General features: G+C 66.6%; 55 protein-coding genes and 1 other RNA gene (1 of these 56 cut by a window edge). 20 read left to right on the forward strand and 36 right to left on the reverse strand.

Annotated elements, in window-relative coordinates; all coding sequences use genetic code 11:
* Window positions 1-300: 300 nt before the first annotated feature.
* The 4 genes from E4J89_RS02705 to E4J89_RS02720 form a co-directional block, all read right to left on the reverse strand.
* Window positions 301-729: an HIT family protein gene (locus tag E4J89_RS02705; RefSeq protein ID WP_136784591.1), complete on the reverse strand. Its 429-nt coding sequence runs from the start codon at window positions 727-729 to the stop codon at window positions 301-303.
* An 81-nt stretch (window positions 730-810) separates the two neighbouring features.
* A complete protein-coding gene (locus tag E4J89_RS02710) occupies window positions 811-1,971 on the reverse strand; it encodes an NAD(P)-dependent alcohol dehydrogenase (protein ID WP_136784592.1) in 1,161 nt (386 codons plus the stop codon).
* A gap of 97 nt (window positions 1,972-2,068) precedes the next feature.
* Window positions 2,069-2,908 carry a sulfurtransferase gene (locus tag E4J89_RS02715; RefSeq protein ID WP_136784593.1) on the reverse strand — a complete coding sequence of 280 codons (840 nt, stop codon included), beginning with the start codon at window positions 2,906-2,908 and terminating at the stop codon, window positions 2,069-2,071.
* 110 nt (window positions 2,909-3,018) lie between these two features.
* The gene (locus E4J89_RS02720; protein WP_136784594.1) at window positions 3,019-3,678 is read right to left on the reverse strand and encodes an MBL fold metallo-hydrolase; all 660 of its coding nucleotides are present in this window, start codon (window positions 3,676-3,678) and stop codon (window positions 3,019-3,021) included.
* Window positions 3,679-3,876: 198 nt separating this feature from the next.
* On the opposite strand from E4J89_RS02720, the gene E4J89_RS02725 reads away from it, so the two are divergent.
* Complete coding sequence (locus E4J89_RS02725; RefSeq protein WP_136784595.1) at window positions 3,877-4,311, forward strand: Fur family transcriptional regulator; 435 nt, start codon at window positions 3,877-3,879, stop codon at window positions 4,309-4,311.
* 111 nt (window positions 4,312-4,422) lie between these two features.
* On the opposite strand, the gene E4J89_RS02730 is transcribed toward E4J89_RS02725, so the two are convergent.
* The 6 genes from E4J89_RS02730 to E4J89_RS02755 form a co-directional block, all read right to left on the reverse strand.
* On the reverse strand, window positions 4,423-5,316 hold the full coding sequence (locus E4J89_RS02730) for a metal ABC transporter permease (protein ID WP_136784596.1): 894 nt from the start codon (window positions 5,314-5,316) through the stop codon (window positions 4,423-4,425).
* Window positions 5,317-5,318: 2 nt separating this feature from the next.
* A complete protein-coding gene (locus E4J89_RS02735) occupies window positions 5,319-6,125 on the reverse strand; it encodes an ABC transporter ATP-binding protein (protein WP_136784597.1) in 807 nt (268 codons plus the stop codon).
* Window positions 6,122-7,153, reverse strand: a complete 1,032-nt coding sequence (locus E4J89_RS02740) for a zinc ABC transporter substrate-binding protein (protein WP_136784598.1) — start codon at window positions 7,151-7,153, stop codon at window positions 6,122-6,124. The genes E4J89_RS02735 and E4J89_RS02740 overlap by 4 nt, the downstream gene beginning before the upstream one ends.
* A 135-nt stretch (window positions 7,154-7,288) precedes the next feature.
* Window positions 7,289-8,338, reverse strand: coding sequence for a hemolysin family protein (locus E4J89_RS02745; protein WP_240691661.1), 1,050 nt, complete (start codon window positions 8,336-8,338; stop codon window positions 7,289-7,291).
* Between the two features lie 8 nt (window positions 8,339-8,346).
* Entirely contained in the window at window positions 8,347-9,687 is a 1,341-nt protein-coding gene (locus E4J89_RS02750) for a hemolysin family protein (protein WP_136784600.1), read from the reverse strand.
* A gap of 280 nt (window positions 9,688-9,967) precedes the next feature.
* A complete protein-coding gene (locus E4J89_RS02755; protein WP_136784601.1) occupies window positions 9,968-11,422 on the reverse strand; it encodes a GuaB1 family IMP dehydrogenase-related protein in 1,455 nt (484 codons plus the stop codon).
* A 353-nt stretch (window positions 11,423-11,775) separates the two neighbouring features.
* On the opposite strand from E4J89_RS02755, the gene E4J89_RS02760 reads away from it, so the two are divergent.
* The 4 genes from E4J89_RS02760 to E4J89_RS02775 all read left to right on the forward strand — a co-directional run bounded on the left by E4J89_RS02760 (window position 11,776) and on the right by E4J89_RS02775 (window position 17,913).
* The gene (locus tag E4J89_RS02760; RefSeq protein WP_136784602.1) at window positions 11,776-15,555 is read left to right on the forward strand and encodes a multifunctional oxoglutarate decarboxylase/oxoglutarate dehydrogenase thiamine pyrophosphate-binding subunit/dihydrolipoyllysine-residue succinyltransferase subunit; all 3,780 of its coding nucleotides are present in this window, start codon (window positions 11,776-11,778) and stop codon (window positions 15,553-15,555) included.
* 98 nt (window positions 15,556-15,653) lie between these two features.
* The gene (locus E4J89_RS02765; RefSeq protein ID WP_205754384.1) at window positions 15,654-16,253 is read left to right on the forward strand and encodes a GDSL-type esterase/lipase family protein; all 600 of its coding nucleotides are present in this window, start codon (window positions 15,654-15,656) and stop codon (window positions 16,251-16,253) included.
* 239 nt (window positions 16,254-16,492) lie between these two features.
* Window positions 16,493-17,317 carry a DUF4097 family beta strand repeat-containing protein gene (locus E4J89_RS02770; protein WP_136784604.1) on the forward strand — a complete coding sequence of 275 codons (825 nt, stop codon included), beginning with the start codon at window positions 16,493-16,495 and terminating at the stop codon, window positions 17,315-17,317.
* On the forward strand, window positions 17,317-17,913 hold the full coding sequence (locus tag E4J89_RS02775; RefSeq protein ID WP_136784605.1) for a PadR family transcriptional regulator: 597 nt from the start codon (window positions 17,317-17,319) through the stop codon (window positions 17,911-17,913). The genes E4J89_RS02770 and E4J89_RS02775 overlap by 1 nt, the downstream gene beginning before the upstream one ends.
* Before the next feature lie 309 nt (window positions 17,914-18,222).
* On the opposite strand, the gene rsrA is transcribed toward E4J89_RS02775, so the two are convergent.
* Window positions 18,223-18,486 (reverse strand): mycothiol system anti-sigma-R factor, encoded by a 264-nt coding sequence (rsrA, locus tag E4J89_RS02780; protein WP_136784606.1) that lies wholly within the window; start codon window positions 18,484-18,486, stop codon window positions 18,223-18,225.
* Window positions 18,483-19,187 carry a sigma-70 family RNA polymerase sigma factor gene (locus E4J89_RS02785; protein WP_136784607.1) on the reverse strand — a complete coding sequence of 235 codons (705 nt, stop codon included), beginning with the start codon at window positions 19,185-19,187 and terminating at the stop codon, window positions 18,483-18,485. Before E4J89_RS02785 ends, rsrA begins: the two co-directional genes overlap by 4 nt.
* A gap of 330 nt (window positions 19,188-19,517) precedes the next feature.
* Between E4J89_RS02785 and E4J89_RS02790 the strand changes: the two genes are divergently transcribed.
* From E4J89_RS02790 to E4J89_RS02835, 10 genes are all read left to right on the forward strand, one after another.
* Window positions 19,518-20,099 carry a DoxX family protein gene (locus tag E4J89_RS02790; RefSeq protein WP_136784608.1) on the forward strand — a complete coding sequence of 194 codons (582 nt, stop codon included), beginning with the start codon at window positions 19,518-19,520 and terminating at the stop codon, window positions 20,097-20,099.
* Window positions 20,100-20,110: 11 nt separating this feature from the next.
* Window positions 20,111-21,424, forward strand: a complete 1,314-nt coding sequence (gene aroA / locus E4J89_RS02795; RefSeq protein WP_240691662.1) for a 3-phosphoshikimate 1-carboxyvinyltransferase — start codon at window positions 20,111-20,113, stop codon at window positions 21,422-21,424.
* A gap of 2 nt (window positions 21,425-21,426) precedes the next feature.
* A complete protein-coding gene (gene rsgA, locus E4J89_RS02800) occupies window positions 21,427-22,530 on the forward strand; it encodes a ribosome small subunit-dependent GTPase A (RefSeq protein WP_136784610.1) in 1,104 nt (367 codons plus the stop codon).
* Between the two features lie 66 nt (window positions 22,531-22,596).
* The gene (gene hisN, locus E4J89_RS02805) at window positions 22,597-23,481 is read left to right on the forward strand and encodes a histidinol-phosphatase (RefSeq protein WP_240691663.1); all 885 of its coding nucleotides are present in this window, start codon (window positions 22,597-22,599) and stop codon (window positions 23,479-23,481) included.
* 24 nt (window positions 23,482-23,505) lie between these two features.
* Complete coding sequence (locus E4J89_RS02810) at window positions 23,506-24,264, forward strand: class I SAM-dependent methyltransferase (protein WP_136784611.1); 759 nt, start codon at window positions 23,506-23,508, stop codon at window positions 24,262-24,264.
* Between the two features lie 91 nt (window positions 24,265-24,355).
* Window positions 24,356-25,270 carry a metal ABC transporter substrate-binding protein gene (locus E4J89_RS02815; RefSeq protein WP_205754385.1) on the forward strand — a complete coding sequence of 305 codons (915 nt, stop codon included), beginning with the start codon at window positions 24,356-24,358 and terminating at the stop codon, window positions 25,268-25,270.
* Complete coding sequence (locus E4J89_RS02820; RefSeq protein WP_205754386.1) at window positions 25,267-26,046, forward strand: metal ABC transporter ATP-binding protein; 780 nt, start codon at window positions 25,267-25,269, stop codon at window positions 26,044-26,046. The genes E4J89_RS02815 and E4J89_RS02820 overlap by 4 nt, the downstream gene beginning before the upstream one ends.
* Window positions 26,033-26,929 (forward strand): metal ABC transporter permease, encoded by an 897-nt coding sequence (locus E4J89_RS02825; RefSeq protein WP_205754387.1) that lies wholly within the window; start codon window positions 26,033-26,035, stop codon window positions 26,927-26,929. The genes E4J89_RS02820 and E4J89_RS02825 overlap by 14 nt, the downstream gene beginning before the upstream one ends.
* A 44-nt stretch (window positions 26,930-26,973) precedes the next feature.
* Window positions 26,974-27,699 carry a metal-dependent transcriptional regulator gene (locus E4J89_RS02830; RefSeq protein ID WP_136784614.1) on the forward strand — a complete coding sequence of 242 codons (726 nt, stop codon included), beginning with the start codon at window positions 26,974-26,976 and terminating at the stop codon, window positions 27,697-27,699.
* 181 nt (window positions 27,700-27,880) lie between these two features.
* Window positions 27,881-28,981, forward strand: a complete 1,101-nt coding sequence (locus E4J89_RS02835) for a glutamate--cysteine ligase (RefSeq protein WP_136784615.1) — start codon at window positions 27,881-27,883, stop codon at window positions 28,979-28,981.
* Window positions 28,982-29,000: 19 nt separating this feature from the next.
* Here the strand turns inward: E4J89_RS02835 and E4J89_RS02840 are convergent, their stop codons facing one another.
* Window positions 29,001-29,495, reverse strand: a complete 495-nt coding sequence (locus E4J89_RS02840) for a bacterial transcriptional activator domain-containing protein (RefSeq protein ID WP_169303909.1) — start codon at window positions 29,493-29,495, stop codon at window positions 29,001-29,003.
* Window positions 29,496-30,017: 522 nt separating this feature from the next.
* Between E4J89_RS02840 and E4J89_RS02845 the strand changes: the two genes are divergently transcribed.
* Window positions 30,018-30,389, forward strand: coding sequence for a hypothetical protein (locus tag E4J89_RS02845; RefSeq protein WP_136784617.1), 372 nt, complete (start codon window positions 30,018-30,020; stop codon window positions 30,387-30,389).
* 65 nt (window positions 30,390-30,454) lie between these two features.
* Here E4J89_RS02845 and ssrA read toward each other — a convergent pair.
* Window positions 30,455-30,824, reverse strand: a transfer-messenger RNA (tmRNA) gene (gene ssrA / locus E4J89_RS02850).
* A gap of 132 nt (window positions 30,825-30,956) precedes the next feature.
* On the opposite strand from ssrA, the gene E4J89_RS02855 reads away from it, so the two are divergent.
* The gene (locus E4J89_RS02855) at window positions 30,957-32,096 is read left to right on the forward strand and encodes a glutamate--cysteine ligase (protein WP_136784618.1); all 1,140 of its coding nucleotides are present in this window, start codon (window positions 30,957-30,959) and stop codon (window positions 32,094-32,096) included.
* 58 nt (window positions 32,097-32,154) lie between these two features.
* Here E4J89_RS02855 and smpB read toward each other — a convergent pair whose 3' ends face one another.
* The 14 genes from smpB to prfB form a co-directional block, all read right to left on the reverse strand.
* Window positions 32,155-32,628: an SsrA-binding protein SmpB gene (gene smpB / locus E4J89_RS02860; protein WP_127511404.1), complete on the reverse strand. Its 474-nt coding sequence runs from the start codon at window positions 32,626-32,628 to the stop codon at window positions 32,155-32,157.
* 91 nt (window positions 32,629-32,719) lie between these two features.
* Entirely contained in the window at window positions 32,720-34,099 is a 1,380-nt protein-coding gene (locus E4J89_RS02865; protein WP_240691664.1) for a M23 family metallopeptidase, read from the reverse strand.
* A 100-nt stretch (window positions 34,100-34,199) separates the two neighbouring features.
* On the reverse strand, window positions 34,200-35,114 hold the full coding sequence (gene ftsX, locus E4J89_RS02870) for a permease-like cell division protein FtsX (RefSeq protein WP_127511402.1): 915 nt from the start codon (window positions 35,112-35,114) through the stop codon (window positions 34,200-34,202).
* Entirely contained in the window at window positions 35,111-35,812 is a 702-nt protein-coding gene (gene ftsE / locus E4J89_RS02875; RefSeq protein ID WP_136784619.1) for a cell division ATP-binding protein FtsE, read from the reverse strand. The genes ftsX and ftsE overlap by 4 nt, the downstream gene beginning before the upstream one ends.
* Window positions 35,813-35,901: 89 nt before the next feature.
* The gene (locus tag E4J89_RS02880) at window positions 35,902-36,837 is read right to left on the reverse strand and encodes an alpha/beta hydrolase (protein WP_136784620.1); all 936 of its coding nucleotides are present in this window, start codon (window positions 36,835-36,837) and stop codon (window positions 35,902-35,904) included.
* Window positions 36,834-37,586, reverse strand: a complete 753-nt coding sequence (locus tag E4J89_RS02885; protein ID WP_136784621.1) for a 3-hydroxybutyrate dehydrogenase — start codon at window positions 37,584-37,586, stop codon at window positions 36,834-36,836. The genes E4J89_RS02880 and E4J89_RS02885 overlap by 4 nt, the downstream gene beginning before the upstream one ends.
* Window positions 37,587-37,590: 4 nt before the next feature.
* A complete protein-coding gene (locus tag E4J89_RS02890; protein WP_136784622.1) occupies window positions 37,591-38,223 on the reverse strand; it encodes a TetR/AcrR family transcriptional regulator in 633 nt (210 codons plus the stop codon).
* Window positions 38,220-39,827 carry an AMP-binding protein gene (locus tag E4J89_RS02895; RefSeq protein WP_240691665.1) on the reverse strand — a complete coding sequence of 536 codons (1,608 nt, stop codon included), beginning with the start codon at window positions 39,825-39,827 and terminating at the stop codon, window positions 38,220-38,222. Before E4J89_RS02895 ends, E4J89_RS02890 begins: the two co-directional genes overlap by 4 nt.
* Window positions 39,824-41,053 carry a branched-chain amino acid ABC transporter permease gene (locus E4J89_RS02900; RefSeq protein ID WP_240691666.1) on the reverse strand — a complete coding sequence of 410 codons (1,230 nt, stop codon included), beginning with the start codon at window positions 41,051-41,053 and terminating at the stop codon, window positions 39,824-39,826. The genes E4J89_RS02895 and E4J89_RS02900 overlap by 4 nt, the downstream gene beginning before the upstream one ends.
* Entirely contained in the window at window positions 41,050-41,925 is an 876-nt protein-coding gene (locus E4J89_RS02905) for a branched-chain amino acid ABC transporter permease (RefSeq protein WP_136784623.1), read from the reverse strand. The genes E4J89_RS02900 and E4J89_RS02905 overlap by 4 nt, the downstream gene beginning before the upstream one ends.
* Window positions 41,922-42,806, reverse strand: coding sequence for an ABC transporter ATP-binding protein (locus E4J89_RS02910; RefSeq protein WP_136784624.1), 885 nt, complete (start codon window positions 42,804-42,806; stop codon window positions 41,922-41,924). Before E4J89_RS02910 ends, E4J89_RS02905 begins: the two co-directional genes overlap by 4 nt.
* Window positions 42,803-43,567 carry an ABC transporter ATP-binding protein gene (locus E4J89_RS02915; RefSeq protein ID WP_136784625.1) on the reverse strand — a complete coding sequence of 255 codons (765 nt, stop codon included), beginning with the start codon at window positions 43,565-43,567 and terminating at the stop codon, window positions 42,803-42,805. Before E4J89_RS02915 ends, E4J89_RS02910 begins: the two co-directional genes overlap by 4 nt.
* 134 nt (window positions 43,568-43,701) lie before the next feature.
* Window positions 43,702-44,907: a substrate-binding domain-containing protein gene (locus E4J89_RS02920; protein WP_136784626.1), complete on the reverse strand. Its 1,206-nt coding sequence runs from the start codon at window positions 44,905-44,907 to the stop codon at window positions 43,702-43,704.
* Between the two features lie 338 nt (window positions 44,908-45,245).
* The gene (prfB, locus tag E4J89_RS02925; protein ID WP_136784627.1) at window positions 45,246-46,361 is read right to left on the reverse strand and encodes a peptide chain release factor 2; all 1,116 of its coding nucleotides are present in this window, start codon (window positions 46,359-46,361) and stop codon (window positions 45,246-45,248) included.
* 390 nt (window positions 46,362-46,751) lie between these two features.
* Between prfB and E4J89_RS02930 the strand changes: the two genes are divergently transcribed.
* On the forward strand, window positions 46,752-48,074 hold the full coding sequence (locus E4J89_RS02930) for a S8 family serine peptidase (protein WP_240691667.1): 1,323 nt from the start codon (window positions 46,752-46,754) through the stop codon (window positions 48,072-48,074).
* Between the two features lie 100 nt (window positions 48,075-48,174).
* On the opposite strand, the gene E4J89_RS02935 is transcribed toward E4J89_RS02930, so the two are convergent.
* The gene (locus E4J89_RS02935) at window positions 48,175-48,591 is read right to left on the reverse strand and encodes an ester cyclase (protein WP_136784629.1); all 417 of its coding nucleotides are present in this window, start codon (window positions 48,589-48,591) and stop codon (window positions 48,175-48,177) included.
* Between the two features lie 185 nt (window positions 48,592-48,776).
* Here E4J89_RS02935 and E4J89_RS02940 point away from each other — a divergent pair, with 185 nt between their 5' ends.
* Complete coding sequence (locus E4J89_RS02940; protein ID WP_169303910.1) at window positions 48,777-49,658, forward strand: alpha/beta hydrolase; 882 nt, start codon at window positions 48,777-48,779, stop codon at window positions 49,656-49,658.
* A 58-nt stretch (window positions 49,659-49,716) separates the two neighbouring features.
* Here E4J89_RS02940 and E4J89_RS02945 read toward each other — a convergent pair whose 3' ends face one another.
* The 7 genes from E4J89_RS02945 to E4J89_RS02975 all read right to left on the reverse strand — a co-directional run bounded on the left by E4J89_RS02945 (window position 49,717) and on the right by E4J89_RS02975 (window position 54,420).
* Complete coding sequence (locus E4J89_RS02945; protein ID WP_240691668.1) at window positions 49,717-50,220, reverse strand: pilus assembly protein TadG-related protein; 504 nt, start codon at window positions 50,218-50,220, stop codon at window positions 49,717-49,719.
* Window positions 50,217-50,600 carry a hypothetical protein gene (locus E4J89_RS02950; protein ID WP_240691669.1) on the reverse strand — a complete coding sequence of 128 codons (384 nt, stop codon included), beginning with the start codon at window positions 50,598-50,600 and terminating at the stop codon, window positions 50,217-50,219. Before E4J89_RS02950 ends, E4J89_RS02945 begins: the two co-directional genes overlap by 4 nt.
* A 64-nt stretch (window positions 50,601-50,664) precedes the next feature.
* Window positions 50,665-51,009, reverse strand: a complete 345-nt coding sequence (locus E4J89_RS02955; protein ID WP_240691670.1) for a TadE family protein — start codon at window positions 51,007-51,009, stop codon at window positions 50,665-50,667.
* A gap of 109 nt (window positions 51,010-51,118) precedes the next feature.
* Window positions 51,119-51,349 (reverse strand): hypothetical protein, encoded by a 231-nt coding sequence (locus tag E4J89_RS02960; protein WP_240691671.1) that lies wholly within the window; start codon window positions 51,347-51,349, stop codon window positions 51,119-51,121.
* Window positions 51,350-51,401: 52 nt separating this feature from the next.
* The gene (locus E4J89_RS02965; RefSeq protein WP_136784632.1) at window positions 51,402-52,343 is read right to left on the reverse strand and encodes a type II secretion system F family protein; all 942 of its coding nucleotides are present in this window, start codon (window positions 52,341-52,343) and stop codon (window positions 51,402-51,404) included.
* A complete protein-coding gene (locus E4J89_RS02970) occupies window positions 52,340-53,197 on the reverse strand; it encodes a type II secretion system F family protein (RefSeq protein ID WP_136784633.1) in 858 nt (285 codons plus the stop codon). Before E4J89_RS02970 ends, E4J89_RS02965 begins: the two co-directional genes overlap by 4 nt.
* The gene (locus E4J89_RS02975) at window positions 53,194-54,420 is read right to left on the reverse strand and encodes an ATPase, T2SS/T4P/T4SS family (RefSeq protein ID WP_136784634.1); all 1,227 of its coding nucleotides are present in this window, start codon (window positions 54,418-54,420) and stop codon (window positions 53,194-53,196) included. Before E4J89_RS02975 ends, E4J89_RS02970 begins: the two co-directional genes overlap by 4 nt.
* Window positions 54,421-54,630: 210 nt before the next feature.
* Between E4J89_RS02975 and E4J89_RS02980 the strand changes: the two genes are divergently transcribed.
* A protein-coding gene (locus tag E4J89_RS02980; protein WP_136784635.1) for an ABC transporter ATP-binding protein crosses the window boundary here: on the forward strand, window positions 54,631-56,446 show its 5' portion. Its footprint extends 2 nt past the window's final position; only the first 1,816 of its 1,818 coding nucleotides appear in the window; it begins with the start codon at window positions 54,631-54,633; the stop codon is cut by the window's right edge — 1 of its three bases falls inside, at window position 56,446.

Genomic DNA, 56,446 nt, shown 5'->3' on the forward strand with positions numbered 1-56,446 from the left:
AGTCTGTGCCGGCGAAGCACCTCGCCCTTCGACCCGTTTGGCGCGGCCTCGTACTCCGCCAGGATCTCCATTTTCTCAGCCACAGTCCGAAACGGGCCAAGACGTGTTGATCTGGTCATTTCCAACATTTCTCCATCGGCCCTCATGAAACGGAATTCGTCTCACTTCAGGCTGACAGAGAGGGTACTGCCCCGCACCTGGACGACGCGGGGTGATCTCGACGCTAAGACCTGATCTCCCGGCCCGCAACGCCCGCGAAACGCCCCCACCGTATCATGTCCAGCAACCTTCCAGAAGGAGTCAGCCTTCGGGGACAAAGTCTCCGTGGCCGGCCTCGCGAAGCGCCGTCCGGAGCCGCTTGGCGGATTCCTCCATCACGTCCGGGTCGGGGTTCTGCTGGGCCCGCTTGAAGTCGAACTCGTCCTGGGAATTCGACGGCCAGACATGCAGGTGCAGGTGGTCCACCTCGAAGCCGGCGATGATCAGGCCGGCACGCTCCGCGCCGAAGGCCTCCATCTGCGCCTTGCCGATGGTCTGCGCGACCGCGGTGAGCTTCTGCAGCAGGGCCGCCGGGGCATCGGTCCAGCGGTCCACTTCCTGCCGCGGCACCACCAACGCATGCCCGTCCGCGAGCGGGCCGATGCTCAGGAAAGACACCACGTCGTCGTCCTTCCAGACGAAGCGGCCGGGGATCTCGCCGTCGATGATCTTGGTGAAGAGTGTGCTCATGTACGCCATCCTTGTCAGTGAGTCAGTCAGCTAGTCAGTGAGTTGGGCAGCCGCCAGCGGACCAGCGACCGCAGCAGGTGTTCAGTCGTTGAGTGAGGCGATGTCCAGCACGAACCGGTAGGCGACGTCGCCGGCCACCATCCGGTCGTAGGCCAGGTTGAGGTCCGGCGCGCGCACCAGTTCCACGTCGGCGGTGATGCCGTATTCGGCGCAGAAATCGAGCATCTCCTGGGTCTCGGCGATGCCGCCGATGTTTGACGCGCCGTAGGCAATCCGGTGGCGCATCAGCAGGTTGACCGGCACCGGCGGCATCGGCTCGGGCGGCACACCCAGCTGGATCAGCGCGCCGTCGCGCCGGATGGTCCGCAAAAACGGCGCCAGGTCATGGGCCGCAGACACCGTATCGATGATCAGGTCCACGCTGCGCCGGGCGGCGGCGAGCGCCTCGTCGTCGCCAGTCACCACCACATGGTCGGCGCCAAGCGCGCGGGCGGAATCTGCTTTGTCCGCCGAACTGGTGAAGACAGTCACGGAGGCGCCCATGGCCTTGGCCAGCTTGACGGCCATGTGGCCCAGCCCGCCGAGCCCCACCACGCCCACGGAATCGCCGGCTTCCACGCCGAAGTAGCGCATCGGCGAGTACGTGGTGATGCCCGCGCACAACAGGGGTGCCGCCGCGGCCGGGTCCAACTCCGGCGGCATCCGCAGCACAAAGTTTTCATCGACGACGACGGAGGTCGCGTATCCGCCCTGCGTCACCTCGCCGCCGTGGCGCCGGTCGCGGGCGCCGTAAGTGCCCACCGCGCCTTTCTCGCAGTACTGTTCGAGTCCCTCGTCGCAGGAGGTGCAGTCGCGGCAGGAGTCGACCATGCAGCCCACGCCGACCAGGTCGCCGATGGCATGGAGCGTCACGTCCTGGCCGATGGCGGTGACCCGGCCGACGATTTCGTGGCCGGGCACCAGCGGGTAGTCGATCTCGCGCCACTCCCCGCGGACGGTGTGCACATCGGAATGGCAGAGTCCGCAGAACGCGATGGCGATCTCCACGTCATGCGCATCCGGCTCCCGGCGTTCCACCTGCAGCGGCACCAGGCCGGAGCCGGGGGCCTCCACGCCATAGGCCAAGGCCGTGTTCATACCGCTCCTCGGTGTCTGGCGGTCCGATGCCGCGTGGGCCATCTGTTCCTGCTGAAGTGAAAGCGGTTTTCCCAGCGGCGGTGGTGCCGGACGGCCAAGTGTCATGAGCTTGACGCTACCGTTTGCCGGTCCGCCATGCCACCGGGACGCACCCTGCATGACGCTCCGGGTCCCGCGGTGAACCACGCCGGGCTGCCGGCGGTCATGGCTGCTCACCCGTTGCTATCGGCAGTTCCGGATGGCCGCACCACTGGGACCACGAGCCGGGGTACAACGCCGCCTCGATGCCGGCCTCCGCCAGGGCCGCGATTTGGTGCGCGGCGTTGATACCCGAGCCGCAGTAGACCGCGACATCCCGATCCTCGGCGCCCAGGTCCTTGAACCGCACGGCGAGTTCCGTTGCTGGCAGGAAATGCCCGGTGGCGGCAAGATTCCCTGTAGTCGGTGCGCTCACTGCGCCGGGAATGTGGCCCGCGCGCGGGTCCACCGGCTCCAGTTCGCCGCGGTAGCGCTCGGCTGCGCGGGCATCAAGCAGCAGCGAGGTCCTGGCGAAGTCCAACACGTCAGCAAGCTCCAACCGGGGCATGTGGCCGCTACCCAGTTCTACGTTGCCCAGTGATGCAAGCTCGTCGCCGCTGTCCAGTTCGAAGCCTCCGGCGCGCCACGCGGCCAGTCCGCCGTCCAACAGATACACGGTGTCGAATCCGCCGTCGCGCAACAGCCACCACATCCGGGCTGCGGACAAACCGCCGCTGTCGTCGTAGGCCACCACAACGTCGTCGTTGTTAATGCCCCAGTCCCGCGCGGCCTCGCGGAAGACTTCCGGCTCCGGCAGCGGGTGGCGTCCACCGGCAATCGTCGGCGCGGATGCCAGTTGGGACGACAGGTCCACATAGACCGCGCCGGGAATATGGTCCTGGCGGTAGCGGTTATGGCCGTCGCCGGCACCGTCGCCGAGTTTCCAGCGGACATCCAGCAGTACGGTGCGCTGTCCGGAGGTCATCCGTTCCCGCAGCGTCTGCACGTCCATCAGAGTCCTCATGAGATCTCCTCCTGACTGCTGGCGGGCATCGTTGTCCGCCGTGTCCGGCCAGTCCATCACAGCAGCAGGCACCGGGCCAAGCTGTGGACGGAGGCCGTCCACCTTGCGCGTCAGGCCAACTCCACGCTCTCCCCCGGCGACAGGTGTTGGTAGCTGGTGCCGTAGTGGCCGCCAAAGAGGGTCACGTGCTTTTCCACCAGCGGCAGGCCGCGGTCGCTGAGCCCGGCGTCGTGGATCGGGTACGCGTGCTCGGCGCGCATGGCCGTGACGAAGTCGATCACCTCGGCGGTCTTCGACCAGGGCGCGTGGATGGGCACCAGCACGTTCTTCACCATCAGTCCGTGCGGCACGATGAAGGAATCCCCCGGGTGGTACAGGTTGTCGTTAATGACGTAGCCGATGTTGGCCACCACCGGGATGTGCGGATGGATCAACGCATGCTGGCCGCCGAAGGTGCGGACGCGAAACCCCGGCACCTCGAACTCCGTCTCCGGCTCGGCGGCGTGAATCCGCGCCGCAGCCTCGGGAGCGAGCGCCCGGAGTTCGGCCGCCACCGAGGCCGGCGCATACAGATTCATTCCGTCCGTCCCCGCGAGCAGGCCGAGCACCCGATCCCGGTCCAGGTGGTCAGCGTGCTCGTGGGTCACCAGGACGGTGGAGGCACCGTCGAGCGCCTGCTCCACCTCGGAAAAATTGCCGGGGTCGATCACCAGGACGTGTCCGTCCTCTTCGAGCCGGACGCAGGAGTGGGTGAATTTTGTCAGCTGCATGGCACCAACCCTAACTGCGCCGGGCGATCCGCGGTATGGCAGCCTCTCCGGCCCGGGCATGGCAGCCTCTCCGGCCCGGGCATGGAGGCCTCTCCGGCACGGGCATGGCAGCCTCTCCGACCCGGCAAATCGGGCCTGCTGGTAGGCTGGATAGAGCCCACGGGCGTCCAGAACCAGCAGCAAGGAGCCGAAGCGGACATGTCCGTCCCGTCAGCCAAACCGCAGGCGCAGCGCCGCGGTTCGGAGCAGCGAGTGACCCGCCAGCGCGTAGCGGTGGCCACCGCTTTGGACAGCCTGGAGGACTTCGTCAGCACCCAGGAACTGCACCGGTTGCTGCAGGAACGCGGCGAGCCCGTCTCGCTGGCCACTACCTACCGGATCCTGCAGTCCATGGCCGACGACGGTCAACTGGACGTGATGCGCAACGGTGAGGGCGAAGCGGTCTACCGCCGCTGCGCCGTCGAGCACCACCACCATCACCTGCTGTGCCGGAACTGCGGCAAGACCGTGGAGATCGAGGCACCGGCGGTAGAACAATGGGCGCAGCGGATGGCTAGGGAGCACGGCTTCACGCAGGTGGCGCACACCGTGGAAATGTACGGGCTGTGCCCGGACTGCAGCGCGGCGCAGTAACGCCGCCCAGTAACTCCGCGCGGCGACCCGGCGCAGTAACTCCACTCGGCAACCGCAGCCAGCTACCCCAGTAACCCAGCGCGTAACCGCGTAACGCCGCGCGGCCCTGCGCTAGCCTGCGTTGACCTTGACCGCGGCCACCGTGCGCCGCCCCACCCGTCCGCGGCGCTGCCGACGGGCTCCGGTCAGCCGGCACACCACGTAGATCAGGAACGAAATCGTGGTCACGTAGGGGCTGATCGGCAGGCTGCCGCCCAGCGCCAGCAGGATTCCGCCCAGTGTTGCGGTCACCGCGAACAGCACGCTGAGCAGCACCACCACCCGGGGCGAACTGCTCACCCGGAGCGCGGCTGCCGCCGGGGTGATCACCAGGGACAGCACCAACAGCGCCCCGACCACCTGGATGGACAGCGCCACGGCCAGCCCCAGCAGGAACATGAACACGATGGCCAGCGCTCCGACCGGTACGCCGCGGGCCTCGGCCAGGTCCGGATCGGCGCTGGCAAAGGTCAGCGGACGCCAAATGGCCAGCAATCCCAGCACCACAACCGCCGATCCCGCGGCCAGCAGGTTCAACTGCACGGTGTCCACGGACACGATCTGCCCGGTCAGCAGGCCGAACTTGTTCGCCGAGCGGCCCTCGTAGAGTGAAAGGAACAGGATGCCCAGGCCCAGGCCGAAGGACATGATCACGCCGGTAATCGAATTCCGGTCCCGGGCGCGCATGCCCAGCACGCCCAGCACAACGGCCGCGATCACCGAGCCCACCAGCGATCCGAACACCACGTTGGCCCCGATGAGCAGCGCGAAAGCGGCCCCGGCGAAGGACAACTCGGCGATGCCGTGCACGGCAAAGGCCAGGTCCCGCATCATCACGAACACGCCGATCAGGCCGCCGACCAAACCCAGGACGGCGCCGGCGATCAATGAGTTGCGCACCAGCGGGAGCAAGTCGCCATAGTCGCTGAAATTAAAGACCGAGTTCAGCAGTTCCGAGACGTCCACCCCTACTCCCCCTCGCCGTGGTGGTGGGTGGTGGCGTCCGGCAGGCCGACCACGATGATGCGTCCCTGGTTGTGGATGACTTCCACGTGGCTGTTGTACATCCGCGACAGCACCTCGGTGGTCATCACTTCTTCCGGGGTGCCCACGCGGAACTGCCCGCCGGCCAGATACAACACCCGGTCCACGTAATCGATGATCGGGTTGATCTCATGCGTCACGAAGACCACGGCGCTGTTCTTCTCGTGGCATTGCCGGTTGATCATGGCGCTGACGGCCTGCTGGTGGTGCAGGTCCAGTGAAAGCAGCGGCTCGTCGCAGAGCAGGACCTTGGGGTCGGACGCCAGCGCCTGGGCCGCCCGCAGCCGCTGCTGCTCGCCGCCGGACAGTTGCCCCACCGGGGCTTCCGCGTACTCTGAGGCGCCTACCATTTCCAGCAGCTCATCCACCCGCTGACGATGCTTGCGGGTGTTCAGCCGGATGCCCCAGCGGTGACCATCCAGGCCCAGGCCCACCAGGTCGCGGGCCCGCAGCGGCGTCTCCGGGGCGAAGGTCTTCTGCTGCGGAATGTAGCCAATCTCCCGGCTGCCACGTTCCAACGGCCGCCCATTGATCTCGGCCGAGCCGTGGCTCAGCGGCTGCAGGCCCAGCAGCACGCGCAGGAAGCTGGTCTTGCCCGAGCCGTTCGGGCCCAGCACGGCGAAGAACTCCCCCGGCTTGATGGTCAAATCCAGGTCGTGCCACAGCACGCGCTGGCCGAAGGACAGCGAGGCACCCTGCAGGCGGACGGCGGCGGTCGCAGCCGCGCTCATCCGCGCAGCGCCTTTTCCACGGCGTGGAGGTTGCCGCTCATCCAGCCCAGGTAGTCCTGGCCTTCCGGCAGGGTCTCAGTGAAATTGACGACGGCGATGCCCGCCTTCTCTGCCAGCAGCCGGAGGCGCTGCGTTTGCGGGCCCTCGGTCTGTTCGTTGTAGGCGAGGAACCGGACCGACCCGCCGGTGACCAGGTCTTCGGCTGCTTTGAGGGCCTGCGGGGCGGCGTCGTTGCCTTCCTCGGCAGCCTCCATGAAGTCCTCGGGGGTCTTGTTCTCCAGCCCCAGGGCATCGAACAGGTGCAGCGGCACCGGGTCGGTGGCCGCTACGGCCGCCCCGTCGGCAGAGCCGGCCACTTCGTCCGCTTCGGCGCCCAACTTGTCCAGCCCGGCATGGAACTGCTCGGCATTGGCCTTGTAGGTGTCGGCCTGATCCGGGTCCAGCGCGGACAGCTTCCCGGCGATGGCATCGGCGACCTGGGCCATGGTGGCGAGGTCGTACCAGACGTGTTCGTTGAAGCCGCCGTGGTCATGGCCGGCGTGGTCATCCTGTCCGTGGCTGTGGCCGTCGTGGCCGGCGTCCTGCCCGGCGCCGCCGTCGTCGGTGTCGGTGGAGGCTGCAGTGTGTGCCCCATCTTGTGCACCGGGCAGCGGCGACAGGTCCACGGCAGTGATGATGTTGTTGTGGTCGACGCCGGTATCGTCGGCGAGGGTGTGCATGAACGTGTCATAGCCGCCGCCGTTTTCCAGCACGAGGTCAGCCTTGGACACCGCCAGCTTGTCGCGGGCCGATGCTTCGTAGGAGTGCGGGTCCTGGGCCATCCGGTCGATGATCGACGTGACCTCAACCCGGTCGCCGCCGATGCTGCGCGCCACGTCTCCGTAGACGTTCGTGGAAGCCACCACGCGCAACGTTCCCTGCGCCGTGTCCTCGCCTGCGGCCCCGCCTCCGGCAGCCGCGCAGCCGGACAGCAGCAGTGCCGTGGCGGCCAGGCCGGCCAGGACGGGGGTGGTGCGGGAGTGCCTCACGGGCGACCTCGGTTCTACTCACAGATGAGAATCAGTAACAATAAGGATTTCCAGAATAGCGCATTGCGAACCGTTCGCATTACCGCGCGCCGAGGGCGCGGAACCGCCTGAGCAGTTCCGCGCCCTCGGTGTTGGTTATTCGCCGGTCCGGCGCAGGCCCTGGGCCTGCGTTTCGTCGCGGATCTCGCCCACCAGGACTTCGATCACATCCTCGAGGAACAGCACGCCGTGAGTGCTGCCGTCGGTGCCCAGCACGCGGGCCAGGTGCGAGCCGGTGCGCTGCATGACGCCCAGCGCGTCCTCGATTTCCTCATCGAGCGCCAGATTGGCCAAAGTGCGGACCTTGGTGACCGGAATCGTCTTATTGAACCGGTCTTCCGGGATGGTCATGACGTCCTTCAGGTGCAGGTATCCGGTCAGGTTGTCCTCTGCATCGGCCACGGCGAACCGGGAGAACCCGGTCCGGCCCACCACCCGCTCAAACTGCTCCGGGGTGGTATCCACGCCGATGGTCACCAGCTGGTCAAGGGGCACCATCACGGTGGCCGCGGTGACGGCCGAGAACTCCAGTGAGCTGGAGATCAGTCCGGCGTCGTCGTCCACCAGCCCGTGTTTCGTGGATTCCTGCACGATCGACTGGACTTCCTCCAGCGTGAAGGTGGAGGACACCTCGTCCTTCGGTTCGATCCGCATGGCCCGGAGAATGTGGTTCGCCGACCAGTTCAGCGTGGCGATGACCGGCCGCACCACCTTGGACACGGCCACCAGCGGCGGGGCGAGCAGCAGCGCGGCCTTGTCCGCCACGGAAACGGAGATGTTCTTCGGCACCATTTCGCCAAAGGTCACGTGCAGGAAGGTCACCAGCAGCAGCGCCACGGCAAAGGAAATCCCGTAGGAGACCTCATGCGGAATGCCCAGCCAGCCCTCCAGCGGCAGCAGCAGCAGTTCCTTGATCGCCGGTTCAGCCACGTTCAGGATCAGCAGCGAACACACGGTGATTCCCAGCTGGGCACACGCCAGCATCAGGGAGACGTGCTCCATGGCCCACAACGTGGTCTTGGCACGCTTGGATCCGCCCTCCGCCAAGGGCTCGATCTGGCTGCGGCGGGCGGACATGACGGCAAACTCGGCACCGACAAAGAAGGCGTTGCCCAGCAGCAGCACCACCAGCCAGAAAATACCCATGGCCGCCATCAGAGCTCACCCGCCTTGCCGGCATCGGGCAGCCCGGCCCCGGCTGCCGGGTCGGGGATGAAGCGCACGCGGTCCACCCGCCGTCCGTCCAGCCGCTCGACCTCCAGCGTGCCGCCGTCCACCGGGACGGTGTCGCCAACAACGGCAATCCGGCCCAGCTCGGCCATGATGAAGCCGCCCACCGTTTCATAGCTGGCCTCGTCAGGCACGGTCAGCTGCGGAATCTGCTCGGTGACCTCGTCCGGACGCATCAGTCCGGGGAAATACCAGTTCCCGGCGGCGCTCTGCAGCACTCCGGGCTTGACCCGGTCGTGCTCGTCTGCGACCTCGCCGACGATTTCCTCCACCAGGTCCTCCAGCGTGACCACCCCCGCGGTTCCGCCGTATTCGTCCAGGACGACGGCGAACTGCAGGTTCGCGGCGCGCAGCTCGGAGAGCAGCGAATCCAGGTGCACCGTCTCCGGCACCCGCAGCACATCGGTCATGATGGTGGCCGCGGGCAGCGCCGCACGCTTCGGGCGCGGGACGCCGATGGCTTTCTTGATGTGCGCGACGCCGCGGACGTCGTCGGGCGAATCGCCGAGCACCGGGAACCGGGAGTAGCCGGTCCGGCGGGCAGCGGCAATCAGGTCGGCCACGGTCTGGTCGGCATCGATGAACTCCACGCGGATCCGTGGGGTCATCACATCGGCAGCGGTCCGGCCGGAGAAGGACAGCGTCTTGGCGAGGAAGTTAGCGGTCCCGGCGTCCAGCGTGCCCATTTCGGCTGAGCGGCGCACCAGCGATGCGAGCTCGGAGGGAGTCCGCGCGCCGGAGAGCTCTTCCTTGGCCTCCAGTCCGAACAGGTGGAGCACCTTGTTGGCAAAGCCGTTGAGGATCAGCACGAAGGGCTTGAAGACCGCGGTGAAGATCAGCTGGGGCCGCGCCACCAGCTTGCCGACTGCCATCGGCAGCGCGATGGAAGCGTTCTTCGGGACCAGTTCGCCCAGCAGCATGGAGAGCAGGGTGGCGATCACCATGGCGACCACAGCCCCGATCGGCTGAATCACTGCCTCGGCCAGGCCGAGGGCCGCCAACGGCGGACGCAGCAGGCTGCTGATCGCCGGTTCCATCAAGAAACCGGTCAGCAGCGTGGTCAACGTGATGCCGAGCTGGCAGCTGGACAGCTGCGTGGAGAGGGACTTCAGGCATTTCAGCAGCGGCACTGCGCCACGGTCGCCTTTGTCGACGGCGCGCTGCACAGTGGGCTGGTCGAGGGCCACCAGGGCGAATTCAACGGCAACAAAGAAACCGGTGCCGAGGATCAAGAGCATGCCGGCGGCGATTTGGACCCATTCCATCAGCGCGCCACCGTCCTGCAGATCAGGCGGTCAGATGGAGGGTGGTCATCCGAGCCCGGACTAGAAGGCTCCTGACCGGCCGCGTTGGCGGCAAGTGTGTGATGGGCACGTGCACGGGATTTGCCGGTGCTGGGTGACGCCTCGCAATTGACCACCACTTGGGCGGCTCCCGCAGTGCGGCATGCACTGGCGGGGCGCGTCACGGACCGGCTCCTAGAATAGCTGTCCATTATGCGAACTAGCGTAGCAGGCAGACCCCGCCGCGGGACCCCCTGCTCCGCTACCAGCTCTGCGGTACCGGGCGGCCCTCCTCATAGCCAGCGGCCGACTGCACACCGACGATGGCCTGCTCGCGGAACTGCACCAGATTCTGCGCGCCGGCATAGGTCAGCGAGCTGCGCAGGCCGGCGGTGATCTCGTCCAGCAGGTCCTCCACACCGGGACGCAGCGGGTCGAGGTACATCTTCGAGGACGAAATGCCTTCCTCGAAAAGTGCCTTGCGCGCCCGCTCGAAGGCGTCGTCGCGGCGGGTCCGGTTCTGCACCGCACGGGCCGAGGCCATGCCGAAACTTTCCTTGTATTTGCGACCGCTGCTGTCCGTGAGCAGGTCCCCGGGACTTTCATGCGTGCCGGCGAACCAGGAGCCGATCATCACCTGGCTGGCCCCGGCCGCCAGCGCCAGCGCCACGTCGCGCGGATAGCGGACCCCGCCGTCGGCCCAGACATGCGCGCCAAGCTCGCGTGCGGCTTCCGCGCATTCCTGCACGGCCGAGAACTGCGGACGGCCCACCGCGGTCATCATCCGCGTGGTGCACATGGCGCCCGGCCCCACGCCGACCTTGACGATGTCAGCGCCGGCTTCCACCAGGTCGCGGACCCCTTCGGCGCTGACCACGTTGCCGGCCACCACGGGAACCTGCGGATCCAGACTGCGTACGGCGTCGAGGGCGTCGAACATCTTGCGCTGGTGCCCGTGCGCGGTATCCACCACCAGCACGTCCACTCCCGCCTCCAGCAGCGCCTCGGTCTTGCCCTTGACATCGCCATTGATTCCGACGGCGGCCGCCACCCGCAGTCTGCCCTGCGGGTCCAGCGTGGGGGTGTAGATGGTGGACCGGAGCGCGCCCGAGCGGGTGAGCGCACCCAGCAGCACGCCGTCGTCGTCCACCACCGGGGCGAATTGCGCCGACGCCGAGTCGAACAAATCGAAGGCCTGGCGCAGCGAGGACTCCATCCCGGCGTCGAACATGGACGCCTCCAGCAGCAGCGGGTGGGCCGCCATCACCGACTCCAGCGCGGCATAGCGGTCCACGCCCTCGCAGTCCTCGGCGCGCACCACACCCACGCACTTGCCGGCGTCGTCCACTACCGCGACGGCGCCGTGCGACCGCTTGTCCATCAGGTGCAGGGCGTCGATGACGGTGTTGCCTGCGGTCAGTTTCAACGGGGTCTCAAAGACGGTGTGGCGGTCTTTGATCCAGCCGGTGACCTCCGCAAGCACCTCCAGCGGCACATCCTGCGGCAGCACGGCAAGCCCGCCCCGGCGCGCCATCGTCTCCGCCATCCGGCGCCCGCTCACGGCGGTCATGTTCGCCACCACCAGCGGAATGGTGCTGCCCGTGCCGTCGCCGGCGGACAAATCCACGTCCAGCCTGGAGGTGACGTCGGAGCGCGAAGGCACCAGGAAGACGTCTGAATAGGTCAGGTCGGTCATCGGCTGGTTGATCAGGCGCATGGCTGCTCACTTTCCTCGTCGCCGTGCAGGCCGCCGGAACGGCCGGTGCAGGTGGTACGGGAACCGTACGGTGCCCCGGGAGCCTGCGGCAGCGCACCGCAGTGGAGGCGCCAAGCTCCCCCGGAAAGTCTAGAGGCAGCGGCGCCGGGAACGAATCGGACAGATGTTCGGCGGCGCGGGCGGTAAAGATTAGCCTGCGTTGCGAAAGTGTCATTAGACTGGCTACTGGTCCAGATCTAGTGCGCGCCAGACGCGCACTCGCAATTCCGCTGCTGACGGCAGGTCCGGAAGGCAGCCAGGGAAGCGTGTGATCTGCAGGGCAAGCGGCAACTCACGGAAGAGGCGTATTACAAGTGCCAGAGCATCCCAACCTTCGTCTACCCGAGGAATTTGGCGGTAACGAATGGCTCGTTGACGAAATCTACGAGCAGTACCTCCAAGACAAGAATTCCGTGGACAAGAAATGGTGGAGCATCTTCGAAGCGGCCAATGGCGCCGGCAATTCGAACGACACTGCTGCTTCCGCGCAGTCCCCGTCCCGCCCCGCTCCGGTGAAGGACACCCCCAAGGCCTCGGGTGAGAGCACTGCCACCGATCGGACCGGAACCAAGCCCATTCCCGCCGACACCCCGCCGGCACCCAACACATCCACCGATAAGGCCGCTGCCCCGGCCAAGCCCGCCCCGAAGGCGGAGCCGAAGCCGGCACCGATCCCGGCCCAGCTGCCCAAGTCCGCGCCCAGCGCCGTCGCCGAAGAGGACACCGTCTCCGTGCTCCGCGGACCGGCCAAGGCCATCGCGACCAACATGGACGCCAGCCTCAGCGTGCCCACCGCAACCACGGTGCGCGCCGTTCCGGCCAAGCTGCTGATCGACAACCGTGTGGTGATCAACTCCAACTTGGCCCGCGCCCGTGGCGGCAAGGTCTCCTTCACCCACCTGATCGGCTACGCCGTGGTCAAGGCGCTGGGCCAGTTCCCCAGCCAGAATGTCCACTACGACGAGATCGACGGCAAGCCGGCGGCTGTCCAGCCGGCCCACGTGAACTTCGGCATTGCCATCGACATGCCCAAGCCGGACGGCACCCGCCTGCTGGTGGTGCCGAACATCAAGCGCGCCGAGACGATGAACTTCTCCGAGTTCTGGCACACCTACGAGGACCTGATCAAGCGGGCCCGCGCGGGCAAGCTGACCGCGGACGACTACGCCGGCACGACTGTCTCACTGACGAACCCGGGCGGCATCGGGACCGTCCACTCCGTGCCCAGGCTGTCCAAGGGCCAGGCCACCATCGTGGGCGTCGGCGCCCTCGAGTACCCGGCCGAATTCCGCGGCGCGAGCGAGAAGACCATTGCCACCCAAGGCGTCGGCAAGATCATCACCCTGACCTCCACCTATGACCACCGCGTGATCCAGGGTGCGGGCTCGGGCGAGTTCCTGCGCCTGGTCGAATCGCTGCTGCTGGGCGAGCAGGGCTTCTACGACGAAATCTTCGAAGCGCTGCGCATCCCCTATGAGCCGGTCCGCTGGCGCGCGGACAACCAGGTGGATGTCGAGCTGCAGGTCAACAAGATTGCCCGCATCCAGCAGCTGGTCCACGCTTACCGCGTGCGCGGCCACCTGATGGCGGACACCAACCCGTTGGAATACGTCCAGCGCAAGCACCCGGACCTGGACATCAACACCTACGGACTGACCCTGTGGGACCTGGACCGTGAGTGGGTCACCGGCGGATTCGGCGGCGCCGACCGCCTGAAGCTGCGCGACATCCTCGGCGTGCTGCGCGACGCCTACTGCCGCACCACCGGCATTGAGTACATGCACATCCAGGATCCGGCCGAGCGCGAGTGGTTCCAGAACGAGCTGGAGCGCCCCTACGCGAAGCCCAGCCGGGAAGAGCAGCTGCGCGTCCTGGGCAAGCTGAACGCCGCCGAAGCGTTCGAGACCTTCCTGCAGACCAAGTTCGTGGGCCAGAAGCGCTTTTCCCTGGAGGGCGGCGAATCCCTGATTCCGCTGCTGGATGCAGTCATTTCCGACGCCGCGGACGACGGCCTGGACGAAGTGGCCATCGGCATGGCCCACCGCGGCCGGCTGAACGTGCTGACGAACATTGCCGGCAAGACCTACGCACAGGTGTTCCGCGAGTTCGAGGGCACCCAGGACCCGCGCAGCGTCCAGGGCTCCGGTGACGTAAAGTACCACCTGGGCACCGAAGGGAAATTCACCTCCGACAACGGCAACGAGACCAAGGTCTACCTGGCCGCCAACCCCTCCCACTTGGAGGCCGTTGACCCGGTACTGGAGGGCATCGTCCGCGCCAAGCAGGACCGCCTGGACCGCGGCGACGAGTTCCCGGTGCTGCCAATCATGATCCACGGCGACGCTGCCTTCGCCGGCCAGGGCGTGGTGGCGGAAACCCTGAACCTCTCCCAGCTGCGCGGCTACCGCACCGGCGGCACCGTGCACATTGTGGTCAACAACCAGGTCGGTTTCACCACCTCGCCGCACTCCTCGCGGTCCTCGGTGTACTCGACCGACGTGGCCAAGATGATCCAGGCTCCGGTCTTCCACGTGAACGGCGATGATCCGGAAGCCGTGGTCCGCGTGGGCCAGATGGCCTACGAGTACCGCCAGCGTTTCCACAAGGACGTCGTCATCGACATGGTCTGCTACCGCCGCCGCGGGCACAACGAGGGCGACGATCCCTCGATGACGCAGCCGATGATGTACAACCTGATCGAGGCCAAGCGTTCCACCCGCAAGCTGTACACCGAGGCCCTGGTGGGTCGCGGCGACATCACGCAAGACGAGGCGGACCAGGCACTGCGCGACTACCAGGAACGGCTGGAGCGCGTCTTCGCCGAAACCCACGCCGCGCAGACCTCGCCGATCCCGATCATCACCAAGGACTCGGCAGCCGTCTCCGATTTGGAGCGCCCGCTGTCGCAGCAGGCCGAGGATAAGGACAAGGTGCCCTCCGGCACCGCCATCTCCGCGGAGACGATGGCGAAGATCGGCCAGGCGCATCTGGCCATCCCGGAAAGCTTCACCGTCCACCCGAAGCTGAAGGCCCTGCTGGAGCGCCGCGAGCAGATGTCCCGCGAAGGCAACATCGACTGGGGCTTCGGCGAACTGGCCGCTTTCGGTTCGCTGCTGATGGAAGGTGTCCCGGTGCGCTTGGCCGGCCAGGACTCCCGCCGCGGCACCTTCGTGCAGCGCCACGCCGTCTTCCACGACCGCGTGAGCGGCGAAGAGTGGGCGCCGCTGAGCCATCTGTCCGATGACCAGGCGAAGCTGTGGATTTACGACTCGCTGCTGTCCGAGTACGCGGCCATGGGCTTCGAATACGGCTATTCGGTGGAGCGGCCGGATGCGCTGGTGCTCTGGGAGGCGCAGTTCGGCGACTTCGTCAACGGCGCCCAGACCGTGATCGACGAGTTCATCTCCTCCGCCGAGCAGAAGTGGGGCCAGCGTTCCTCGCTGGTGCTGATGCTGCCGCACGGCTACGAAGGCCAGGGCCCGGACCACTCGTCCGCCCGGATCGAGCGCTTCCTGCAGATGTGCGCCGAGGACAACATGATCGTGGCCAACCCGACCACCCCGGCCTCGCACTTCCACCTGCTGCGCCGCCAGGCCTACAACCGGCCGCGCAAGCCGCTGATCATCTTCACGCCGAAGCAGCTGCTGAGGCTGAAGGCCGCTGCCGCCAAGGTCGAGGACTTCACCACCGGCACGTTCCAGCCGGTGATCGGGGATGTCCAGGACCTCAACGGCCAGGACGTTGACCGCGTGGTGCTGGTCTCCGGCCGGCTCTACTACGACCTGCTGGCCGCTCGCCAGAAGAACTCGGACACCAAGACCGCACTCATCCGGGTGGAGCAGCTGTACCCGCTGCCGGTTGAGGAGATCCAGGCGGAACTGGCGAAGTACCCGAACGCCGAGGTGGTCTGGGCTCAGGACGAGCCCGCCAACCAGGGCCCGTGGCCGTTCATGGGCCTGTACCTGCCGGAGGCTTTGGACCGGCCACTGCGCCTGGTGTCCCGCCCGGCATCCGCTGCGACCTCCACCGGCTCGGCCAAGCGCCACGCCGTGGAGCAGGACGTTCTGGTCAAGAAGGCCTTTGAACGCCGGTAAGTAGGATAGTGGGCGGGGGGCCGCAGGGCGCCCCGCCCACTTTCTTTTAAGCACCGTTCCAAGCACTGTCTCCAGCCCGTCGAACCAGAAAGCTACTTGTGGAGCAACGCAGAATCAGGATCGCCGCCGTAGGTGAACAACTGCTGGCCGGCGTGGGAGACCCGCGCGCCCTCGGATGGTTGGGCCGAACCCTGGCCCGGACCAACCCTGAACCAGCCACCCTGGAGTCCTTCGTCCTGGCATCGCCGAACGAAGGGACGGAGGAACTGGTCGGCCGCTGGCTCCAGGAAGCCGGCCGGCGTTTCGATGACGGCTTCGAAAACCGGCTGATCATCGGCCTGTCCGGCCGCGACCTCGACCTCGGCTTGTCCACGGCCCGCAGCAGGCTCAACCTGGCGAACATTCTCGACGGCGCGGCGCAGCTCAGCGTCAAAGTCTTCGTGGTCGGTCCGCCGCCCGGGCTGGACGCCGCGCGCAATTCCCAGCTCGCCGAGCTGTCGACCGCCTTCGGCGATGTCACCACGCGCCGCAAACACGTCTTCGTGGACACCTTCACACCCCTGCTCAACCACGAGCAGTGGCGCACCGACCTGGCCGGCAACGGCGGAACCCCCGGCCAGGCGGGCTACGGCTTGCTGGCGTGGCTGGTCCTGCACCGGGGCTGGTATCCGTGGCTGGACCTGCCCGAACCCTTCTAGCGGCCACGCCCCGATGAACCTCGGGGCAACTCCTTACAGTTCCCAGACGGCGGGACCGGCACTGCTCCGGTTCCGCCGTTCTGTGTCTGCTCCTGTCGCTGACCCCTACTGCTCCTGTTACTGGACCTGCTGCCCCGCACGGCACACCCCTTGCCAGCGGCCAAATCGCGATATATCGTGTCTCCCATAACGAGATATATCGCGTCGGGAGCGGTGTATCACTACAGGCAGGACAAGTCATGAACGATACGTGGAGCATCGGCGGTCCACAGACCATCGAGGTTGACGAGGTTCGCGCGCTCAAAGCCTCCATCGTCAAGGGGCGGCTGGACATTATCGTGCACGATGAGCCGGCCGTCAGGGTGGAGGTATCCGAGGTCATCGGCGCACCGCTGGAAATGACCCTGCGCGGCGGCGTGCTGGAGATCAGCCACCACAAGGGCGGCGAGGGCGCTTGGGGGTTCTTGGCGCGGCAGGTCAATCTGGCGGTCTCCGGCTACCGGGAGGAGGCCGTGATCAGCATCGCCCTGCCCCGGGACGTCGCGGTCAAGGCGTCCACCGTCAGCGGGGACGGCCTGGTCAGTGGCACCGCTGCCAACGTGGACTTGAATACGGTGTCCGGCTCCATGATGGCTGACCAGACCTCCGGCGTGCTCACGGTCAATACCGTCAGCGGAGAAATCATTGTTCGACACCACAGCGGCACCCTGGCGGTGAAGAGTGTCTCCGGCGAGGTCACGGCGTCCGGCGACCTGGGCCACATCCGGGCCAGCACGGTCAGCGGCGACCTGAGCTTTGACCTGCAGGGCGCACCCCAGGATCTGGCCGTCAATTCCGTATCCGGCAACGTCACCGTTCGGGTGCCCGAACACTATGGCGTGGATGTGGCGGCTTCCTCGGCCACGGGCAGCATCACCGTCAACGACCAAAAGTTCTTCGGCTTCTCGGAGAAAGTGAAGACCCGGATAGGCCCCGAAGGCCGCGGGCTCACCGTCCGGTCCAGTACCGTCTCGGGCACCTTGGCGGTTTTCCACCGGGACACGGCCGGAAGCCAGGTGAACTGATGCCTCCGGTATTCGCCCACGGTGCCCTTCGGCTCTACCTGCTCGCCCTGGTGGCAGAAGGAGACAAGCATGGTTATGACATCATCCGTGCCCTCAGCGACCGGTTTGGCGGCACCTACTCCCCCAGCGCGGGCACCGTTTATCCCCGGCTGGCGAAACTTGAGGAGGAAGGACTGGTTGCCACCGTCTCGGACGGACGGCGCACGGTCTACAGCATCACCGATGCCGGACGGCGGGAACTGGCCGCCCGACAGGGCGAGCTGGCCGACGTCGAAGCTGATATCTCCGCCTCCGTGCGGCGACTGGCCGACGGGCTGCGGGACGAACTGCGCAGCTCCATGAAAGGACTGCGCGCCGATCTCGCGGCCTCGGCCGAGGCCGCCCGCAGCACGGCCAGGAATTCTCCGCGGGCGGCGGATGCTGCCGGGGTCCGTACGGTGAAGGAGCTGGAGCACCTACTCAATGACTTCCGCGACGATGTCCGGGTGCGCCTGCGCCGGCGCAGCGCCACCGGATCAGTCGACGAAGTTGCCGTGCAGACCATACGGACGGTGCTGGACCAAGCCAAAGCGTCCATCACCGCGGCCTTGCGCTGACTTCCATGCGCAGTTCGCTCTGCGGGGAGCTCCGTCAGTTAGGAGCAGGCGCGGGCATGTGAAAGACTGGTGCGCAGTTCTTTTACATCCAGCAAAGGAGGCAGCTATGAGCAAGCGTGCACGCAAGCGCCGTGACCGTAAGCGCGGCGGCGCAAACCACAGCAAGCGCCCCAACACCTAAGCGGTTGGGCACCAGCCCGCGCGGCTGATGCTGCTGACGAAAGAACCCCCGCGCCCATGTGGGCGGCGGGGGTTCTTCCGTTGTTGCTGCGGGCCGGCAGCGCCGGGGAGTCCGGCCGGCCGATCAAGCTAAACGGTGTCGGATTCCCTGATGTGGCCGATCTTGTCCAAGATGCGCTCCTTGAGGGTCTGCGGTGCGGCTTCCTGGCAGGAGCGCTTCACCACCGAGCGGATCAGGCATTCCAGATTGTGTTCTTCGGCGCACTCTTGGCAACTGTCCAGATGCGCCTTGATCTCCGCGAGGTCGTCGCGGGAGAGTGCGCCGTCAACGTACTCGTAAATCCGTTGCATCCGGTCGTCTTCGCAGTCGCCCAGTCCGTGGCAGTCGCTCATTTGACGTTCTCCTGTTGTGTCCCCACCGCCGCCGCGGCGTTTTTCCTGTCCTTGGTACTGCCCATGCCGCGTTCGTGCGCGTAGTCAGCAAGCAGTTCGCGCAACAGCTTGCGTCCCCGGTGCAGGCGGGACATCACGGTACCAATGGGGGTGTTCATGATTTCCGATATTTCCTTGTACGCGAAGCCCTCTACATCAGAGAAGTAAACGGCCAACCGGAATTCCTCCGGGATGGCCTGGAGGGCGTTCTTCACATCAGAATCCGGCAGGTGGTCCAAGGCCTCCGCTTCCGCAGACCGCAGTCCCGAGGAAGTGTGGGAGGCCGCCTGGAACATCTGCCAGTCCTCTACCTGGTCCGTATTGGACTGTTGCGGTTCGCGCTGGCGCTTCCGGTAGAGGTTGATGTAAGTGTTCGTCAGGATCCGGTACAGCCAGGCCTTGAGGTTGGTCCCGGGTTTGTACTGGTGAAAAGCCGAGAACGCCTTGGTGTAGGCCTCCTGCACCAAGTCCTCGGCATCGCTGGGATTGCGTGCCATCCGCATCGCGGCCGAGTACAGCTGGTCCACATACTGCATGGCGTCGCGCTCAAAGCGGGCGCGGCGCTCTTCGGCAGTTTCCGTCTGGACGTCAACCTCGTCCGGCTGCCCCGTTGTTTCTGGGCTGCTGCGGTTTGTGGCGGCGTCCGAATTGTCAGTCGTCATTGGCTCCCAGTCTACGCTGAGCTTCACGACCCCCTGGGCCGGTGCCGCGCCGTCTACCGACCCCGCGGGGGCCGGCTCGGCAAGCGCTGTAGTCACAGGTTTTCCCTTCGTTCCGACACATGGTGGACCGGAGACAATGCACCGGTTGTTCCTCTGATGCGTAACGCTCGATGCGGGACGGCTATTCCCTTCCGCTGATGGACAAACCCTCAGGCAAGGTGTGCGGTGCCAACAAAAGTGCCAGACTAGTGTCCAGTGCCGCCTTCCCGCGGTCCGGCCAATGGGAAGGGCACAGATCCTTCGACGCACGCCGACGCCCAGGAGGCTTCCATGTCAATCGTCCGCCTTGCCGCCCGTCCCCTGCTGGCCACCAGCTTTGTAGCCACCGGCATCGACCGCCTGCGCCACGCAGAGGAAACAGCTGCCTCCTTGCGGCCGCTGGTTCAGCAGACAGAATCCGTCTTTCCCGCGGCAGGAGCGTTGGCGGGGCAAGAGAAGACGATTGCACGCGTCATCGGCGCAGCCCAGGTCGGCGCAGGCGTCCTGCTGGGCATGGGCAAGTTCTCCCGCCTGGCAGCGGCGCTGCTGGCCGGCACCACCGCGGTTAACACCCTGGTCGAATACCGGGCCGCCGATTCCACCACTCCGGAAGCCAGACGAGACCGCCGCAACCGGCTCCTGAAGAACCTGTCGCTGGCCGGAGCGGTCATGCTGGCCGCAGTCGACACCGCCGGCAAGCCGGGCCTGGTCTGGCGTGCCGAGCATCTGGCGGCCGACGCCCGGCGCAACGTCCGCTCGATCAGCAGGGGTGCGCGCCGCAATGCCGCGTCGATGGGCAAAGACGCCCGCAAGCAACTGAAGAAGGCAGAGCGCACAGTGCGGGAAGCCACCGCGGACGTGGTGGGATCCTGAACGAAATGCCCATGGTTGCCCAGAGCTGGCCGGCTCCCTATGCAGAGAAACCGATCGACGCAACGGTCCAGATCCCTGCTTCCAAATCCCTGACCAACCGGTATCTGGTGCTCGCGGCGTTGGCCGACGGCCCGTCCCGGCTGCGCGCCCCGCTGCATTCACGTGACACCTTCCTGATGGTGGCAGCCCTTCGGTCCTTGGGTGCCCGGATTACCGAGACGGTGGGAGACGGCCGGTTCGGCCCCGACCTGCTGGTGGAGCCGATTGATCCGGCGCACCCACTGGGGAGTGCCGGTATCGACTGCGGTCTGGCCGGCACCGTCATGCGCTTCGTGCCGCCGCTGGCAGCACTGTGCACGGGAGAGTTGGAGTTCGACGGCGACGCGGCTGCACGGCGCCGGCCGATGTCCCCCACCATCGATGCCCTGCGCCAACTGGGTGTGGAAGTGGACGACGGCGGACGCGGCAGCCTCCCCTTCCGCATCACCGGCACCGGCAGCGTGCCCGGCAGTCATCTGGCGATCGATGCCAGCGCGTCCTCACAATTCGTCTCTGCCCTGCTGCTGGTGGCTCCGCGCTTCCGCGACGGCCTGCATCTGGAGCACGTCGGCGAGCGCGTGCCGAGCCTGGACCACATCGCCATGACGGTCCGGTTGCTGCGCGACCTCGGCGTGAGCGTGGACGACTCCCGCCCGAACCACTGGGTGGTCTCCCCCGGTCCGATCCGCGCCTTCGATACCCGGATCGAGCAAGACCTCTCCAACGCCGGCCCATTCCTGGCCGCCGCGTTGGCCACCCGCGGCCGGATCAGGGTGCCGAATTGGCCGGCTTCCACCACCCAGGTGGGCGACGCCTGGCGGGACATCCTGCCCCGGCTCGGCGCCACGGTCACACTGGAAGACGGGACGCTGACCGTAGTCGGCGGCGAAAAGATCACCGGCGCCGACCTTGCCGATACCAGCGAACTGGCTCCCACCGCGGCGGCCCTGTGCGCGCTGGCCGACGGCGAGTCCCGGCTGAGCGGCATTGCCCACCTGCGCGGGCACGAAACCGACCGCTTGGCTGCCTTGGTGGCGGAAATCAACCGACTGGGCGGCGACGCCGAAGAGACGGCCGACGGGCTGCTGATCCGGCCCCGGCCGCTGCACGGTGGGTTGTTCCACTCCTACGAAGACCACCGCATGGCTACGGCCGGCGCCATCATCGGCCTGGCTGTGCGCGGCGTGGAGGTGGAGGATATCGGGACGACGGCGAAGACCATGCCCGAGTTCCCGCAGCTCTGGCAGGAAATGTACTCTGCCGCACCGGCACCCACCGAGGGCTGACGGTGGCGCGTAGTACTGGAAGCTGGGACGAGTCGGATGTGCGCATCCGCCCCAACAAGCGCGGCACGCGGCCGCGCACCAAGGACCGTCCCGCCCACGAAGACGCCGAGCTCGGCCGGATCGTGACCGTCGACCGTGGCCGCTACACCGCCGTCGTCGCTGAAGACACACCGGACGAGCGCACCGTCGTCGCGGCCCGCGCCCGGGAGTTGCGCCGCACACCGGTGGTGGCCGGAGATTTCGTGGCCCTGGTGGGCGACGTTTCCGGCGAACCGGACAGCCTGGCCCGGCTGGTCCGGGTGGAGGAACGCCGGACGCTGCTGCGGCGCAGCGCGGATGATACCGACCCGGTGGAGCGCGTGGTGGTGGCGAATGCGGATCAGCTGGTCATTGTGGTGGCCGCGGCCAATCCCGAACCCCGGACCGGGTTCATCGACCGGGCGCTGGTGGCGGCGTACGACGCCGGGATCAGCCCGCTGCTGTGCGTGACCAAAGCGGACCTGAAGGATCCCGCCGAGCTGTTGTCCAACTACACCCATCTGGACCTGCCGGTGATCGTCAGCCGCACAGCGGACGTGGACGCTGCCGGCGTGGATACGCTCTCCGACGAGGGCCTGTCCGCCCGGCTGGATACCGAGGCTGTGGCAGAGCTGCGCGGTTACCTCGACGGGAAGGTCACCGTCACCCTGGGTCATTCGGGCGTCGGCAAATCCACCATGGTCAATGCGCTGACCGGCGCCCAGCGTGCCACCGGCGGGGTCAACGCCGTCACCGGGCGCGGCCGGCACACGTCGTCGTCGGCGTTGGCGCTGAAAGTCCTGGACGCGCCGGCCGGCACCTGGATCATCGACACTCCCGGCATCCGCTCCTTCGGATTGGCCCACGTGGATCCCGACCGCATCCTGTCGGCCTTCCCGGATCTGGAGCCTGGTACTGCCGACTGCGCGCGCGGCTGCAAGCACGACGCGTCTGCCATCGACTGCGGTCTGGACGCCTATGTGGCTGACGGCGGTGCCGGCGACGCCGGGGCGGTCCGGCTGGCGTCGCTGCGCCGTTTGTTGGGCGCCGAGGAACGGCCGGAGGCCAAAGAGCTCGGCACGGTCTAGGTTCGCTGCCCGGTTGCGGGCGCTGCCTCCCGCGTCCGCACTGCACTTACCGATAGGTTGAAACCTATGACCCACGCTCCGCAAACCTACAACGACGATCTGCGCCTGGCCCACGTGATGGCCGACTCCGTGGATGCGCAGACCATGGCCCGGTTCAAGGCCCTTGACCTGAAGGTGGAGACCAAGCCGGACCTCACTCCGGTCACCGACGCCGACCGCGCCGCCGAAGAAGCCATCCGCGGGCAGCTGTCCCGGTCCCGGCCGCGGGATGCGGTGCTGGGCGAAGAGTTCGGCAGCAGCGGACACGGCACCCGCCGGTGGATCATCGACCCGATTGACGGCACCAAGAACTTTGTCCGCGGCGTACCCGTCTGGGCCACCCTGATCGCACTGGTGGACGAGGGGCAGCCGGTGGTGGGCCTGGTCAGTGCGCCGGCACTGGGCAAGCGGTGGTGGGCGGCCAAGGGAACCGGCGCCTACACCGGGCGTTCGCTGGCCGCTGCCACCCGGCTGCAGGTTTCCGCCGTGGACCGGCTGGAGGATGCGTCGATGTCCTATTCCAGCCTGAGCGGCTGGAAGGAACGCGGAAACCTGGACGACTTCCTCGAGCTGACCGAATCGGTCTGGCGCACCCGCGCGTTCGGCGACTTCTGGTCCTACTGCCTGGTGGCCGAAGGCGCCGTGGACATTGCCTGCGAACCGGAGCTGAATCTCTACGACATGGCCGCTTTGGTGCCGATCGTGACCGAAGCCGGCGGCAGGTTCAGCTCGCTGGAGGGCGAAGACGGCCCGTTCGGCGGCAATGCGCTGGCCACCAACGGCCTGCTGCATCAGACCGCGCTGCACCGCCTGAACCCCGAACTGCGCGGCCAGCGACCGGCCGGATCGGCCACCGCGGCGTACGACGACGAAGCAGCCGGCAGCACCGACGCCGGCGGCGAGGGCCGGTAACCGGCCGCTGTACAAGGAGCACACGTGGCACACGGCGGCCCCCGGATGGACGATGATCGGCGCCGGGCCTACGGCGACACCTTCCAGCAGGGCGGCGAACACTACGACCGCATCCGTCCCGGGTACCCGGACGAGGCGGTGGACTGGCTGCTGCCGGCCCACGCCCGCACCGCCGCTGATCTGGGTGCCGGCACCGGGAAGTACACGGCTGCGTTGGCCGCGCGGGGACTGCAGGTGCTTGCGGTGGACCCGTCTGCTGACATGCTCGCCCAGCTGCAGCGCAACCTGCCCGGCGTGGCCACCGTGGTGGGTACCGCGGAGCAGACCGGGATCGCCGATGCCAGCATGGATGTTGTCACCGTGGCCCAAGCCTGGCACTGGACGGACCCGCTCCGGGCCAGTACCGAGGCCGCCCGCATCCTCAAGCCCGGCGGCGTCTTGGGATTGGTCTGGAACCAGTTGGACACCGGCGTGCCGTGGGTGCACCGGCTCACCCGCATCATGCACGCCGGCGATGTGCTAAAACCGGATTTCCGTCCCCGCATCGGACCGGAGTTCAGCGGGCTGGAAGGGCACGATACCCACTGGCAGGACCCGCTCAGCACGCTCGATGTGATGGAGCTGGCCAAGACCCGCAGCTATTACCTGCGCGCCAACGAGGCAACCCGGAGCAAAGTGCTGGCCAACCTGGACTGGTACCTCCACGACCATCTGGGCCACTCCCCCGGGGCGCCGATCGGGCTGCCCTACCTGACCCACAGCTGGCGGGCGCGGGCAGCCTGAGCTCCGGGACGCCGCCCCGGGCGTCCCCACGGGCGCCGTCACAGACATGCCGCGGCTTGTCATGAGGCCAGCCGTCCGGCAAAATTTAGGCATGCCGAAATATTGGGTGAAGGTATGCCTGCTGGCCGTTGCCGCCATGCTGGCGGTGGCCGGCTGCGCCCCTGCTCCCGCACCAACCGCGGCCTCGGCCGACGACCGGCCGCTGGTCCTGACCACGTTCACCGTGTTGGCGGACATGGCCAACAAGATTGGCGGCGGACACGTGGAGGTCATCTCCATCACCAAGATCGGCGCGGAAATCCACGGCTACCAGCCCACGCCGTCGGACTTGATCAAAGCGCAGCATGCCGACCTGATCCTGGACAACGGGCTGGGGCTGGAACGCTGGTTCGCGCGGTTCCTGAACGCCGTCCCGGCCCCGCATGTGGTCCTCAGCGAGGGTGTGGAGCCGGTGAATATCACTGCCGGAAACTTTGAGGGCCGCCCCAATCCGCACGCCTGGATGTCGCCGGAAGCCGCCAAAATCTACGTGGACAACATCGTGCGTGCCTTCAGCGACCTGGCGCCCGAGCACGCCGATGATTTCCGGCGCAACGGCGCGGCCTACCGCGGGGAACTGGACAAGCTGATGGACGGCCTGAAGGCTGCCTTCGCCCACCCGGCGGCCGTTCCCGCCCTGGTCAGCTGCGAGGGGGCCTTCTCCTACCTGGCCCGCGACGCCGGGCTGCACGAGGCCTACCTCTGGCCGGTGAACTCGGACGCCGAGGGAACGCCCCGGCAGATCAAAGAAGTCATCGGACAGGTCCGCGAACACCGGGTCCCGACGGTGTTCTGCGAATCGACCGTCAACCCGGAATCGATGCGCCAGGTGGCGAAAGCCACGGGCGCCCGGTTCGTCACGCCGCTGTACGTAGACTCGCTCTCCGGCCCCAATGGACCGGTGCCCACCCACCTGGAGCTGATCAAGCACGACATCTCCCTGATCAAGGAAGGACTGGCGCCGTGAGCACACACGTCATTCCGGCCGGGTCCCCCGCTATCTCGGTGGCCAGCCTGCATGTGGCCTATAACGACGTCGTCGCGCTGGATGACGTCAGCGCAACGGTGGCCCTGGGGACCATCTGCGGGCTGATCGGCGTCAACGGCTCCGGCAAGTCCACGCTGTTCAAGTCGCTGATGGGTCTGGCGCATCCCACCTCCGGCACCGTGGAACTGTTCGGTCTCCCGCCCCGGCAGGCACGGAAGTTGAACCTGGTCAGCTACGTTCCACAGTCCGAAGATGTCGATTGGACCTTCCCGGTGTCGGTGCGGGATGTGGTGATGATGGGCCGCTACGGCCGGCTGGGCCCGATGCGCCGGCCGCACCGCGGGGACCGCGAAGCCGTGGAAGCGGCGCTGGAACGGACCGGACTGAGCCACCTGCAGCAACGGCAGATCGGCGAGCTGTCGGGCGGCCAGCGGAAACGCGCTTTTGTGGCCCGCGGCATCGCGCAGGACGCCGGGCTGCTGCTGCTCGACGAGCCCTTCGCCGGCGTGGACAAGGCCTCCGAAGCAGGCCTGATCTCGCTGCTGAAGGAGCTGCGCCAGGAGGGCAAGACGATCCTGATCTCCACGCACGATCTGGCCGGCATTCCGCAGCTGTGCGACGAGGCGATCCTGCTGCACCAGAAGGTACTGGCGCACGGATCGCCGGCGGAAGTGCTGACCAATGACAACCTGGCCCTGGCCTTCGGCTCCGCGCTGGTCGGCCCCGCGGAAGGAGCCCGCCGTGGACTTGCTTAACTGGCTGCTGGAACCGCTGCAGTACGGTTTCCTGACCCGAGCCCTGCTGGTCACTCTGGCAGCCTCCATCGTCTCCGCGGTGTTGTCCTGCTGGCTGATCTTGATGGGCTGGTCGCTGATGGGCGATGCGGTCTCCCACGCAGTGCTGCCCGGCGTCGCGTTGGCCTACATCGTCGGCGTCCCGTTCTCGCTCGGCGCGTTTATCTTCGGCGCGGCCGCGGTGGCGCTGATCGGCGGTGTGCGCTCCTCCACCCGGCTGAAGGGCGACACCGTCATCGGCGTGGTGTTCACCGCGTTCTTCGCGGCAGGCCTGGCCATCATCTCCAAAACCCCCAGCCAAACCGACCTGCAGCACATCCTGTTCGGCAACGTTCTGGGCGTCAGCGACGGTGAGCTGCTGCAGGTGCTCGGCTTGGGTGCCGTGACGCTGTGCGTGCTGCTGTTCAAGCGGCGCGATCTCACCCTGTTCGCCTTTGACCGCGTCCACGCCCATGCCATCGGGCTGAACACCCGATGGTTGTCGGTGCTGCTGCTCGGGCTGCTGGCGCTGACTGTCGTCGTCGGCCTGCAGGCGGTGGGCATCGTGCTGGTGGTGGCCATGCTGATTACTCCGGGTGCCACGGCCTTCCTGCTGACCCGACGGTTTGACGCGATGCTGGTCATCGCCGCCTCTGTCACCGCCGCGGCCTCGATCGCCGGCATTTATGCCAGCTACTATCTGGACGTCGCGACCGGCGCGGCCGTGGTCCTTGCGCAGGCGCTGGTCTTCCTGGTGGTCTACCTGTCCGCGCCCCGAACCGGGGTAATCTGGCAGTTGGTACGCCGCCGGTCTGCCCGGCGGAGCGACGCCTTACAGCCGGATACCAGCAGCGCCACGCTGTAAGTCTGCAGTCCTTTGAGGACGTACAGAGAGAGGGTGAAACCGCAATGCCACCGGCCAGGAAATCCGCGCTCAGCAGCGGCTCGTCCAGTGTGCAGGACTACGTCAAGGTCATCTATGCCTTCACCGAGTGGCAGGACAAGCCCATCACGTCCTCCCAGCTGGCCGTGCGCCTGGGCGTGGCCAACTCGTCGGTCTCAGAGATGGTGCGCAAGCTGGTGGACCTGCAACTGGTGGACCACCGGCCGTACAGCGCCATTGAACTGACCAGTGCCGGCCGCCGACTGGCTCTGACCATGGTCCGGCGGCACCGGGTCCTGGAGACCTTCCTGGTCCAGGAACTTGGCTATGCCTGGGACGAGGTCCACGACGAGGCCGAACTGCTCGAACACACCGTCTCCGACACCTTCATTAACCGGATGGCGGCCAAGCTGGGCGATCCGCAGCGCGATCCGCACGGCGACCCGATTCCTTCCGCGGACGGCACAGTGCATGTGCCTCATGCCGTGCAATTGGAGGAACTCGACGGCGGGCACACCGGCCGCATCACCCGGATCAGCGACGCCGACGCCGATCTGCTGCGCTTCTTCAGCTCGGAGCAGATCAGGCTCGACGACCGCGTGGAGGTTGTCGGCCGGCGACCCTTCGGCGGTGCCTTGGTGGTGCGTTTTGGCCCCAGCGGATCCGCCCGCGAGCTTGACCTGGGCGACCAGGCGGCCGCGGCGCTGTGGGTGCACAGCGATCCGCACCCGGGCTGCCTGCTCGCCTCCTGAGTACGACGCCGCCCGCGAGCCTTGCGCTGGACGGGGCGGGGTTCAGGACCCCTTCCGAGCGTCCCCTAACACCCCGCCGATTGGGTATTGTCCGGGCTCAGGCGGTCCGGGCCACGCACATAAGCGGCTGCCTATCGGTTAGGCTCGGCATTGTCCGACGTCGGCAGAAGAAAGGTGTCCCATGGCAACTCTGGGAATTGAGGAAGAATACCTGCTGCTGGATCCAACCACCGGGATGCCCGTCCCGATGGCCGACAAGGTCGCCGAAAACCTTGAAGGATCGCTGCATGTTGCCCGCGGGGACATCCAGCGGGAGCTGCTCACTTGCCAGATTGAAACCGCAACCGCGGTCTGCGCCACGCTGACCGAAGCCGAGGAGTCACTGCTGAACTTCCGCCGGGAACTGGATGCAGCCGCCCGGAAGACCGGCGTGCGGGCCGCTGCCACCGGCACCGCACCGCGGATCCAGGACGATTACCCGGAAGTCACGGACAACCAGCGCTACCACCAACTCAAGGCCAGTGCGAAGGGCATTGTGGCCGACCAGTTCGTCAACGGCCAGCACGTCCATGTATCCGTCCCGGACAAGGAAGCCGGAGTGCAGGCCTTGAACCGGATCCGACCGTGGATGCCGGCGGTGGTGGCGCTCAGCGCCAACTCGCCGTACTGGCTGGACCGCGACAGCGGCTTCGGCAGTTGGCGGATTGTGCACTACCGCCGGTGGCCGGTCCAGGGCTGCGCTCCGGTCTTCCGCGACGCCGCCGACTACGAGCGCCGCATCCAGCGCTTGGTGGACTCCGGCGTCATCATTGACCGGGGTGTCCTCACGTGGCTGGCCCGGCTCTCCGACCGCTACCCCACGTTGGAGGTTCGGGCGGCAGATGTGCAGCTCGAGGCCCAGGACGCCGTGTTGATCGCGGCAGTCATCCGGGGCCTGATCACCACGGTGCTGGCCGATGAAGCTGCCTCGCGCACTTTCCTGCAGCCGGAGCCCGAGTTGCTGGATGCCGCCGTGTGGCAGGCCGGACGTCAGGGCCTGTCCGACCGGCTAGTGGACCCGGAGTCGGGCCTGCTGCTGCCGGCACGGGACGTGGTGGGCATGCTGCTGCGCTACATCCGGCCCGCCTTGGAGGATGAGGGCGATTCGGCCTGGGTGGATGCCAGCATAGAACGGCTTTTCGCCACGGGAACCGGAGCCGAACGGCAGCGGAAAGCCATGGAGACCGGTGGTCTGCCGGCGCTGATGGATCTCTACGCAACGTCGCTGACCGCCGAGCCGTAGGCCGCGGCGCCGAACCCGGCTACGTCAGCAAGGGCGCCATGATCTTCGTGATCTTGGCCGAGGGCTCCACGCCGAATTCCCTCCAGAGCCGGGACTTGAAGACTTCGAACGCCCGCAAGGCCTGGGCATAGTTGCCATCGGCAATATGTGTCTCCAGCAACAGCCGCTGGGCGCTTTCGCGCAGTGGCTCAATGGCGATGGCGAATCCGGCCGCATCGTTGGCCTGATCGGTCTCGCCGCGCTCCAGATACCGGCTGGCGAGACGTTCCAGCGCCGAGAGCCTCAGCTGCTTCCACCGCTCCTGCTCTGCCATGACCCAGTCCTCGTACCATCCGGGCAGCAGCTCGGCGGTGCGCAGTCGATCGAGCATGGCCGGCGGCAGGCCGGCGCTCCGGTCCCCCTCCAGCGCAGCTACGCGCCGGCTGATTTCATGAACATCCACCACCACGTCCGGAGCGAGCGCCAGCGGATCCCTGCTTTCCACCAGCAAGCCAGGCAGCTGATGGGAGATCATCCAGATGGTCTCCCGCAGGCTCCCCGTTGCCTGCCGGTCGGGACTGTCAGGCCAGAGAAGCCCGGCCAGAAACGTTCGTGGCGCACTGCCGTACAAGGCCAAAACGGCGATGAGTCGCTGCTGTCGAATGGTTACTTTGACGGGAATCGTCCCGCGGCGAATCTGCCATCCCCCTAGCAATCGGACTTCCCAGATGTGTTCTATTGCATTCATTTTTGTGCCCCCCAGGCATCTTGATGCGCACCCCAACCCACTGCCGAAACACCTTCCTGATCAGCTTCCCATCCTGTCCGGCGTTGTCAACGCAGCTAAAGGATTCATCCTGAAAATAACCTGAGTCCAATCCTTGAGAACGCCTTTCTGCCGGCGAAAGCCTGGACGGCACCAGCCCGGTTGCGCCCTGCGCCCTTCAGCCACCGCCCACGCGGCGCAGCCAGCCCCACAGTCAGTCGCCTGGCAATGCACTCCGGCCACTGGGCTCAAAGTTGCGGCAGTCGGGGTCCCGGTCCATGGTTGTAGGTGATGATCACCAGACGCGAAGCAGCCCAATACCTCGATATCCCACCGGAGATGGCGAAACGCCACGGCATCCCTGCCCGCATATCGCAGGAGGAGCTTGCCGCGATGGACGAGAACCCGCCGGCCTGGCTGGCCCAGTCGCGTGCCAACCGAACCGGCAAGCGGCCTGTCTGGACAACGTTGGAATGCATCATCTGCGGCCAAACGGAGGCCGCCCGGCCGAAGAAATGGTGGCCGGAGTTCACCTATGTCTACTGCCAGCACCACGATCCCGGGGAGCTGCCGGAACTGCCGGCGGGATGGGTCCGCAGCGAGTACGACGGGATCGGCACCAGGTTCATCGGGATCGTCGACGTGGCGCTGCCCGGCTCCTGAGCACCGGGGCCGGGCTCTTCGGTCCGGGGCAGGCAAAGAAAAAGCCCCGGAAACCGGGGCTTGATCAGTGGAGATGGGGGGAATTGAACCCCCGTCCGATGTTGTGTTGCCAGGACTTCTCCGGGCGCAGTTTGCTTCGGGTTTTCTTGGCCCCAACCATCCTGCAAACAGGTGGCTGACCCGGGCCCAGCCGTCTAAATGTTCCGAATACCCCAACGGCGGAGGTATCCAGCAGTGGCTCTCTTAATGACGCCAGCATCCGGGGCGAGAGCATCCCCGGGCTGACGGACTTGCAACGCTACTTAGGCAGCGAGTGCGAAGTCAGTGCGCTTAGATTCGGCACTTATTGGTTTGCAGAGAGCGTTTCCGAGATAACTCTGCATCCTCGGCCCGCTTCCCCTGGCGCGACTAACATCGTCGAAACCTGTCATCCCCGTATGTAGTTATCAAAATAACCAGCTGTGCCGGCCAGTTACCTGTCCGGATCATCCAGTGTAACCCATCCGTACAGCTGCCTATTCCCGTCCCGTTCTAGCCAGCATGCGCGGGCGAGATTACTCTCGAACCATGGTCGTGCGCGCAGCGGAGGGCACGCCGTCGGGACCGGTGTCCATCTCGGCGACGTTCGGCGTCGAGGAAGAATTTCTGTTGATGGATCCCCGATCAGCGCAGCCGGTGCCCACCGGGCCGGCAGTACGGGCGGCCCTGCGCCTGGACACCAACCCGGACTGGGTCAGCACCGAGCTGCTCGACTGCCAGGTGGAGACCGCCACACCGGTATGCCGCACGCTGGCGGAGGCTGCCGAGGCCTTGCTGGACTTCCGCCGCGATTTGGCCACCAGTGCGATCGCTACAGGGGCGGCCGCGGCCGGAATCGGCGTGATTTTCGACGCCGATCTGCGGCCGGCGTCCGTGACGGACTCTCCCCGATACCGCGGTATTGCCGAACGCGCGCCGGCACTTGTCGCGGATCAGTACGTCACCGGCATGCACATCCACGTTGAGGTGCCCGACCCGGAGGTCCGGCTGCAGGTCCTTAATCGGCTGCGGCCCTGGCTGCCCCTGCTGACTGCGGTCGCGGCCAACTCGCCGTTCTGGCACCATGCGGACAGCGGCTTCGCCAGCTGGCGGACCATCCTGTACCGCCGCTGGCAAATCCAGGGCTGTCCACCGTTTTTTGCCGACCTGCACGACTACCGGGTCCGCGTGCGGAAGCTATATGCCTCCGGTGTGGCACCGGACCCGGGACACATCTCCTGGCTCGCGCGGCTGTCGGACCAGTTCCCCACCATCGAGGTCCGGGCCTCCGACAGCCAGCTCACGGCCGACGACAGCGTGCTGCTGGCCGGGCTGGTCCGGGCGCTTGTCGCTACCGAACAGGCCGACGCCGTCGCCGGCAACCCCGCTGCCAACCACTTCCCCGAGCATCTGGATGTGGCGCTCTGGCAGGCCGCGCGGTACGGGCTCTCGGACAAGCTGGTGCACCTGGACTCAGCCAGCCTCTGGCCCGCGTTCGATGTTTTGGAGCTGTTGCTCCGGCACATCGACGACGCTCTGGAACACCACGGGGACCGAGGTTGGGTGCATGAGCAGTGCGCACGGCTGCGGTTGGAGGGCAACGGCGCGCAGCGCCAGCGGCTGGCGCTGGCCAGCGGCGGACTGCCATCATGGCTGGATTTGGTGAGCCGGTCGATCACGGCCGGCTGACGGTGCCCGAGATCACGGTGCCGGAGCGGCCAGGCAGCCGCCCCGGAGAGTCACGGGATCAGGCCCCCCGGTTCTTTTCCCGCATGGCGCGCAGGGCCTCGCGGTTGTCCTGCTTCTCGCGCAGCGTCTGCCGCTTGTCGTAGTCCTTCTTACCGCGGCCAACGCCGATCTCTACTTTGGCCAGGCCGTCATTGAAGTACAGCTGCAGCGGCACAATGGTGTAGCCGGATTCCCGGGTCTGGCGGGCGATCTTCTCCAGCTCGGCCCGGTGCAGCAACAGCTTCCGCCGGCGCCGGGCGGCGTGGTTCGTCCAGCTGCCGTTGAGGTACTCGGGAATGTAGACGGACTCCAGGTACAGCTCATCGTTGTAGAAGATGGCAAAGCCATCCACCAGCGAAGCCCGGCCCTCGCGCAGGGACTTCACCTCGGTCCCCATCAAGGCCATCCCGGCCTCGTAGGTATCCATGATGTGGTAGTCGTGCCGGGCCTTTCGATTGGTGGCCACTACCTTTCGGCCACTTTCTCTGGGCACGGGGTAACTCCTTCGTCGTCGGAACGTTCCATTATAACGGCGCCGGAGCGTTTCGTCCCGCAGCGCCCGCTGCACCCGCCGCTGCGCAGCTTTAGAGCAGGCCCATCGGATTCACGAAATCGCCGTTGACAACGGTTTCGAAGTGCAGGTGGCAGCCGGTGGAGTTTCCGGTGCTGCCCACGTAGCCGATCAGCTGGCCGCGGGAGACGCTCTGGCCGGCGTACACCACGTACTTGTTCAGGTGGTAGTAGTTCGTGTCCAGGGCGTTGCCGCCGACCACGCCGTGGCTCATCGTGACGCTGTTGCCGCCGCCCCACACCGAGCCGTCCGCCCGCACCACCACGCCGGCGGCGGGTGCGTAGACGGGCGCGTTGCAGCCGGGTCCGTAATCGATCCCGCTGTGCAGGTAGCCGCCGGTGCCGAAAAAGTCGATGGTGCCGGGCGGGGTGGACCGCCAGCCGAACCCGGAGGTGATGATCCCGCTGGTCGGCGCGATCAAACCGAAGGACGACGGCGACGAGCTGACCTGCTTGGGCGGCTTGACCTTGGGAATGATCTGCGGCACCGGCTGGCCGTTGTTCCGCGCCGCCTGCTGGGCTGCCTTGATCCGGGCCTGTTCGCGCTCCCAGGCTTCCTGGGCCTTGCGCTGCTCTTCGGCCTCACGCCGGGCCTTCTCCTCAGCCTCGCGGCGCAGCCGTTCCTGCCGCTCCTTGATCTGCGATAGCACTTGCTGCTGGGCCTGTTCGGTCTTGGCCAGTTCCTGCTCGATCTCCGGCTTGCGCGCCTGCAGGCTGTCCGACAGTGCCGAGGTCTCGGCAATCAGCTGGTCGACCTTTTGTTTCTCGGCCGCCGCCTCGTCGCGGGCGGTCTGTTCCGCCGCCAGCGCTTCCTCGGCCTGTGCCTTCAGGCCCCGGATCTCCTCTTCCACGGCCTCCAGCCGCGCCTGGGAGTTCACATTGGTGGCGTTCTGCTGGGACAGCTTGTTCAGCGCGGCGTTCTGGCTGCGCAGCGCCTGGTCGGCCAGGTCGATGGTGCTGGCCAGGCTGGCATCGCCGTCGGACCCGAAGAACAGCGACAGGTTGGACGGCACACCGCCCTGCTTGTAGGCCTGGGTGGCGATCTGGCCGATGACCTTCTTGGTCTCTTTGAGCTCCTCGGCGTCGCTGGCCAGTTGCTGGTTGATCTTGTCCTTGGTCTGCAGGGCCAGGTCCACACGCTGGGCCAGGGCTGCCACCTTGTTGGCAGCTGCGTCCACCCGCCCCTCGGCCTCGGTCAGCTTCTGCTGTGCCCCGGGCAGCCGGCTCTGGTACTGCTTGAGCTCCTTGACCGTCTCGACGATGTCCGCGTCGAGGAACTCCAGGGAGTGCTCGATCTCTTCGATTTCCTGTTCCAGCGCCGCCTTGCGGTCGTCGAGGTCATCGGCCTGGGCCGGCCCGGCAGAGCCCAGCGAGAAGGCGAGCAGAGCCGCCATGGCTGCACTCAGTATCCCCTGCGGAAGACATTTCTTCCGCGGCGTCGAACGGCTCACAGCCTGGCTCCCCATTGTCAAGTTCTGCTCACGTTTCACGATTCTAAACCTTCAGGTAGCGGCGCAGGGTCAGCAGGGACGATATTCCTGCCAGGACAGCCCCCAAGAGCACCAGCGCGGGGCCGATGACCAGCATGGTGTTGGAGGAAATAAACGCAGTATCCGGGTACTGGCTGGCCAGCCAGTCGCCGATGAAGAAGTGCGCCACGGCCCACAGCGTGACCGAGGCCAGCAGGGCACCGACCACGGCGGCGATCACGCCTTCCAGCACGAACGGCAGCTGGATCACTGCCTTCGAGGCGCCCACCAGGCGCATGATGCCGGTTTCCCGGCGGCGGCTGAACGCCGAAAGCCGGATGGTGGTGGCGATCAGCAGGATGGCGCAGACAATCATGATCACGGCGATGCCCACAGCCACGAGCGAGGCAATGTTCATGACGTTGAAGACCTTTTCCAGGATCTCCCGCTGGTCCACCACCACCTCCACGCCGGGCAGCGAGGAGAAGATTTCGTTGATGACCTCGTACTTCTGCGGATCCACCAGCGAGATCCGGAAGGACTCCGGCAGCTGGTCCGCGGTCACCGAATCAACAATCGGCGAATTCGCGAACTGGTCGCGGAAGTGGCCCAGCGCGTCCTCCTGCGATTCGTACAGGTAGGTGTCCACGTACTGCTCCACCGCCGGGCTGGTCAGCGTGGCCTCGATTTCGGCACGCTGTTCATCCGTGACCGGGCCGGACGCGCAACTGGCCGCCGTCGAGGTATCAACACACAGGAAGACGGCCACCTGGACCTTGTCGTACCAGTAGCCCTTCATCTGGTTGATCTGCATCTGCAGCATGCCCGCCGCGCCCACGAAGGTGAGCGAAATGAACGTCACCAGCACCACGGAGACCACCATGGACAGATTCCGGCGCAGGCCGGACCCGATCTCGCCGAGGATAAAAGCCAGTCTCATTTGGCCTCCTCCGGCTCGCCGAGGTAGATGCCTTCGGCCTGGTCACGGACCAGAACGCCGTCGCGCAGTTCGATCACGCGCTTGCGCATTTCGTTGACGATCACGTCGTCGTGCGTGGCCATCACCACCGTGGTGCCGTTTTGGTTGATCCGGTCCAGCACCTTCATGATGCCCATCGACGTGGTCGGGTCCAGGTTGCCGGTGGGTTCGTCGGCCAGCAGGATCCCGGGCTTATTCACCACGGCCCGCGCGATGGCAACGCGCTGCTGCTCGCCGCCGGAGAGTTCGTGCGGCATGCGGTGGTCTTTGCCTTCCAGGCCCACGGTCTTGAGCACCTCGGGCACCGTCTCGCGGATCACCGCGCGGCTGCGGCCGATCACCTGCATGGCGAAGGCCACGTTCGCGAAAACCGTTTTGTTGGGCAGCAGCCGGAAGTCCTGGAACACGACGCCGATGCCGCGGCGCAGTTTGGGCACGCGCCAACTGGGAATGTTGGCCACATTCTGGCCGGCGACGTATACGGCGCCGCGGGTGGCACGGTCTTCTTTCAGAACCAGCCGGATGAACGTTGATTTTCCGGAGCCGGAGGAGCCGACCAAGAACGCGAAGTCCCCGCGGTCAATCTCCAGGCTGATCCTGTCCAGGGCAGGACGCGAGTTCTGATCGTAGATCTTCGTGACGTTATCGAATCGAATCATGACTACTTTGTGCCTCAGTGCCGAGGACGAGGGCCTGTGCTTGGGGGAAGAAACCTCAGCCTCTCGACTATAGGCACGCAGTCTTGCGTTTAGCCTGCAGGGTCCCGGGTGTGTCGTTTCACCTGCTCGCCCACCGCCTGCCGCACGGCACCGGCCACCGCGGCGGCGCCCGGGCTGTCCATCACGATCGTGTAGTGGTTCGTTCCGGGCACGTCGCGGACCTGCAGGTCCGGCAGCCGGCCGGCCCACTGCTGCACGTAGCCGGGGGTGTACAGACCCGCGCCTTCGTTCAGCAAACCACGCGGCGCCCGCAGCAGCACGGCCGGCACCGCCAGCGATTCCAGCGCGTCCATCAGGGCCGCCCCGCCGTTCAGGTCCGCGGTGTCGCGGGCCATCGCCTCGTAGTTGGTGGACGGCCGCAGCAGCGGCGGTTCGCCGGCCAGGTCGTAGTCAACGTAGTCCTCCACCAGCGCGTTCCAGTGGTCGGCGAAGGCCGGGTGCACGCGCCAGAAGTCGCGGTACGCTTCCCGGCTGGGGAAGGTCGCCGCCAGCCGTTCCGCCGCCGGTCCCAGCACGGACTGGATGACCTCGTCGTCGCTGAGCCCGGCGGGCACCTGCAGCGGCAGCCCGCCGTCCACCAGCACCAGCGACTGCACCAGCTCAGGGTGCCGGCGCGCCAGCACCACGGAGGCGAACGCGCCCATTGAATGGCCGACGACGACGGCGCTGCGCACCTGGTGGGCGGCCAGCACCTCTGCGAGGTCGTCGGCGTGCGCCGCCATGCCGAACGGGCCGGGCAGCTGGTTGCTGCGGCCCCGGCCGCGTAGGTCCGGGGCGATCAGCCGCACGCCGTCGAGTTCCTGCGCCAACAGGCCCCAGGTGCGGTGCGACGCCGTCACACCGTGCACGGCCAGCACCGTCGGCGCCTCCGGGTGCTGCGGCCCCCAGACACCGGTGCGCAGGGTGCCGCCGCGGACCGGGACGTCCAGCGTGGTGTAGGGCAGGGTTGCCGGTTGAGCGCTCATCGGCTGGACCACCCGCCGTCCATCGTGTAGGACGCCCCGGTGACCATGCCGGCGTCGGCGCTGGCCAGCCAGCAGGCCAGCGAGGCCACTTCGTGCGGTTCGGTCAGGCGTTTGACCGCGCTCTCGGTGAGCATCACCTGGGCCACCACCTCTTCTTCCGGCAACTGGTGCAGTCGGGCCTGGTCGGCAATCTGCTTCTCCACCAGCGGCGTCTTGACGTAGCCGGGGTTGATGCAGTTGCTGGTGACGCCGTGCGCCCCACCCTCCAGCGCGGTGACCTTGGACAGGCCTTCCAGCCCGTGCTTGGCCGAGACGTATGCCGACTTGTAGGCCGACGCCCGCAGCCCGTGCACCGAGGAGATGTTGATGATCCGGCCGAAGCCGCGCTGGTACATGCCCGGCAGCGCCGCACGGATCAGCAGGAACGGGGACTCCAGCATCAGGCGCAGCATCAGCCGGAAGTCCTCCGGCGCGAACTCCTCGATCGGGTTGATCCGCTGGATGCCGGCGTTGTTGACCAGAATGTCCGTATCCACGGTCGCGGTCTCCAGCGCCCGGGTGTCGCTGAGGTCCACCTGCCACGGGACGCCGCCGATCTCCTGGGCCACGCGCTCGGCGGCCGCGCCGTCCAGGTCCGCCACGGTGACCTTGGCGCCGCGCTCGGCCAGTGCCCGGGCGCAGGCCTCGCCGATCCCGCTGGCCCCGCCCGTGACCACGGCGCTGCGGCCCGTCAAAGTCTGTTCAGCCATGGAGTTATCCTTCCGTCCCGTGCGGTTGTCCGGGGGCCAGCGCCCGCTCGATAAACTGCATCATTTCTTCAAAAACATGGTCTGGCACTTCCCGCGGAACGGGCTGCGCACCGTCGTCGTCCTCCCAGAGCACCCAGCGCATGCCGATCAGCTCGCCGATGCCCATCAGCGCCCAGGCCGCCACGTCCGGGTCCATCGGCCGGACGTCGCCGGTGGCCTGCGCCGCCTTGAGCCCCTCGATGTAGCCGTTGACAATCCGGGTGTAGTGCATCCGCAGCGCGCCCGGCGAGACGAACTCGGCCTGCCGGACAATCCGGTAGAGCGCGGGATGCTCCGCGGTGAAGCGGAAGAACGCCTTGAAGCCGGCGCGCTCGGCCTCCATCCGGTTGCCGGCCGATTTGGCGGCCTCGGTCATCGCATGGCGGACCCGCCGGTTGAGGTCCTCGACCACTTCGTCGAAGATCGCCTGCTTGCCCTGGAAGTAGAGGTAAAACGTGCCCAGTCCGACGTCGGCCTGCTCGGTGATCTTGACGATCGAGGCGTCGTGGTAGCCCACCGAGGCGAACACGGTCTCCGCCGCGGCCAGCAGCTTGGCGCGGGTCCGGGTGCCCCGGGCGGTGCGTGGTGCAGCGCTCATGCTTCCTGCTCCGATCCTGCAGACGCCGCGGCCGATCCGGCGTGCTCGGGCTGCAGCGCGGCCTGCCGCAGCCGGCCCCGCGCCACCTTGTTCAGTGCCGTCCGCGGCAGGGTGGGTACAAAGTCAAAACGTCCGGGCACCTTGAAGGAGGCCAACTGCGCCTTGCAGTGCTCGGCCAGCTCTTCGGCGTCGGTGATCCGGCCCTGGCGGACCACCACGTAGGCCAGTCCCGTCTCGCCCCAGCGTGGGTCGGGGACCCCGACGACGGCGGCCTCCGCCACCGCGGGGTGCGTCAGCAGGGCCTGCTCCACCTGGGCCGGCGCCACGTTCTCGCCGCCGGAGATATACAGGTCCTTGATCCGGTCCACGATCCGGTAGAAGCCGTCCGCGGTGCGTTCCACCAGGTCCCCGGTGCGCAGCCAGCCGCCGGCGAGCGCCGCCGCCGTGGCCTCCGGATTACGGAAGTAGCCGGCGAAGACGCCCGGCCCCGAGACCAGCAGCTCGCCGGTGGCCTCGCCCGGCAGGATCTGGCCGGTAACCGGGTCCGCCACCGCCACACTGACGTGCGGGTACGGCTTGCCCGCGTAGCCGATCATGGACGCGGCATCTTCATTGGGCAGGCAGAGCACGTTCGGCGATGCCTCGGTCAGCCCGTAGCCCTGGCTCAGCGCCACGCCGCGCTTGTGCCAGATCCGCAGCAGCGGTGCCGGCATGGACGCCCCGCCGACGATGGCGTGCTGCAGGCTGGAGAGGTCGGCGGACGCGAAGTCCGGATGCTCGGCCAGCATGGCGTATTGCGCGGGCACGCCCATCATGGTGGTGACCTTGCGTTCGGCGATCAGCTGCAGCACCCGGCCTGCATCAAAGGTCCGTTCCAGCACCACCGTGGCTCCGGTCCACCAGGCCAGCAGCGGCTGGATGTTCCAGCCGCCCACATGGAACTGCGGCAGCGCCGCCAGCACCACATCGGCACTGGACAGCTCCATGGTCCGGGACAGCGAGAGGTTGGTCCAGAAACAGTTGGCATGCGTGAGGATGGCGGCCTTGCTCTGCCCCTCCGTGCCGGACGTGAAAATCATCAGGAGCGCATTGTCGTCGTGCACGTCCCGCTGCACTGCGGCCTGGGCCACGGTGCCTGCGGCCCGCCGGGTGGGACCCGGTACCTGCCGCTCCACCCCGGAAGGTCCGGGCGCCGCGGTGCGCGGCGGCAGCGGCAGCATCGCGGCGGCGGCCGCGGCGAGCGCATCGAACTCGTGCTCCACCAGCAGCAGCGCCGGGTCGGCCAGCTGCAGCTGCTCGGCGATCTCCCGCGGCGACAGCCGCCAGGACAGCGGCACCAGGACCAGCCCGGCCTTGGCGCAGGCGAAGAACAGCACCACGTGGTCGGCGGAGTTGCCGGTCAGGGTGGCGATCCGGTCCCCCACCCCGTAGCCGGCGGCGCGCAGCCGGCCGGCCAGTGCAACGGCCCGGGCGTCGAGCTCGCGGTAGCGCAGGACTACGCCGCGGTCGTCGATGGCCACCCGGTCCGGTGTGGACACGGCACGGTCCGCGGTCCAGCGGCCCAGGGTGTGGAGCCCGTCCTGCAGGTTGTGCTGTTGGTTCACTCGGCATTCTCCAGTGCTTGGCGCTGCCGGGCGGCTGCCTGGCGGCGCTGGCCGCGGCTGAGGGTGGCCCGCTGCACCGCTCCGGTGATGCCGCCGGGCAGGAAGAGGACCACCAGAATGAACAGTGTACCGAGGATGAACAGCGGCTCGGAGAGCGGAATCCGCAGGATGTCCGGCAGTCCGGCGATGGCCTCCGACTGCGCCAGCGATGTGAGCCGCTGGTCCAGCAGCGTGTAGAACACGCCGCCGATGATGGCGCCCCAGCGCGACCCCACGCCGCCGAGCACCACCATGACCAGCAGGGTGATGGTGAAGTCGGCGGACAGGCTGCGCGGCACGGCCCCGGACTGCAGCAGCAGGTAGACCATGCCCACCGCCGATGCCAGCACGCCGCCCACCACGAACACCAGCAGCTTGATCAGGTAGGGCTGCAGGCCGATCACCCGCACCCGCAGTTCGTTCTCCCGCACGGCCGCGGCTACATGGCCGGCCCGGCTGAACTGCACCCAGGTCACCACGGCGAAGACCACCAGCAGCACGATCAGCGCCAGCCAGTACAGGTTGCGGGTGTTGGCCACGCCCAGCAGGGCTTCGGGCAGGTTATCGGTGGCCAGGGTCAGGCCCTCTTCGCCGCCGGTGGCCTGGCCCGGGTTGCGGCCGACCAGCACGTGGCCGGCCTCGGCGAAGGCCAGCGTCACCATGGCGAACGGGATGCCGGTGACGCGCAGCCCCACCGCGCCGACCACGTGGGCCAGCACGATCACCAGCAGCAGGGTCAAGCCCATGGCCGGCAACAGCGGGATGTCGAACGTGTCCAGGATGACGCCGAGCCCGTACACCCCGGCACCGAAATACAGCGCGTGGCCGAAGGACAGCAGCCCGGTGACGCCCAGCAGCAGGTGGTAGCTCAGCGCCGCAGCGGCCATCAGCATGCACATGGCGAGCAGCTGCAGCGACCCCGGCGTGTAGGTGGGCCCGGGCAGCACGCCCGGCAGGGACAGGTTCAGCAGCGGCAGCAGCGCCAGCAGGACAACCCCGGCCCCGCCGGCACCCCACTTGAGCAGGGTGCGGCCGCCGGCGGCAGCACCGCCGTCGTGCTGGCCTTTTCGGTTGCGCCGCTGCCCCGCGGCTGTGGCGGCTGTGGCGCCCTGCGCGGCGGAGCCGGCGGTGGCCTGCTGCGGGTCCGGCTGTGCTTCGGACTGCGGGTCGGTCTTGCTGGTGGTCATGATTTCCTCCCGAGCAGGCCGGAGGGCCGGAAGAGCAGGACAAGGGCCAGGGCCACGACGACGACGAAATCCCCGGTGCCGTTGAGGTAGAAGTTGGCGAACTGTTGCAGCAGTGCCACCACCACGGACGCGATGGCCGCGCCGGTGAGCGAGCCCAGGCCGCCGATCACGGTAACGATGAAGGCGAAGATCAGCAGCGAACCGCCCAGCAACGGCGAGACGTACTGGAAGTAGTGGCTGGCCAGTACGCCGCCCAGGCCTGCCGCGGCGCCTCCGATGGCGAAGACCAGGGTGAAGGCTTTGCGGACGTCGATGCCCAGCGCGGTGACCATGGAGCGGCTTTCCACGCCGGCGCGGATGATCATGCCGTAGCGGGTGCGCTTGAGGAAGAACACCAGGCCCAGCAGCACGATCACGGCGGCGATGATGGCCACGAAGCGGTCGTTCGCGATCTGCGCACCGAGGATGCCCGTGGTCTCGCGGAACCAGGCCGGGCCGGAGATGTGGATCGTGTCGGTGCCCCAGATGCCGTCGAACAGTGCGACCGAGGCCAGCGAGAGGCCGACGGTGACCAGCACCTGTTCGATGTGCCGCTCATACAGCCTGCGGATCAGCACAAACTCGGTGAAGGCGGCAAACAGCGCACCCACCACGGCACCCACCAGGAGCGAGCCGAGGAAGGTCCACCAGTTGTCCGCGCCGGCACGGCGGGCGAATTCCCAGCCGGCGAATGCGCCCAGCGTCAGGAAGGAGCCGTGCGCGAAGTTCAGCACGCCCATCAGGCCGTAGATCAGGCTCAGCCCGGAGGCCACCAGGAAGTACAGCGCGCCCAGGCCTAGGCCGGTGACGGTCAGCAAGACGATGGTGCTCACTTCTGCGCTCCGTTCCGGTCGGCTTCTTCGCCGTGCCCTGCGTCGGCGTGGACGCCCAGCAGCCGCTGGGTCAGGTCTTCGTTGTCCAGGAAACCCAGCGCGCTGTCGGTGGTGTGGACCACCTTTCCGCCGGAGAGCACTACCGCTCCGGCCGCCAGCTGGCGGACCACCTGCAGGTTCTGTTCCACCAGCAGGATCGGCACCGTTTCCGCGGCCCGTTCCAACGTCTCGGCGACTTCCTGCACGATCTTGGGTGCCAGGCCCTTAGTGGGTTCGTCGATCAGCAGCAGCTTGTTCTCGTTCAGCAGCGCCCGCGCCAGCGAGACCATCTGCTGCTGCCCGCCGGAGAGCGTGCCGGCCATCTGCGAGGCGCGCTTGAGCAGGTCGGGGAAGAGTTCCTCCACCAGTTGGCGGCGCGGAGAGGCGTCCCGTTCGGCCAGCCGCAGGTTCTCCGCCACGGTGAGCTTGGAGAAGACCTCCCGGTCCTCGGGGACGTAGCCGACGCCGCGGCGGATGATCTTGAACGTTGGTTCCTTGTCGATCCGCTCCCCGTCCAGCGTGACGCTGCCGGTGCGGGAGATCAGGCCGATGACGGCCTTGATGGTGCTGGTCTTGCCCACGCCGTTGCGTCCGAGCAGGGCGGTGATGCCGGTGGCCGGCACGGAGAAGCTGACGTCTTCCACCACCTGCTGGCCGGCGATGTGGGCGGTCAGGCCGGCAATCTCCAGTACCGGGCGGGCGTGGCCGGGCTGCGGTGCCGCCGGGTGCAGGGCCGTGGCCTGGGTCGTGGACTGCGCTGCGGTCTGGGCTGTGGCCGGGGCCGGGCCGCCGGTTGCTGCGGGGTTCGCTGCTTCCGGATGGGGCTGCGGTTGCTGGCTCATACGGGTTCTCCCAGGTAGGCGCTCTGGACGGTGGGATTGGCCATCACCGCGTCCGGGGTGTCAATGGCCAGCAGCTTGCCGTGGTGCATCACAGCCACCCGGTCCACCAGCCCGAGGACCACGTCCATGTGGTGCTCCACCATCATCACCGTGCAGCCGCGGTCGCGGTGCATCCGGCGGATAATCGCACTGAGTCCCGGGACGTCGCCGGAGGCCACGCCGGCCATCGGCTCGTCCAACAGGATGACGGCGGGATCGCCGGCCAGGAGCATGGCGATTTCCACCTTGCGCTTGTCGCCGTGGGAGAGGTCTCCGGCGGCGGTATGCAGCTTGTCCTCCAGTCCGACCTCGGCCACATTCTGCTGGGCGACCGACGTTGCGGAATCCGTCCGCGATGGGAACCGGAAAACCGACAGGCTTCCGCCGAGAGCGGCCTGCGCTGCCAGCCGGACGTTTTCCAGCACGCTCAGCCGCGGAAACAGGCTGGAGGTCTGGAACGTCCGGCCCAGCCCGGCCCGTGCCCGGTGGTGGATCGACGCCGAGGTGACGTCCGCGCCGTTGAGCTTGACGGCTCCTTCGGTCGGCTTGAGCACACCGGAGATGAGATTGAACAACGTGGTTTTGCCGGCACCGTTGGGGCCGATCACGCCAACCATTTCGCCGGTCGCCACGGAGAATCCGACATCCTCGAGGATGCGGGCGCCGCCGATCTGCAGGCCGAGGCCGTGCACCAGGAGCGCGGGCTGATCTGGGGAGGTCATCATGTCACTTTCTGTGCGGTCGCGGACCGTGGTTGTTGCAGGGGGGGGTCCAACCCCAGGGACGCCGCCCGCCACGTGGGTCGGGCGGCGCCTCTGGAGGTGCAGTACCGGTCGCCGGAGCGGTGCGGCTGCGGTTACTTGGCTTCCGGCGGAGCCACTGCGTCGGCCGGAATCGCCTTGATCAGCTCGGGCACCCAGTCGCCGCCCTGCTCCACCAGCTTGGCCTGGTACATCTCCTGCACCAGCGCGTGGTCGGAAGCGCGGACGGTCGTCTCGCCCTTGGGGCCGTCGAAGGTGTAGCCCTCCAGCGCGGCAACCATGGCGTCGACGTCATTCCCGCCTTCCTTCACGGCCTGGACAATCATCTGGCCGGCAACGAAGCCGTCCGGGGTGAACAGGTCGGCCTTCTTGCCCTCGGCTTCGACCTTTTCGATCATGGCCTTCTCCACGTCGTTTCCGGCTGCGCCGGGGAAGTAATGGTTCAGGAAGCTGATCTTGTCCGAAGCGGCGCCGTAAGCACCGAAGGTGGCGGCGTCGCCCAGGCCGGTCACGATCGGAGCGGCGTCAAACGCGCCCTGCTGGCTCAGTGCCTGCCACATGGAACCCGAGGTGGCGCCGGCCCAGGCGACGAAGACCAGATCGGGCTTGGCATCGATGAGCTGGCGGGCGAACGGGGTGAATTCGGTGGCGTCTTCGGGCACCAGGACGTCGTCGACTTCGGCACCCTGCTCGCCGAGGACGGCCTTGACGGCGGTGAGGTTGCCCTGGCCGAACGCGTTGTCCTGGCCGAACACCACGACCTTCTTGCCCTTCAGGTCATCCACGAACGTACCGGCGGTCGCCACGTCCTGCAGGCTCTGGCGGCCGGAACGGAAGGTGTACTCGTTGATGCCCTGCAGCGCGTCGGTGGCGGCCGGCCCGGAAACGTACAGCACCTTGTTCTGCGCGGCCTGCTCGGCGAGCTTGAGCGCAATGCCTGAGACTACGGTGCCGGCCAGGATCTTGTAGTCCTTGCCGATCAGGTCCTTGGCGACGTTGACCGCCTTGTCGGGGTCGCCGCCGTCGTCGTGGTAGGTCAGGTTCAGCTTGGTGCCGTTGACCTCGCCGGTGCCCTCGGTGGCATAGTCGATGCCGGCCTGCAGGCCAGCGTGGTAGGCCGCGCCATAGGCGGCGAGCGGGCCGGATTCGGAATAGACGATGCCCACGTTGATGCTTTCGGGCGCACTGCTCGCCTCGCCGGCCGCACCGGCAGTATCGCCGCCGGTTGTCGGCGCGCATGCGCTCACGGCAAGTCCGGTGGCCAGTGCTGCGGCCATCAGGAACTTCTTTGTTGCCTTCACTGGCGATGCCTTTCGTTAAAGAATCTGCTGAGGAGAAAACTGGAACTGTCTGAACCTGATGGTCGGGTCATCCAAACCTGAAAGGTGATTCAGATTACGGATAATCTATGGCGCGGCTCACAGCAGTGTCAATAACGGCGCCCGCGGGCTAGGTCACGATTCGGTTGCAGAGCTCGATCGAAGGCTGGATGCGGACCTCGTCAGGAGATCGGCTGCGGACCCGAGGTGACGCCGTCGAGGCACCTTCCGCGGGCCTCAGATCCCGGGAGGATCAACCCCTTGACGGCGAAAGCCCGGCTGCTCCAGAGGGAGCTGCCGGGCTTTCGTACGACGTTGGGTTAGTTTTCCGCGTTGCGGCTGTTGGCGCGCCAGCGGATGCCGGCATCGATGAAGTCGTCGATCTCGCCGTCCAGGACGGCACCGGTGTTCCCGACCTCATGTTCGGTGCGCAGGTCCTTGACCATTTGGTAGGGGTTCAGCACGTAGGAGCGCATCTGGTCGCCCCACGAGGCCTTGACGTCGCCGGCGAGCGCCTTCTTCTCCGCATCCTGCTGCTCCTTCTTCAGCAGCAGCAGCCGGGACTGCAGCACGCGCAAGGCGGCGGCGCGGTTCTGGATCTGCGACTTTTCGTTCTGCATCGACACCACAATTCCGGTGGGAAGGTGGGTCAGCCGCACGGCGGAGTCGGTGGTGTTCACCGACTGGCCGCCCGGACCCGAGGAGCGGAACACATCCACCTTGATCTCGTTGTCCGGGATGTCGATCGAGTCGGTCTGTTCAATCAGCGGAATGACTTCGACGGCGGCGAACGAGGTCTGGCGGCGGCCCTGGTTGTCGAACGGGCTGATCCGGACCAGGCGGTGGGTGCCTGCCTCCACCGAGAGCGTGCCGAAGGCGAACGGTGCCTTGACTTCAAAGGTGGCCGACTTCAGCCCGGCCTCTTCGGCATAGGACGTGTCCAGCACCTGCGTTGCATAACCATGGCGTTCGGCCCACCGCAGGTACATACGCATCAGCATTTCCGCGAAGTCGGCAGCGTCAACGCCACCGGCGCCGGAACGGATGGTCACCACGGCCTCGCGCTCGTCATACTCCCCCGACAGCAAGGTGACGACTTCGAGTTCGGATAGTGCCTTCTTGAGCGCATTCAGTTCGCTGGCGGCCTCCGCCATGGAGTCTTCGTCGCCGGCGTCCTGGCCCAGTTCCACCAGGACCTCAAGATCGTCGATCCGCGCGGCGAGCTTCTCCAGCCGCTCCAGTTCGCTCTGGCGGTGCGAGAGTTTGGACGTGATCTTCTGCGCCGCGGCCGGGTCGTCCCACAGATCCGGCACGCCCGCCTGCTCGCTCAGCTCGGCGATGTCCTTGCGGATCGTCTCCACATCGGAGACTGCTTCAATGGAGTCATACGTGGCGCGCAATGCGCGGATTTCAGCGGGAAAGTCGATCTCAGCCATGGTTCTTCAAGCGTACGCCATGGCGAGGAATCCTCTCCCCCGGCGGGTCTGGCCTTCGTCCGGGCTCCTCCACGCGTAGCCCCGGCGGCTGCGGTGTCACGGCACAGGCCCCCGTGGCCGATCCCGTTGCTACCGCGGCAAAACTTGCCCGCTCTTCCTGCCTGCCTCTAGCTCCCGCGCGTTGCTTGCAATAACCTTTGGGAGTGCGAAGGTGCAGGTTGTTCACGCGCCGCGTACGGGGACGAGGGCATCCTGATTTACATTCCACCTTGTGGGGAGGCTGCAATGTCCAGTCAAAGTCACCGTCCGGCTCAAAGCCGGCGACAGCGGCACAAGCCCGAAAGCCGGCAGGAAAGCCGGCCGCCGCATACAAAAAGATTTCGAAACCTATTGGGGGCTTTCAGCGCGCTGGTCTTGGCCGCCGCAACCATTGTCGCCGCGTCCGGCCCAGCAGCAGCTGAGGAAGAAAGTGGCTACACCGTCGTCCTCAAGGACAACGTCACGAATGTCGACTCCACCGCCGCAGCGCAGCAGAAGAAATACGGGTTCACGCTCTCCAGCACCTATGAGCACGGGCTGAAAGGCTACTCGGGGACCATGACGTCCGCGGAGGAAGCAGAGCTCGGCGCCGATCCCGCCATTGCATTCATCGCTCCGGAGCGGAAATTCACCTTGGCCGACGACGAAGCGGATGGCCCTGAGCCACCCGCGGTCACCGGGTTCCTGCCAACGTGGTGGCTGCGGGTCGGCGGCACAGAGGACGAGGCAGCTGACAACGGGACGGAGATCTCGGTCAACACCGCAGTCATCGACACCGGCATCGACAGCTCGCACCCGGACCTGAACGTCGTTGGCGGCGTGGATTGCTCGTCTGGCACCGCCGTCGAAGTTACTCCCGTTGACCACAACGGCCACGGAACGATGGTTGCCGGCGTTATCGCCGCGAAGAACAACACCTTTGGAGTGATCGGCACCGCCTACGGCGCCCCGCTCTGGTCCGTCCGGGTGATGTCTGACAGCGGCACGATCTCAGAGGCCGCGCTGTTGTGCGCCGCCGACTGGGTGGTCTCCACCCGCACGGACTCGGACCAGCAGAATGACATCCAGGTGGTCAACATCAGCATCGGCGGGCCCGGCCAAGACCAGGGCTCCTGCGGCAACGGGGTGGATCCCCTGCACCAGATGATTTGCCAGGGGGTCGAGCAGGGCATCACCTGGACGGTTGCCGCCGGCAATGAGGCCGCGGACTTTGCGACCACTGTCCCGGCAACGTATGACGAAGTCCTCACCGCCACCGCCATGGCGGACTACGACGGCCGCCCCGGCGGAGAGGCAACTCCGATCTGCAGCGGCGGGACTGTGCCCAGCGCCGACGACGATTTCGCCAATTTCTCCAACTTTGCCACCGAAGCAGCAGACCAGCAGCACACCGTTGCCGGGCCCGGAGTCTGCATCACCTCTACCTACCCTGGCGGCCTCTACAACACGGCGCACGGCACCAGCTTTGCGAGTCCGGCAGTTGCCGGCTCGGTGGCCCGCTGCATCTATAGCGGGGCGTGCCAAGGCGGCGGGTCGTCAGTGATGCAACAGTTCCTTGCCGCCGTCGAGCAATACAACAATGAGGACCCTCGCTTCGGGTTCACCGGGGACCCGCTTCGGCCGTCGTCCGGCCAGTACTTCGGCTACCTCACCACATCCACCCTAGGGTTCTAGAGGATCCCAGCGCGGTGCGTCTCTTCCGCGCTGTGACGGGGCCTTGCCTTGCTGCCGACCGGGGGCGCGAGCTCCCGGCCGGCGTCTGTAGCTGTGGGAGCTACATCTGGACGACGCCGGTCTGCTGAAGCAGCTTCAGCATGTCGGTCGAGCCCCAGTGCTCCACTACTTTCCCGTCCTGGATGCGGATGATGTCGATGCCGCTGAACTCCACCGTGTTGCCGGTGGCAGCCGTCCCCATGAGGTCACCCTGGTGGGTACCGGTGAGGACAACGCGGGCCGCCTCCAGATCTCCATCGACCATCGTGGGCTCGATGGCCTTCGCCCTGATGTCCGGGAAAGCCGATCTGAACGTCTTCACGTAGAACTTGATGCCGTCCAGACCGGACGGCTGCCCGGGCATGGGCTCTTCATGATCCGTGTAGTTTTCGCTGCCCAACTCGTCAATCAGATCAAGATTTCCTCCCTCCATGACTTCCCGATAGAACCGCTCAATCAGTCCTGATCCGCCAGCCATTTCTGATTCCTTTCCTCGGTTCTAAATGCCCCCGGAATAAGGCTCCCACCGGCGCCGCTGCGACACGCCGCATACACGTGGCTCCCACGGTGTGCAGGACTCCAGCTATAGCCGAAGAATGCGGGCTCTTCCGGCCTTGGTGCTGTTAGGCTGATCGGGTTTTGGCGGGTTTGAACGGGGGAAGCGTGTACGAGGAAAAGTCCTGCACTCTGGGTGATGGCCGCACGTTGGCCTACTTCGATCTTGGCGATCCCTCCGGCCCGCCGGTGCTGCACCACCATGGGGCACCCAGCGGCAAGCTGGAAACCGCGTTCTTCAACCTCGGCGAGGCCGCGGCCAAGGCCGGTGTCCGGCTGCTGGCGGTGGACCGGCCGGGAATTGGCGGGTCCACGCCCAGACTGGGCCGCACCCTTCTTGAATGGGCCGACGACGTCGAAGCATTCGCGGACAGGCTGGGCCTGGGGAAGTTCAGCGTGATGGGGTATTCGATGGGAACCCCGTCGGCCCTCGCCTGCCTGCACGGTATTCCGCACCGCCTTAACGGAGTCAGCATCGTCTCCGGATCCGGCCCCTCCGACGTCCCCGGACTGGCCGACGGCCGGTCGTCCGACGTCGCCCGGGTCCTCAGGTTCGCGCAGCACCGCCCGCGGCTGACGTCCGCCGTGCTGGCCTTCATGAAGTTCGGCACCCGCAGCCCGGAGAAGATGATCGCCGCGTCCGGCAAGAGCATGCCGGAAGCGGACCAGGCAGTCGCGGCCCGGTCCGGAGCCGCACCCCGCTTCGCCGCCTTCCTCGCGGACGCGATGCGGAACGGTACCACTGGAGTGCGCGACGACATGAGGCTCGCCGCGTCGCCGTGGGGCTTCACCGTGGCAGACTCTGGTGTGCCGGCGTTCATCTGGCACGGAACGGTGGACCGGAATGTTCCGGTGGCGACGGCGCGCTGGCTCTCCGAGCGGCTGCCTTCCGCTCAGCTGAAGCTGGTTGAGGACGGCGGGCACATCTCCGTACTGGATGCCTCCGCCGAAACGGTCCTCGAGCAGCTCCACCAACAAGCGCTTCGGTAACTGCTCAACGACAGGCCGGGCCATAGCCAGCCGAACCGGTGCGGATTCCCCGTCCGTGTCAGCGCCTGAGCTCGGAGCGGGCGTCGCTGGATACAGTCACCGGAATGCCCGCGGGGACCAGGAAATTGACCAATGGTGGCCGGACTACCGCGCTCAGCTCGACATGGGCCGTGCGCCGCTCCGGCGAGCCGGTGCCACGGCCAACCGTCAACTGGTCGAATCTCCCGTACGCATCCGTCTCTGACAAGTAGCGCAGGACCGATCCCCGCACGGATTCGGCGTCCAACGATGGGACAGGAGCACCTGAGCCAGCCTCGACGTCGGCCAAGGCAAAAGTATCTGCGGCTGCCAGCGCCGCCCCGTCCGCAACGGACAGCAGCTTCTTCGTTTCGACGTAGACGGTGGATGCTCCCATCACCACCGTCAGGATCAGCAGGCTCAATAAGACGAAGCCGATCAGCAGAACCATCACTTGGCCGCCGTCGTCCTTCCGCCACTGCCGTTTGCCGGCTCCTGCACGGCCGCCCCTCACTCTGGTGTGCGCGGCTGCTTCGGCCGTCATCCGTACCGCTCCACAATCTGCGTCGCCGAGGAGTTCACCGTGGCCATGCTGAGTCCAGTGCCTTGCAGCAGGGGCAAGGGCACTGAAATTGATGCTTGCGCCGTAACGGTCGAGCCGGGGTCCAGGCACGCCCCGTTGCCGCAGCTGATCCTGAGGTCCAGTTGATCCGGGTCAATACCGAAGTCTCCGGCAGCAAAGAGCGCTGCCTGATGCGCGGCCTGGCTTCCAGCGGCGGCCTCGTCGGATCCGGCATACACTTTAGCCGCTTGGTCGGCCGCGTTCACCACCGCAAAAGAGGCGGCTTGGACCTGCGAAACGGCGATAACGAAGTAGACCACCGGCACCAAAAGCAACGTTCCCAAGAAGACGAACTCAACCACCGCACTTCCCGCCTCGCCTCCCCGTCCGTCGCCCAGGCAGTCCCTCAGCCGCTGGCGGAGGCAGTCAGCGTGGAAGCGCCGCATGACCGTGGACTTCCAAGGCACCGCGCGGGCCGACAAGCCCCAGCGCCGGCAGTGGCGCGCGGACCGTGACCCGCATCGTGCGCACGCCGGACCGGAGCACCTCCTCAACGTGGACATCTTGGGCGTAATCGTCGGTCAGCGCAGCGGAGATCAAGGCAACGGTCCGTTCCTGGGCGTCGGCCGCGCCTCGATCGGCCAGGGTTCCGTAGCGGGCACCGGACCCTGCGGCGTCAATCAGTGTGTTGCGCACGTGCAGGACCAAGGTCAGCTGCATGATCGACACAAAGATCAGGGTGAGGACTCCGCCCACCAAAACGAAGTCCACGCTGGCCGAGCCACGATCGGTCTGGCGGCCCGGCTCATTGCTTGGACTACGGCAAACCACACATTCGGTTGACCGCCGCAAGCGGCGGACCCAGCGACTCGATCCCACGTCAGGGCTGCGTCACGCGGCCGATTGCGTCATTGAACAGCCCTTCCAAGGCGGGTTTCGCTAGAGCCAAGATGCCTGCCACGAGGACTGCCGACATCAGTGTGATCATCACCCACCCGGGGACATCCCCGCGTTCGCCGTCGTCGGATCGAATCGAGTTTCTCAGGCGATCCAGTCCCCCGCTCCACAAGAGCGCCAACGTGGCAACGACCGTGAGCGATAGTTTCGTCATGTCTTCGTTCCTTCCCAGTATGCGATTTGGCTCATGAGGCTTCCTCTCTGCTTCACCATCCGAGATTGATCAGCGCAATGCCCGGATACACCGCAAACAGCACCGTCAGCGGCAGAACACCGAAAACGAGCGGCACCATCATGCCAATTTCCTTCTTTCCGGCCGACTCCATGAGATTCCGTTTCGCCATATCCCGTACATCCTGCGCTTGGGCCCGCAAGACATCGGCCAGCGGGGTTCCGCGTTCAACAGCCACCGTGATCCCGTCGACGAAACGCACCAGCGCGGGCAAACGGGTCCGATGCGAAAACTCCTGCAGCGCCGTTAGTACCGGAGTGCCGGATCGAGTCTGGGCAAGCACCACGGCAAATTCCTCGGCCAGTTCACCGTGAGCGCTGCGGCAGACTCTCTCCAGTGCACCGGTCGCGCTTTCCCCAGCGCTGACTGCAAGTGCCATCAGCTCCGCCAAGCTGGGGAATTCCGCCAGCATCTTTGCTTCGCGGCGATGAATCTGGGCGGTCAAGAGATAATCCCGCAGCATGAACCCGCCGGCGGCCAGCCCCACGGTCAGAATGACTGCGAGTACTGGATCCAGCGACCCTCCTGCCGCAGATGTCATCGTCCACGCGATGCCAATGAGCAAGCCCGCCGCGGCCCAGATCAATTGCTCGGCGCGAAAATCCATCGTGCTCTGTTTGCGGCCAGCTTGCAGCAACCGCTTCGACAACAAGGTCGAACCGACATTGAATTGCCCGAGCCAAGCGACCGAGTCACGCAGCACCGGGCGGAAAATTCGTTCCAAGGGGCCGAACGGCGTGAGATTTCCCGGCGCGCTGTCCAGCAGTCGGGACTTCAGTTCGATCGCCTTCAACTGAGGCGCAATACGATCGGCAAATCTCGTGGGGCGGAAGAACGGCAACCGCATAGCCGTCAGCCACAGGCCCACTCCCAGGGCAATGCCGACCAACACTGTCAAAGCCGCCGTGTGACTCATCGGAGTACCCGCTCCTCTTCCGGGAGCGATCCGATGCGCAGCATGACGCGATAGCAGACCACCGATACCACCAGCCCGCCCAGCAGGACGGCGGCTCCGGGCGCCGTGTTGTAGGCAGCCACAGCTTCCGGCCTGGTGGCCAGCAGCATCAAAATGATCCACGGCGCAGCAACGGCAAGCCGGGCGGCATTGACCGTCCAGGATTGCCGGGCCTCAAGCTCACTGCGGGTCCTTGCGCTGTCGCGGAGGAAGTCCGCCAAGGTTCCGAGCAATCTGCCCAGATCGGTACCGCCGACCTCCCGCGTCATGCGCAGCGCCTCCACAATCCGGTCAGCGACGGGATCCGCTAGCCTGGCCTTGAGCCGTTCCAAAGCATCGTCGAAATGACCGCCTGCCCGGTAATCGGCGGCGAACCCGCTGAAGGCCGGCCGCAACTCCACCGGTCCGCGCGTTCCCAACTGAACCAGGGCCTCGGGCAGGGACAGCCCCGCGCGGATGGCGGACCGCAGATGGTCGACGACGTCCGGCCAGATTTCGCGGAGAGCGGCGGTCCGGCGGCGTGCCCTCCAGCGCACGAGAACGAGCGGGAGCCAGCCTCCGAACAGTCCGAAACAGGCTGCGATCGGGCCGGATGACGTCAGCGCGAAAACGATCAGGGAGGTTGCCGCGGCCATTCCTACACAGCTGGCCAGGAGCGCTTTCGACGAGACCTTCTCGATACCGGCCTGGTTGATGACGAGCTGGAGCCGGCCAGGCCGCTTCGGCCGCGGTGCTGTGGCCGGCGGTTTTTCCCAGCAAGACCACCACACCAAAAACAGCCCGATACCGCCTACAAGTCCCGCCGCTGCCGTCATGGCACAGGTTCCAGCAGCTGCATGACCTCGTATCCGGCACGCGCAAACTTTTCCTCGGCCGGACTCGCGGAAGGGCTGACTTCCAACCTGCCGCCCTGCCGACTGAAGACGGTGGACGTCTCGATAATGCCGTTTTCCACTCGGCGGCCCAGCGAGACAATCTCCACCACGTGCCTCCGGCCGTCGGGCCTACGGGCACAATGGACGACAAGATCAATACAGGACGCCACTGTGGGGACCACGAAGGCGGATGAGATGTTCTGGCCCGCCAGCAGCGGCAGCGTACAAATCTTGGTGATTGCGTCGTGGGCGCTATTTGCGTGGACGGTACACATGCCTGGCATGCCGCTGTTCAGCGCCACAAGCATGTCCAGACTTTCCGCTTCCCTGACCTCGCCGACAATCAGCCGGTCGGGTCTCATCCGCAGGGCCTCTTTCACCAAGCGACGCAGCGGGATGGCTCCCTCGCCTTCCAGATTCGGCTGCCGGCACTGCAGCCCGACGACGTCCCGCAGCGGCAATTGCAGTTCGAAAATCTCCTCCACCGTGACCACGCGCTCCCGGCTGCCAATAGCGGCCGCCAGACAGTTGAGCATCGTGGTCTTCCCCGCCTGCGTAGCTCCAGACACGAGGATGTTCAGGCCGCTGCTGACGGCCGCGGCGAGAAACCGGGCGGCTTCGGGAGTCAGCGAGCCGAGATCCACCAAGTGCTCCAACCGGGAAGCGCGTGCAATGAACTTCCTGACGTTCACGGCCCAGTGCTGACGTGTGATGTCCGGAATGACCACATGCAGCCGGGATCCATCCGGCAGGGCGGCATCCACAAAGGGCGAGGACAAGTCCAAACGGCGGCCGGAGGACTTGAGCATCCGCTCCACCAAATCCCTCACCTGTTGTTGCGTGAGCGTCACCGATGTCAGCTCCGACTCGCCGCTCCTGGCTACATAAACCTCCGAAGGGGAGTTGATCCAGATCTCTTCGATAGAGGGATCGTCCAGCAGCGGCTGCAACGGTCCGAATCCGGCCACGGCATCAAAAATGTACTTGCGTGCACGGTCCAGTTGCCCGAGCGGCGGAAGGGTTCCCAACAAAGAGCGTTCGTCATAGTCAATCACCGCTGCTTCGACCAGACGCCGTACCTCCGGGCCTTGGCGGGCAGGGTCCAACCCCCGTTGGCGGATCAGTTCGCGGACCTCGCCCTCGACGATCCGGATGGCATCCATCCGTTCCCCCCCCTTTTCAACCCCCAAGCGCAACCGCCCCGCAAAGTTGAGACCGGCGGGCAGTCATTTGCACTGAACCCTAGGCGACGTATCTCCGGACGGGCTAGCCCCGGCAGGCGGATTGTGGAAAACCCGTTCCAACTTTCCTTCGTCTCTGGCCAGAACCTGCCGCGGGTGATAATGGCCCGATGCAATAGGCTGAGGGACAGTATGAAAAGCATCTTCGACGTCCTCGTGCCGCTGTTGCGTACCTTGCCGGCCGGCAGCCGGCGTTTCCTCACCGGCTACGGCGCGGCGTCGGCGGCGTTGGCCCTGCTAGACGTCGTCGCGCTGGGTTTGATCGCCGCGCTGCTGCCGGCTCTGGTGGGGAGCTCCGACGCCGAGCTGCCGCTGATCGGCAACGTCGCCGAGAACGGGATGGCGCTGCCGATCTTGGTGTTCATCTGCCTGCTGATTGTGCTCAAGGGGATCTTGGCGGTGCTGCTGCTGCGCTTCGCCACCAAGCGCTTTGCCAGGCACGAGGTGGCCATCGGTGACCGGTTGTTTGCCGCCTATTTGGCCTCGCCGTGGGAGAAACGGCTGGGACGCAACTCCGCCGAGATTGTGCGTTCTGTGGACGTCGGCGTGGGCATCACCGTTTCCGGCGTGCTGATGCCGGCGATGAGCCTGTTCGGCGAGCTGGGCACGTTGGCGGCGGTCGTCGTCGTGCTTTTCGTGGCGCAGCCGCTGATCGCGGTGGTGACCATGATCTACCTGGGCCTGGTGGCGCTGCTGCTGGCCAAGGTGATTTCGCCCCGAGCCGTCGCCATTGGCCGGGAGAACCGCGAATGGTCCAACCGGACGGCCAAGACCCTGTACGAGGCGCTGGGCGCACTGAAGGAAATCACGCTGGCCGGCCGGGGACCCGAGGTGCAGGAACAGGTGCACGGCACCCGCACCAAGTCCTCGATTGCGCGCGCCGGCGCCATTCAGATTTCGCAGATCCCGCGCTACGTGCTGGAGACAGCGCTGGTCCTCGGCTTCGCGCTGCTCGGCGGGGTGGGCTACCTGACCGGCGGACCGGCCGGCGCGGTGAGTGCCGTGGGTTTGTTCGCCGTCGCGGGTTTCCGCCTGATTCCGTCGCTGACGCGGATGCAGGCGGTGCAGTCCTCGGTGAATACCAGCGCATCCTTTGCCCGGCAGATTGTCGAAGACATCCACGAGGGCGAAGCCGAAATGCACCGGCAGCGGGATGAGCGTCCGCAGCACGAACTGCCGGAGAACGCTGCGGACATTGAGCTGCGGGACGTTGCCTTCAGCTATCCGGGTGCGGCGGCTCCAGCCCTCCACGCCGTGAACATCAGGATTCCGGCCGGCAGCCACGTGGCCTTCGTCGGTGCTTCCGGCGCCGGAAAATCAACCATGGTGGACCTGCTGTTGGGGCTGCTCGAGCCCAGCCACGGACACGTCATGGTGGGCGGCGAACCGATGGAGTTCGTGCTGGATTCCTGGCGGCGGCGGATCGGCTACGTGCCGCAGGAAGTCTCGCTCTTTGACGCGTCGATCGCGCAGAACGTCGCCTTGGCCTGGGACCGGGACCGCGTGGACCCGGAGCGCGTGACCGTTGCGCTGCGCCGCGCGCAGCTGCTGGACACGGTAATAGAGCGCGACGGCGGCCTGGACGCGCTGGTGGGTGAGCGCGGCATGGCCCTCTCCGGCGGTCAGCGCCAGCGGCTCGGCATTGCCCGCGCTCTCTACGACAGTCCCCGGGTTTTGGTCATGGACGAGGCCACTTCCGCCCTCGACACCGCCACCGAGGCCGCGGTGACGACGGCGATTCGGCAGCTGCACGGCGACGTCACCGTCATCACCGTGGCGCACCGTCTGGCGACCATCCGGGATGCGGACATTGTGTTCTTCATGCGTGGAGGGACGGTGGCGGCCGCCGGTACCTTCGACGAGGTGGTGGCCAGCGTTCCCGACTTCGCCGAGCAGGCCGCGCTGGCGGGATTGGGCAAGACCGAGAATCCGGTGGACGAACGCCGCT

The sequence above is a fragment of the Arthrobacter sp. CAU 1506 genome, from assembly GCF_005047635.1.
Classification (GTDB): Bacteria; Actinomycetota; Actinomycetes; order Actinomycetales; family Micrococcaceae; genus Crystallibacter.

Bases quoted from the DNA above. Each gene is read 5' to 3' on its own strand.
- E4J89_RS02815 (WP_205754385.1), top strand. From the start codon at position 24,356: ATGCCGAAATATTGGGTGAAGGTATGCCTGCTGGCCGTTGCCGCCATG.
- E4J89_RS02965 (WP_136784632.1), bottom strand. From the start codon at position 52,343: ATGAGTCACACGGCGGCTTTGACAGTGTTGGTCGGCATTGCCCTGGGA.
- E4J89_RS02790 (WP_136784608.1), top strand. From the start codon at position 19,518: ATGTCAATCGTCCGCCTTGCCGCCCGTCCCCTGCTGGCCACCAGCTTT.
- E4J89_RS02705 (WP_136784591.1), bottom strand. From the start codon at position 729: ATGAGCACACTCTTCACCAAGATCATCGACGGCGAGATCCCCGGCCGC.
- E4J89_RS02915 (WP_136784625.1), bottom strand. From the start codon at position 43,567: ATGACCTCCCCAGATCAGCCCGCGCTCCTGGTGCACGGCCTCGGCCTG.
- E4J89_RS02725 (WP_136784595.1), top strand. From the start codon at position 3,877: ATGTCCGTCCCGTCAGCCAAACCGCAGGCGCAGCGCCGCGGTTCGGAG.
- E4J89_RS02935 (WP_136784629.1), bottom strand. From the start codon at position 48,591: ATGGCTGGCGGATCAGGACTGATTGAGCGGTTCTATCGGGAAGTCATG.
- E4J89_RS02735 (WP_136784597.1), bottom strand. From the start codon at position 6,125: ATGAGCGCGGCTGCGACCGCCGCCGTCCGCCTGCAGGGTGCCTCGCTG.
- E4J89_RS02775 (WP_136784605.1), top strand. From the start codon at position 17,317: ATGCCTCCGGTATTCGCCCACGGTGCCCTTCGGCTCTACCTGCTCGCC.
- ftsE (WP_136784619.1), bottom strand. From the start codon at position 35,812: ATGATTCGATTCGATAACGTCACGAAGATCTACGATCAGAACTCGCGT.
- aroA (WP_240691662.1), top strand. From the start codon at position 20,111: ATGGTTGCCCAGAGCTGGCCGGCTCCCTATGCAGAGAAACCGATCGAC.
- E4J89_RS02900 (WP_240691666.1), bottom strand. From the start codon at position 41,053: ATGACCACCAGCAAGACCGACCCGCAGTCCGAAGCACAGCCGGACCCG.
- E4J89_RS02755 (WP_136784601.1), bottom strand. From the start codon at position 11,422: ATGCGCCTGATCAACCAGCCGATGACCGACCTGACCTATTCAGACGTC.
- E4J89_RS02865 (WP_240691664.1), bottom strand. From the start codon at position 34,099: ATGGCGGCTCTGCTCGCCTTCTCGCTGGGCTCTGCCGGGCCGGCCCAG.
- E4J89_RS02715 (WP_136784593.1), bottom strand. From the start codon at position 2,908: ATGAGGACTCTGATGGACGTGCAGACGCTGCGGGAACGGATGACCTCC.
- E4J89_RS02855 (WP_136784618.1), top strand. From the start codon at position 30,957: ATGGTCGTGCGCGCAGCGGAGGGCACGCCGTCGGGACCGGTGTCCATC.
- prfB (WP_136784627.1), bottom strand. From the start codon at position 46,361: ATGGCTGAGATCGACTTTCCCGCTGAAATCCGCGCATTGCGCGCCACG.
- E4J89_RS02975 (WP_136784634.1), bottom strand. From the start codon at position 54,420: ATGGATGCCATCCGGATCGTCGAGGGCGAGGTCCGCGAACTGATCCGC.
- E4J89_RS02885 (WP_136784621.1), bottom strand. From the start codon at position 37,586: ATGGCTGAACAGACTTTGACGGGCCGCAGCGCCGTGGTCACGGGCGGG.
- E4J89_RS02745 (WP_240691661.1), bottom strand. From the start codon at position 8,338: ATGGGTATTTTCTGGCTGGTGGTGCTGCTGCTGGGCAACGCCTTCTTT.
- E4J89_RS02710 (WP_136784592.1), bottom strand. From the start codon at position 1,971: ATGACACTTGGCCGTCCGGCACCACCGCCGCTGGGAAAACCGCTTTCA.
- E4J89_RS02785 (WP_136784607.1), bottom strand. From the start codon at position 19,187: ATGACGACTGACAATTCGGACGCCGCCACAAACCGCAGCAGCCCAGAA.
- E4J89_RS02840 (WP_169303909.1), bottom strand. From the start codon at position 29,495: ATGATCTCCCATCAGCTGCCTGGCTTGCTGGTGGAAAGCAGGGATCCG.
- E4J89_RS02750 (WP_136784600.1), bottom strand. From the start codon at position 9,687: ATGGAATGGGTCCAAATCGCCGCCGGCATGCTCTTGATCCTCGGCACC.
- E4J89_RS02890 (WP_136784622.1), bottom strand. From the start codon at position 38,223: ATGAGCGCTGCACCACGCACCGCCCGGGGCACCCGGACCCGCGCCAAG.
- E4J89_RS02720 (WP_136784594.1), bottom strand. From the start codon at position 3,678: ATGCAGCTGACAAAATTCACCCACTCCTGCGTCCGGCTCGAAGAGGAC.
- E4J89_RS02880 (WP_136784620.1), bottom strand. From the start codon at position 36,837: ATGAGCGCTCAACCGGCAACCCTGCCCTACACCACGCTGGACGTCCCG.
- E4J89_RS02845 (WP_136784617.1), top strand. From the start codon at position 30,018: ATGATCACCAGACGCGAAGCAGCCCAATACCTCGATATCCCACCGGAG.
- E4J89_RS02835 (WP_136784615.1), top strand. From the start codon at position 27,881: ATGGCAACTCTGGGAATTGAGGAAGAATACCTGCTGCTGGATCCAACC.
- ftsX (WP_127511402.1), bottom strand. From the start codon at position 35,114: ATGAGACTGGCTTTTATCCTCGGCGAGATCGGGTCCGGCCTGCGCCGG.
- hisN (WP_240691663.1), top strand. From the start codon at position 22,597: ATGACCCACGCTCCGCAAACCTACAACGACGATCTGCGCCTGGCCCAC.
- E4J89_RS02830 (WP_136784614.1), top strand. From the start codon at position 26,974: ATGCCACCGGCCAGGAAATCCGCGCTCAGCAGCGGCTCGTCCAGTGTG.
- E4J89_RS02960 (WP_240691671.1), bottom strand. From the start codon at position 51,349: ATGACGAAACTATCGCTCACGGTCGTTGCCACGTTGGCGCTCTTGTGG.
- E4J89_RS02770 (WP_136784604.1), top strand. From the start codon at position 16,493: ATGAACGATACGTGGAGCATCGGCGGTCCACAGACCATCGAGGTTGAC.
- E4J89_RS02970 (WP_136784633.1), bottom strand. From the start codon at position 53,197: ATGACGGCAGCGGCGGGACTTGTAGGCGGTATCGGGCTGTTTTTGGTG.
- rsrA (WP_136784606.1), bottom strand. From the start codon at position 18,486: ATGAGCGACTGCCACGGACTGGGCGACTGCGAAGACGACCGGATGCAA.
- E4J89_RS02910 (WP_136784624.1), bottom strand. From the start codon at position 42,806: ATGAGCCAGCAACCGCAGCCCCATCCGGAAGCAGCGAACCCCGCAGCA.
- E4J89_RS02945 (WP_240691668.1), bottom strand. From the start codon at position 50,220: ATGACGGCCGAAGCAGCCGCGCACACCAGAGTGAGGGGCGGCCGTGCA.